Here is a 57,671-nt window from a genome sequence, read left to right on the forward strand (position 1 = left end):
ATATTACTTGTATAATTATGTATCATAGGAATCATCCTTTTTTGTACAGATTATACCAGAGATTCTAAACAGGTTCTTAGAGAAAGGTTAATAATCTTATTTTTAACGAATGTACCGAAATGAATTTTTTCCTTAAGCGTGTGAAAAGCGATAGCCCCACTGAGCATTATTTAAGCTGCATAGTATTTAGCTACTTATTATTTTGAGTTTAGGTGTATATCTTTTAAGAGGATATACCAAGTTCTTTTATTTAGATAATTACTTGAAACTTGAATGGGAAGAACATGATCAAGCCCCCATTCTAATTCGTTTATTTCATTTTCAAGTCCTGTTGGATAGAGTAAAAGGATCTTAAAATTATTTTTAACAATATTTGATAAAACTGTTTGTAATTCTAGCGCTTCAATCAAGTTTCCGCCCCATCTAACAAATAAAATGGACTGTGAATTATGAATTATTTTGTAAAGGTTATCAATTCTTCGATCTAATTTTTGTTTAAAATCATGGTATGTGGTGAACCAATCTTCATTTGGAATAACAGGGAAATCATGATAAGATGTTACGTTATATTTTGTGTCTTTTATAATATGAGAAAAAACAGGTTGTATCACACCATCATTAAACACAACATTTTGATCCGGCATTGCGTGCATGTTTTTTAAATCCATAAAGTCTATAAAGTTATTTTTCAATAATTCATTGATAGAAGAAAGATCCGGTGATTCAAACCAATCTAGAGGACCTGAATATTTCCGCAATCTATATTTTTTTAGATAAATAGCAGTATAACAATTTTCCCCTAAACTAATAACATCATCATACATTCCTTGAAGCTTTTTCATTTCCAATACAATCATCCTTTTTTAGAAAAATTAGAAGGTATATATATATTCTAAAAAGCGTTATTATGACACAGAATAAGCTTTTGAAAAATAGGAGAACTGATTCATTATAAAAATAATATATGTATGTATAAAAACTCCTGTGAAAAGGCTCACAGGAGGATAAAATAAAGCATACTTCGGGTTATATACCATTTGTTGAGGTAAGAATTGTATGTGATAATGAATGACGTTTCTATAATAAAAGGGATAAACAGAAATACATTGAAGTTAGTTGTGAGCAAATTATAATTTAAAATTGAGCGGAAATAAGAAGCCCCAGTTGCAGAATGAAGCAACTGGGGCATTTTTTAATCTCTTCCTAACTTAATTATATCATGTAAATCAAGTTCGAAATAGACTGTTTATTCGTATTTACTACTGCTACAATCAAGAACACATGCAAAATAAGGAGAGATGTTACATGAGTTCTTTCGTTCTCGATTTTCAGGAAATAGGAAAAACGCAGTTTTCACTCGTTGGTGGAAAAGGTTTCAATTTAGGGAAGTTATCTAACATTCAAGGGATGCAAGTGCCAGAAGGATTTTGTGTTACAACGATAGGATATGAAAAGGCTATCGAGCAAAATGAAGAGCTTCAAACTTTGTTGCAGCAGCTAACAAAGTTGAAAAAGGAAGAGCGAGCTCAAATTGGTGAAGTTAGCGAGAAGATTAGAGAAGTCATTATGGCAGTAGAAATTCCTTTTGATGTAGTGGAAGCGATAGCTCATTATCTCTCACGTTTTGGAAATGAACATGCGTATGCCGTGCGTTCTAGTGCTACGGCTGAAGATTTACCATATGCCTCGTTTGCTGGTCAACAAGATACGTATTTAAATATTATCGGAGAAAAAGCGATTTTACAGCATGTAAGAAAGTGCTGGGCTTCTTTATTTACAGAGCGAGCAGTTATGTACCGCATGCAAAATGGTTTTGAACATAATCAAGTTTCTATATGTGTTGTCGTTCAAAAAATGGTTTTTCCTGAGGCTTCGGGCATTTTATTTACGGCTGATCCGATTACTTCTAACCGAAAGGTGTTATCAATCGATGCCAGTTTTGGACTTGGTGAGGCATTAGTATCCGGATTGGTCTCTGCCGATAATTATAAAGTAAAAGAAGGCGAAATTACCGAAACGATGATAGCGACTAAAAAAATAGCTATTTATGCTTTAAAAGAGGGCGGAACAGAGACGAAACAGATTGATCCGGCTCAACAAAAACTTCAAACATTGTCTGAACAACAAATTTTACAACTAGCAAGTATCGGAAGACAGATTGAAGCTTGTTTTGGTTGTCCGCAAGATATTGAATGGTGTTTAGCCCATAATACATTTTATATTGTCCAAAGTCGCCCCATTACGACTTTATATCCAATTCCTGAAGAAAATGATGGGGGAAATCATGTGTATATATCAGTTGGCCATCAACAAATGATGACCGATGCGATGAAACCGCTTGGGTTATCTTTTTTCCTGTTAACGACTAATGCTCCTATGCGTAAAGCGGGGGGAAGGCTGTTTGTGGATGCTACACAAAGATTAGCTTCACCTGCTAGCAGAGATTTCTTAATAAACACTTTAGGGAAATCTGATCCGCTCATACAAGATGCATTAACGACTGTAGTTGAGCGAGATGACTTTATTACATTGTTACCAGAGGATGAAAAAGAGAAGAGTGCTGGCAAAAGTGTGCCACCTGCAAATTCGCAACCAGAAATCGAAAATGATCCAGCAATCGTTGCGAATTTAATAAAGAATAGTGAAGCATCAATCGAAAAGTTAAAACGAAACATGCAAATGAAATCAGGGAAGGATGTACTTGATTTCATTTTGGAAGACATCCAGCAATTAAAGAAAGTATTATTTAATCCGCAAAGTATAGCTGTCATTATGGCTGGTATGAATGCTTCAACATGGATCAATGAAAAGATGGAGAAATGGCTAGGCGAAAAGAATGCAGCAGATACGCTTTCTCAGTCTGTACAAAATAATATTACGTCTGAAATGGGTTTAGCATTAATGGATGTTGCTGATGTGATTCGGCCGTATCCAGAAGTTATTGCGTATTTACAACATGTAGAAGATGATAGCTTTTTAGATGAATTAGTTCAGTTTGAAGGCGGAGAAAAAGCTCGAAATGCCATCTCTGCTTTTCTAGATAAATACGGAATGAGATGCAGCGGAGAAATTGACATTACGAAAACGCGCTGGAGTGAAAAGCCAACTACTATTATCCCGATGATTTTAAATAATATAAGAGATTTTGAAGTTGGCGCGAGTAAGCGGAAGTTTGAAGAAGGACTGCAAGAAGCTTTGAAAAAAGAAGAAGAGTTAGTAGATCGATTACAACATTTGCCGGATGGTAAACAAAAAGTAGAAGAAACGAAGCGAATGATTCTCAACGTCCGTAATTGTATCGGTTATCGTGAATATCCAAAATACGGCATGATTAATCGTTATTTCATATATAAGCAGGCATTATTGAAAGAAGCTGAGCAACTCGTGCAGAGCGGTGTCATTCGTGAGGTCGATGATATATACTATTTAACTTTTGAAGAACTTCACGAAGTTGTTCGCACGAATAAACTAGATTACGAGTTTATCCAAAAACAAAAAAATGATTACAAATTATATGAAAAACTAACGCCTCCTCGTATAATGACATCTGATGGAGAAATCATTACAGGAAAATATAAACGAGAAAACATCCCGGCTGATGCGATTGTAGGTTTGCCTGTTTCATCCGGAATTATAGAAGGAAGAGCGCGCGTTATTTTAAACATGGAAGATGCGAATTTAGAAGAGGGAGATATATTAGTTACTGCTTTTACTGACCCGGGCTGGACACCGTTATTTGTGTCTATAAAAGGGTTAGTTACCGAAGTTGGTGGACTTATGACGCACGGGGCAGTAATTGCACGTGAATATGGATTACCAGCAGTTGTCGGTGTGGAGAATGCTACGAAACTAATAAAAGATGGGCAACGAATTCGGGTACATGGAACAGAAGGGTATATTGAATTGTTGTAGTTGCGAGTTGCGCTTTAGATAAATAAAGAGATCAGTCACTAATTATAGTGATTGATCTCTTTATTTTTTTAGCCAGCTATTACCACCTGGAATATTGATGAATCAGAATGTATACCAATTCGAACGAAAGAATATTTTCAAAAATATTACAAATTCAGACAACATATTGAAAGTTATCTGAATTTTCATTATTATATAAACGTTATAACGTATTTAATATTGGGGAGGAATAGGGATGAAGAAAAAACCTTTTAAGGTGCTGTCTACGCTTGCGGCGACAGCTGTGCTTAGTTGCGCATTTGGATTTAGTAGTCAATCTGTTTATGCGGCAACGCCGTCTCATACAGGAACTGTAAGTCCAATTGATGAAAATTTAATTCAAGAGGATCGTTTAGCAGATGCGCTCAAGAAACGCGGTGTAATTAGTGAATCTACGTCGAAAGAAGAAACATTAAAAGCTGTTGAAAAATACGTAGAGAAGAAAAAAGGTGAAAATGCTGGAAAAGAACCAGCGGCAGGGGATAGTGTCTCAAGAGAAGCTTTTGACTTTTTGAAAAAAGTTAAAGATGCCAAAGCAGATGCGAAAGAAAAAGTTGATCAACCTACTGCTGGTCCAGTGGTAGGTGAAGCGCCGGTTAAAGGGGGATTAAACGGAAAAGTTCCAACTACTTCAGCGAAGCAAAAACAATATAATGGTGATGTTCGTAAAGATAAAGTTCTAGTATTGTTAGTAGAGTTTGCTGATTTTAAACATAACAATATTGATCAAGTACCAGGTTATATGTATTCAAATGATTTTAATCCAGAACATTATCAAAAAATGTTATTTGGTAATGAGCCGTTTACACTCTTTGATGGATCAAAGGTCCCAACATTTAAACAATATTATGAAGAGCAATCTGGTGGTAGTTATACAGTCGATGGAACAGTAACAAAGTGGCTGACAGTACCAGGTAATGCGGCGGAGTATGGCGCAGATGCAGGAGATGGTGGTCATGATAATAAAGGACCAAAAGGACCACGTGATTTTGTAAAAGAGGCATTACATGCAGCTGTAGAAAGTGGAATCGATTTATCTGAATTTGACCAATACGATCAATATGACAATAATGGTGATGGCAATAAAAATGAACCCGATGGTCTGATTGATCATTTAATGGTTATTCACGCGGGAGTTGGACAAGATGGAGGCGGCGGTAGACTAGGTGATGACGCAATTTGGTCACATCGCTGGAACCTTGGAACACCATATCCAATTGAAGGAACAACAGCAAAGGTTGATAACTGGGGCGGTAAAATGGCAGCATACGACTACACAATTGAGCCAGAAGACGGAGCGGTTGGTGTATTCGCACATGAATTCGGTCATGATTTAGGCCTTCCAGATGAATATGATACGAAGTACTCAGGAGCAGGTGAGCCGATTAACTCTTGGTCAGTTATGAGCGGCGGCAGTTGGGCTGGTAAAATTGCAGGTACAACGCCACCGAGTTTCTCTCCGCAAAACAAAGAGTATTTTCAAAAGAACATGGGCGGGAACTGGGCAAATATTGTAGAGGTTGACTATGATAAATTAAATCGCGGTATCGGTTTGGCGACGTACTTAGATCAAAGTGTAACGAAATCAGCTCGTCCTGGCTTGATTCGCGTTAACTTACCTGATAAAGATGTAAAAGGTATTCAGCCTGCATTCGGTAAGAAATATTATTATAGTACAAAAGGCGATAATCTTCATACAACATTAGAAACGCCAGTGTTTGATTTAACAAATGCAACACAGGTGAAATTTGATTACAAAACATTGTATGAAATTGAAACGGAGTATGACTTCCTTGAAGTACATGCAGTGACAGAAGATGGTAAGAAAACGTTAGTGGATCGCATTGGTGAAAAGAATGTGAAAAATGGTCTAGATACAACGGATGGTAAATGGGTAGATAAGTCATATGACTTAAGCAAATTTAAAGGTCAAAAAATAAAACTAGCATTCGAGTACATTACAGATGGTGGTTTAGCACCGAACGGTTTTACGCTTGATAACGCTACATTAACAGTAGATGGAAATGTGGTGTTCTCTGATGATGCGGAAGGCGAAGCAAAATTAAAATTAAATGGTTTCGTTGTATCAAACGGTTTTGATAAGAAGAAACATAACTATTACTTAGAGTGGAGAAACTATGCTGGTGCGGATCAAGCGTTGAAATATAGTAGTGGTGTACCATATAATACAGGTCTTGTAGTATGGTATGCAGACTCTAGCTTTACAGATAATTGGGTTGGTCTACATCCAGGAGAAGGTTTCTTAGGAGTGGTTGACTCTCACCCAGAGGCAATTGTTGGAACGCTAAACGGCAAACCAACTGTAAAAAATAGTACACGATACCAAATCGCAGATGCGGCGTTCTCCTTTAACCAAGCGCCAGCATGGAAGGTTGTATCTCCAACACGCGGAACATATGATTATAAAGGATTACCAGGTGTAACGAAGTTTGATGATTCTAAATCGTATATGAACGATTTAATCCCAGATGCAGGACGTAAATTACCGAAGCTTGGGCTGAAATTTGAAGTAGTTGGACAAGCAGATGATAATACTGCAGGTGCGGTTCGTTTATATCGTTAATAATGGAGAAGCTGTTGAAGGGGATACCTTTCAACAGCTTTTTTCATAGAAGTATAAAGTTCATTTAACAATTTGTTGCTGTTCAAATTGATCAAAAAATGTTTTTATGCTGGCCGGCTTATTTCTTTAAACCAGCCGCATAAAAAGGTCCATGAACTGCGATTGTAGATAAAATACGAGCAATTTCCTCAGGTGTTTCTTTTTGTCCGTTATTTAACCATTGCTGAATGACACCTATATGAGCAGATGCCATATAAGAAGCTAAGTATTGGCTTGGGACAAGTAAATTCTCCTTCTTAATGAGAGCACCATTCGTATCTTCAAATAGTGTTTTCCACATAAAGTCTTTCAGTTTTGTTTGGAAAGATAAATCTCCTTTTGGGCTCAGTACAGCTTTCATAAAATCACTATTTTCATTTAGAAATTCAAGAATAGAAGTGATAAGTAGAAACGGCATTGTTGGAGATGGGTTTGATCCAAGATCCGCAATAACTTCTGGCAACTTCCGTTTGGCTATGCTAGAAAACTCATACATAATTTCTTCTTGGCATTTCGTCATTAAATCAAATTTATCTTGATAGTGCGCATAGAAAGTACCACGATTTATGTTCGCTCTCGTTGTAATATCCTTCACTGTAATGGCGTCAAAACCTTTTTCTTCAATTAGTTCCACCAATGCATTTCGGATGGCAGTTTTCGTACGAACAACACGTAAATCTAAATTACTATCACGCAAAGCATGTCCCTCCTTCATTTTAGCCAACACATTTCAAGGATGTGTCTTATAACCGACACATTCACGATTTTTGATTATTGTATAAGGTTCAACTCGAACATATAATTCAAATATAAATAAACAACACGTTGTTGGTTATTATAAATCAAATGATAGGAGGAGAAAAGAAAATGTTTAAAAATAAACTTTTATTGGTATCACCAGTTATTGCACTACTTGTAGTATTTATTTTTTCATTAACATTATTTCCAACTGTTCAACCTCAGCCGAAAAACTTGCCAATTGCAATTGTAAATGAGGATCAAGGAGTAGAAATTCCGAATCAACCGAAAATGAACATGGGGAAAACGATTGTTGATAATATGAAAAAGACATCAAAATCAGAGGAAGAGCCTGCGGTGAAGTGGGTAGAAGTAAAAGATAAGGAATCCGTGCAAAAAGGCTTAAATAATCAAGAGTATTACGCAGCGTTAGTTATTCCGAAAGACTTTAGCACAAAACAAGCATCATTACGAACGCCACAGCCATCTTCGCCAGAGGTAGAAATATTCATCAATCAAGGAATGAATACAGCAGCTTCAACTATGGCAGGACAAATGTTAAATGGGATAGTTGATAATATGAACAATACTGTTCGCGCGCAACTATTAGAAGGATTGAAAGCAAAAGGAGCTACAGTAACAGCAGATCAAGTTTCAAATATGGTAACACCGATTACGAAGAAAGTGACAAATGTAAATGAAATCGGTAAAAATAGTGCGAACGGTAACTCGCCGATGTCTTTATTCCAGCCGTTATGGATTGCAAGTTTAGCGAGCGCAGCACTTATCTTTATTGCGATAAGTAAAATGCCAGTAAGTACAAGAAAAGAAAGCTTCGTATTAAAACTAAAACAAATAATAACAGGAGCTGTCGCGGCACTTGTAATTGGATTTGGCCTTACATGGATCGCGGATGGTATGGTAGGATTAAATATTTCGAATTTCACCGATACAGCTTTATTTTTAGCCATTACATCGTTTAGTTTCTTCTTAATGATATCGGCGGTACTTTCATTAGTTGGACTAAAAGGAATTGGTGTATTCGCTCTTTTACTATTCTTCGGGGCACCATTATTATCACTAGCACCGGAAATGTTGTCGCCATTTTACCAAGACTGGGTGTACGCATGGTTGCCAATGCGATTTATGATTGAAGGGCTTAGAGAAATATTCTTCTTCGGAAAAGGGTTAAGCTGGAGTACACCTCTTACTGTACTCGTTTGGATTGGTGGAGTAAGTATGGTTATTATTTTAGCGACTGCTTTCAAACGTAGTGTAGTAAAGGAACATAAAACGGAAGTAAATGCATAAAAGATAAAAACGTTTCACTAGGAGTGAAGCGTTTTTTTGATTTTTATAAACTGATAGAGAAATCCAGTAGGACAGGTTTTTCTATATTTTAAAGGGAATAGAAGATGCGGTATCATTTTATATACATGCTCCTGCTATTTCAAATTGCATAAAATGTTATGCGGAATAATGGAGGGGATACGATGGATAATTCGAATTATTATGATTGGTATAGGCAAAATGATAAGTTGATTCGTGATATTGAGAAAGCAATTAATGGAGAGTTTAGTGCAATAAGTTGCTATGCGAAATTAGCTAATATGGCTCCAAATGCGGCGGAACGAAATCAAATTCTTGAAATTCGTAACGATGAAATAAAGCATTTTCACCATTTTGTACAAATCTATACAAATTTAACAGGTCAGCAGCCGAAACCACAGATCAATGAAGGATGCCCGAATACGTACTTACAAGGATTAGAATTTGCAATACAAGATGAACAGAAGACAGTAGATTTTTATTTGGAAATTTCAGATGAAACATCGGATGCACATCTGAAAGAGTTATTGCGCAGAATAGCGGCCGATGAACAAAATCATGCGGTGTGGTTTTTATATTATTTTGTGAAGACGAAGTGAATGAATTGGAAAATAGAAAGGGAAGTACCTTGGTTTATATGTTACAACTGAGGTGCTTTTTCTTGTTTTTTAATGAATAATATGCTTGATTAGATAATAATCATCTATTTTGTATTCGGGAAAGAAATAAGAGTATTTATGGCTTATAAGGGAGGTACAAACAAATGAAACGAGGGGTTATTGTAGATATTCCAAATGAATATGATAATCTACTTTGGAAAGTGCTAAAGCCAATCGATATTACATTATTTGATTGGCGAGTGGAAAATGAGGAATCTTATTTCGTATTATCTGATGGGCTAGGACCGGAATTATTTTCAGAAGATAACAAGGTAATGAGTGGATTAGAATTGAAAAAATTAATAAAAGACAATATATATTATCTCATTTTTGCAGATTTAAAAGCATACCCAAAAGGAGAAGTACTAGAAGAGATTGAAACATATGAAGAGTTTAAAGAAAGTAAGTGTGAATTAGTTTTACTAGTTGCGGATTGTACATACGTCACAATTTACGCTAAAGATCAAAAAGCGATTGAATTGATGTATGAAAACACACGGAATCAAGGTTTTTACGTTGAATATGTGACAGACGAAAATGACGGTAGAACACGATTATCAGTATGGTAGTAATTTGAAAGGGGAACAGCAATATGGAGAGAAACACAGTTAAAGAATATACAATTCGAACTGCTACTGAAGAGGAAAGCGACAGCATTATCATTCTATTAAAAGAAGTAGCAGAGTGGCTACAACATAAAGAAGTGGATCAATGGTAGTATTTGTTAGGCGGAGAAGCTACTGCTGAAATACTAGAAGGTATAAGAGAGAAATATACATATGTGGTTACGAAAGAAGATGAAATTATCGGTACAGTTATAGTATCACCTAAGCAAAATGAATGGGATGAGCGTATTTTTGGTAAGGAGGAAGTTTCAGATTCTTTATATATTCATAGATTTGCAGTGAAACGAAAGTATAAGGGGAATGGAATAGGAGAGTGGATTTTACAATGGATAGACGAGAATGTGAAATGTGACAAAGAGTTTTTGAAGCTAGATTGTGTGGGACATAATCGAACGTTGAATGATTTTTATAAGAAAAATGGTTTTGGATATGTTGGGAGTACAGATGGAATTAGTAAGTTTCAAAAGAGAAGGGGGTAAGTGAATGAATCAAATTCATGTGGATTTAGTTAAAAGGTTGAAAGGGGAACAGTTTCCAAAATGGGCACATTTAGAAGTGAAGCCTGTAAAGTTTAGTGGGCATGATAATAGAACGTTTCATCTAGGGGATGAGATGAGTGTAAGATTGCCAAGTGACGCGGCATATGCACCGCAAGTAGAGAAAGAAAACAAGTGGCTACCTATATTAAGTAAGGAGCTTTCTTTACCGATTTCTGCACCAGTTGCGAAAGGAAATCCAACTGAAGAGTATCCGTGGCCTTGGTCTATTAATAAGTGGATAGAAGGAGAAACAGTTACGAAACAAAATGTCCGTGACTTAAATGAATTTGCGGCGGACTTAGGTTCATTTTTAGTGGAATTGCAAGCTATTGATGTGAGTAACGGACCGGTCGCTGGGGCACATAACTTTTACCGAGGCGGGCTTATATCTATATATGATGAAGAGGCGAGAGGTGCGATCGAAAATAATAAGGACGTTTTTGATGAAACAGTATTAAATCATCTTTGGGATGTAGCACTTCAGTCAACGTGGGAGCGTAAGCCAGTTTGGGTTCATGGAGATGTTGCTCCAGGAAACTTACTCGTTAAAGACGGAAAGCTTTGTGCCGTAATTGATTTTGGCATTTTAGGAGTAGGCGATCCGGCTTGTGATGCAGCGATGGCATGGACATTTTTTGATAAGAATAGCAGAACCGTATTTAAAGAAGTATTGCGCATAGATGAAGAAACATGGAATAGAGCAAGAGGATGGGCGCTTTGGAAAGCGTTAATTACATATGATGCGAATAAGACTAGTAATAAAATAGTGGCAGACGAATCGTATCGTGTGATTCAAGTGATTGTGGATGATTATGAGAAGTAGCAGAAAAAGCCTATTTTAAATAGGCTTTTTCTATATGATTAAATATAGTAATGGAAAGAAGGAGTCTAACATTACTATACAGAATATTTAGATAATAGGAGGTGTCGAATTTTGAGTGAAATTGAATTAAAAAGGAATGTAATTAAGACTGGGAGTGAGAAGGGGGTTATTCTCCGGTTTATACTCGCTAGTCTAGTTGGGGTGTTTATGTTTTTCGTACCAGTTACGATAAACGGTGCTTCTTCCATTATGATTGATCATATCGTATCATGGATCAGGACTTCTGTTCCGAGCGTCGTACCTTATTATGCACTACTCGTTATGATAATGGGTGGGATTTATCCGTTTTATACGAAAAAATGGAATGCATCTATCGTAGATGTTTGTTTTTCTGTTTTAAAAGTAGTTGGTGTTGTCTTTGGTGTATTATATTGCTTGAAAGTAGGGCCAGCATGGTTCTTTGCACCAGATGTAGGGCCGTTTTTGTATGAAAAACTAGTAATATCGGTAAGTTTACTCGTGCCAATTGGTTCGGCTTTTTTAGCGTTATTAGTCGGGTACGGATTACTTGAATTTATCGGTACGTTTTGCCGTCCCATTATGAGACCGTTATGGAAAACACCAGGCCGATCAGCAATTGATGCGGTCGCTTCCTTTGTAGGGAGTTATTCGTTAGCTTTATTAATTACGAATCGCGTGTATAAAGAAGGAAAGTATACGACAAAAGAAGCAGCGATTATCGCTACAGGTTTTTCTACAGTATCCGCAACATTTATGATCATCATCGTAAAAACATTAGACATTATGCATTTATGGAATGTTTATTTTTGGACTACTCTCGTTGTAACATTCATCGTAACTGCTATCATCGTAAGAATCCCGCCTCTAAGTAGAAAACCAGATACATATGTAACGGAAGAAGGGTTCCCAGAGCCTGTTTATAAAGAGAAAATGTTAGAACGCGCTTGGGAAGATGCGCTAGAAGTATCAAAGTCTGCACCGAGTATTATGAAAAATATCGCAGTGAATTTAAAAGACGGTTTTATTATGACGATGGGAATTTTGCCATCTATTATGTCAGTAGGATTAATTGGTATCGTCTTAGCGAAATTCACGCCAATATTTGATTGGATCAGTTATATTTTCTATCCATTTACGTGGGCTTTACAATTACCAGAAGCAGAACTAGCTGCTAAAGCGGCATCTGTTGGTATTGCGGAAATGTTTTTACCTTCTCTTTTAGTTGTAAGTGCACCACTTGTGACAAAGTTTGTCATTGCGGTTGTTTCGGTATCATCTATATTGTTTTTCTCAGCTTCCATTCCTTGTATTTTATCGACAGACATTCCGTTAAAAGTATCGGAACTTATTATTCTTTACGTACAAAGAACGATATTAACGTTACTTATTATTACACCGATTGCTTATTTGTTACTTTAAATTTTTAAAAGATAAAGTTATAACAAAAGAAGCCCTCTGTAAAAGGAAGGCTTCTTTTGTTTAAAAGCGGGGTATTCCCACATCACTATCAAGCTAAGAAAATCAAATATCCTAAAACGTATACTATTTTCTGTTTTTGTTATATTTTTATTTATTTTTTGAATATGACGTCATGCTTCTTAAAAAGATTCCTAGTCCTGCAAAAAAGAATCCTAAGCATAATAAGCTGCCAGGTGTTCCCCAAGTAATTTGATCTAGCATTTTTATCCCCTCCCGATTTATTATTATATAGCATTTATTGGGAAATATCAAAATTTTCCTTTTTAAACACATTCTATTATTCTTATAAAACGTTTTCGTTTTGTATGATATAGTAACAACAAAGGGGGCTTTTAAATGGAAATGATTCACGAAAGAGCAAAGTTACGGTTAATAGATAGTGATGATGTCGAAACTTTGTTTTCGATTGTAGAAGGAAATCGAGACATTTGGGCGTATTTAATCTCTAAAATGGATACTGCGCAAGATATGCAGCAATATGTTCAAAAAGCGATAAAGGGTTACGGAAGGGGTAATGAAATACCTTTCGTTGTAGTGGATCAACAGACGAATACGATTGTAGGAAGTACACGTCTATATAATATTTTAGTAGAAGAGAAAACAGTCGAGTTAGGACAAACGTGGTATCATCCAAGTGTGCAACGTACGAGTATAAATACAGAGTGTAAGTATATGCTTCTCGAGTATGCTTTTGAAAAACTGCATATGCTGAGAGTACAAATTAAGACGGATGCAAGAAATGAAAAGGCACAACGAGCAATTGAAAGGTTAGGCGCAGTTAAAGAAGGTGTGCTTAGAAGTGAACGAAAATTGCCAAGTGGTCATGTGAGAGATGCGGTTGTGTATAGTATTATCGTAAGCGAATGGCCGGTTGTGAAGGCGCGTTTATTAGAAAATTTAGAGTTGTATAAAGAAAAGCTATAATTCGTGTTTTGAAAGGTATATTGTTCGTGATGTATGAAAAATATACCTTTTTTCTTACAAAATGCTACTTTATTTTAATTCCTTTTGTTTCATCGTTCCCTTCTGAGAAAAAATTCGTTACAATGTAGTTGTATGGTAATAAACTTATGAATTTAAAACATGTAATGAAAACCGCAAATAAAATTAATGAATTGATAATCCTCAATTTTAAATGAAAACCCTTTTATACATAAATAACAAGTAAAGTTCCTTCTTTTAAATAAACTCAAACAAAACGATTTGATATAAATGTTTTTTTATAGAAGTATGGATGATGTACGGAGGCAATTACAAATGAAAGAAAATAAGAAGAGTAAGAAAAGACGAATCTTTCAAGTATTTTTACTAATGATTTGTTCTGCTATTTTATATGTAAGTTATGCAGCTTACGATATTTGGAGTTATCGTTTTAAAACAAATGATGGCGTGAAAACGGATGCTGGTATCGTATTAGGAGCAGCTTCTTGGAATGGAAAACCATCTCCTGTATTTAAAGAAAGAATTAATCATGCGATTTCTTTATATAAGAACGGAAGCATTAAAAAGATTATTTTTACAGGTGGTACAAAGTTCGAGGCAGAACTTGAGGAAGCGCGTACTGCAAGAGTATATGCAATGAAACAAGGTGTAAAAGACGAAGATATTTTAATTGAAACAAAATCCCTTTTCACTGAAGAAAACTTAAAGAATGCGAAGGAAGTTGGAATAGAGAACGGAATACGCACATACACGATTGTAAGTGATCCACTTCATATGAAACGCGCAATGAGAATCGCAAAACATATTAATATTGAAGCGTATGCTTCACCAACGCCGACATCAGCATATAAAACGTTAGACACAGAAATTCCATTCTTCTTTAAAGAATTATTCTCGTATATTGGATATGTAACCTCTTTGCCATTAAAGGCATTGAAGGGAGACTAACATAAGAAAAGAACCTATCTTAAAATAGGAACTTTTCTTATTGATCAAAAACATTGTATTTTTATCGGAATAGTGAAACAATAGAGAGGTAGCTTCATATAATCATAATGAAAAAGTGAGCGGTTGATGAATCGAACATAAAGGAGATTATAGTATGGCACTCTCATTTGTTGAAACAGAAGAACAATCTTTCATTATTGAAAAAATAAATAAATTGATTCCGAAGTTCATGGAAAGGGAGCATCAACTAAGTGAATTAGGATCATTTCCGTATGAAAATATAAGTGATTTGAAAGATATCGGATATACGAAATTAACGTTACCGAAAGAATTTGGTGGTAGTGCGATTTCTTTATATGACTTCGTTTTATTTCAAGAGAAAATCGCGGAAGGCTGTGGGGCCACGGCGTTATCGATTGGCTGGCATCTTGGTATTGTGAAAGAATTAGCGGAAAATCGCTCTTGGAATGATGAGATGTTCAAATGGTTTTGCGAAGAAGTGCGTAACGGTGCACTCTTTAACCGGGCAGCAACAGAGCCAAAAACAGGGAGTCCGACGCGTGGCGGTAAGCCAGAAACGATAGCGGTTCAACAAGGCGAGAAGTGGGTTATAAATGGAAGAAAAACTTTTACAACGATGGCGCCAATACTTGATTATTTTATTATTTCAGCAAGTATGGAAGGCCGAGAAGAAGTTGGTGAGTTTGTCATTCCAAGAAATACGCTCGGTGTATCCATTGAAGAAACGTGGGATAGCGTTGCGATGCGAGGGACTGCTAGTCATGACCTTGTCTTACAAAATGTAGAGATAGAAAGTCGCTTTTTTACGAGTGTATTGGGCGGGAAAGTAAAACAAAAGGGTATTGGCTGGTTGCTACATATACCAGCATGTTATTTAGGAATTGCACAAGCAGCAAGAAATTATGCAGTTCAGTTTGCGGGATCATACAAGCCAAATAGTTTAAATCATTCTATTAGTTTATTGCCGAATGTTAGAAGATTAGTTGGAGAATTAGAACTTGAGCTTATGCAAGCTCGCGTCTTTTTATATCAAATTGCGAAAAAGTACGATGAGGCAGAGGATAAACTATCATTGCAAGCCGAATTAGCAGCAGTGAAATACGCCGTAACGAATGCGGCAATATCTATTGTAGATAAAGCAATGCGCATCGTAGGAGCAAAAAGTTTATCAGAAAAAAATCCGCTTCATCGCTACTATTTAAACGTCAGAGCAGGATTGCATAATCCGCCGATGGATGATGCAACACTGTCTATATTAGCGGATGCGGCGTTTCGGTCGTAATTATTTTAAACTTACATTTTATTGTTTATGGGTAATATAGTTGTTTTGAAAGCACATGTTTGGTTACTAATCGAACATGTGCTTTTTATTTGTTTGCCATCCTAAATGCATTCTTTAGCGAAATGCCCCTTATTTTCATACAATGACTTTTTTGAATTTCTGACAATAAGGTGATTGACCCCTTAAACGAATGGATCAAAGGATAGAATGACAAATCGGTCAATTTTGTGAATAGAACCTTTATGATTTGCTTGATTCGTTATGTTAATTTCATAAGTCCGACTAAAGTGATAGAATCAACTAAATGTTCGTACTGGGAAGATAGTATATAGTAGTCCAGTATTCAAAATTATTCAAAATAATAAGTGATAGGGGATAAATTACAATGGAACGAATAACTAAAGGGCTTTTATTGAAGATGTTACAAAATACTGAAGATGACGCAGTTTTTAGTTGTAGAAGACATGATAAGGATTACTAGGAGGTGAAACTTAGAAAAAGAGATATAGAAGCATACCTACATAAAACGAAACATCTAGCATGGAACAACATAAACGAATTAACCTTAGATGATAATTTATACGTATAATTATCTAATTTCTATAACAATATTAACTACAATACCACTCCAACTGAAGGGTATAAGGAACTATCGTATAGCAGGAATAAAAATTTCAACGTCTTTTACAAAATTGATAAAGAAAAAAAGCGGTTTTCCTTTAAATTAGGTGATTTTGAAAAAGAAATAGAGCTAGTTAATAGGGAAGAGTTAACATTAGGAGACTTAGAAAAACTTGACCAAAGAATACATGATAAAGATATGGAATTTTAGACTATATTCTATGGACGCTTGTTACTACAACTGCCAGTAGTGGCCTAGTATAATTTATAAAACCAGATGCATTTATTGCATCTGGTTTCTTATTTCAGCAACAATAAGTTTCAATTGTCCAATACATACATAAAAGGAGGAGCAGTTATATCTGCTCCTCTTTTATTAATCCATTTTTCTAGCGGATTATAGGTATTACATTTTGTGATTGTTTGTAAACTGTAAGAAATTATCTTCTTGTTTTGGAGAAATAACAGTTTTAAGGAAAAACAATGGATAGATAAGCAAATATCCATTAAATATCCACCAAGTGACATCAAAATCATTGCTATAAGCCCAAAATGCAATAGCTTGCAGACCAGAACAAAATGTTAAAATGAGCGATATTAAAGCAAGGGAACTCCAAGAAGAACGTTTCTTGTTATATAGGTATATGCTGGTTAGGCCGGTAATAGAGATTAATATATCCAGAGGGAAAAACGACCAATTCCATGCTACGATGATTGGATTATCATAATCCTTAAATGCCCAACTTTCGGGGATAAGGTGGAACATAGTAACTAGCCAATAAATAATAAACCCAATATCAGTTACAAAGAAAAACGGTTTTAAATATCTCATTCTTTCCTCCTAAAAAATTAGTTTTTATTATTCCTTAATAATGATGTGAATTATATAATCTTGTTTACCTTAGGAATCCGGAGTAATAAAACACTTATCCCAAGTGATAAAGCAAACGTCAAACTTGTAACATAAATCGTTTTCAAAATAATATTCATTTCAAGCGTACTAGACATAAGTTGTAACGCAACAATAATAGGTCCCTGAATTATATATATAGAATAACTAGAACGGCTAATTGTACTAAGTAAGGGAGTAGTAAAGTTCAATTTCTTCTTAAACAGAACTAGCAACTTTAATATTATGCCTACAAAAGTAAATGGTTCCCAAAAAGAATAATACAGCGATTCTAGAGTAACCCCACCGTAGAAGTTATCTACGTTCCCTTCATTAAAGAGGAATACAATAGGCATTGTTATGAAAGAAACTATTGAAATTCTAAAATAGATCGATGCCGTTCTTTCACTTATTTGATTCAGCCAGTTATTCCTGTATGCAATGACTCCAATTATAAATAATGCTATGTATTGAGGGAAATACCCCAGTGTGAAGTCATGTATGTATAATCGATCAGTCGGAAAGAGTAATCGAACAATAAAGTTACAGATACCCATAAATAAAATGAAAAAGAATATTTTATTTATGCCGGGGAAACTATTCTGCGGCATTTTTATTGTCGTAGTCTTTCTGATAATTGCATATGCCACAGTAAAGTAGAATAAAGCCATTACAAACCATAAATTATAAAATCCTAGAGATGAGAGATAACTTTGTTTTTTTACAAGATTGATACTTATGGGGTTTAGCACAAAGAAGTAAACAAAAGCAGGGATAAGTAGTTTAGGAACTCTATCTCTCAAAAATTTTGAAAAGCCTTTATTGTCATAAGACCTTGGTGAGAAATATGCTGCGATAAAAAAGAAGAGACCCATAAAAAAGCTTTGGCATAGCGCGTTTATTAGAGTAAGTATCGATATGGAGATGGCATCATCCGATGGCTCTATATAATACCATCCTCCAGCTCCACCATAGGCGCTACTTGTATGAAACAAGACAACTAAAATAGCAAGAAAAGCTTTCAAGTTGTTTATATAATGGAGTTTTCCATTGCTCATTTACTTATCTTCCGCCTTTCATACACCGCTACCTTTAGATGCTATACCTGCAACAAATGTATGACTTAATTTAAATTCATTGCCCTGTTGAATAAAAACATTAATTTGGTCAGTGATTTTTTGTAAAATCTCTTCTTCTTTATCTCTATCTAGTACATCTAAAAAGCCAGCTGCGGCACCAGAACGGAAAACCCATTCCATCGCCTCTTCAGCAGTTTCACAAGGTAGAATTTGTTCTCCTTCCCAGCGGTCAATTGTATTTAAGCTACCTTTAGTAAACCATTTTTGAAGAACAAGAGAATCTATTGGCAAGTTTATACTAATATAACGTTGCAAATATTCAGGATGATTATTAAGAACTTGATCAAATGCCTTCATCAGAATTTCCTCAGAATCACATCTTGTTTCTATAATTCCAACTTGGCCATTAGGCTTTAGAACTCGATGAATCTCTTTAAGAAAAATAGTTGGATTCGTATAGCAAATAGCCCAACCGCACACCACTGTATCGATACTTGAACTAGGGATTTGTTTTAAAAATTCCACCATATCACCTTGGTGCATATTTACTTCTAGTCCAGAATATTTAGATATCTTACCTCGTGCGACATTTAGCATACCAGCAGATTGATCGACAGTGGAAATAGTCCCTACACCGTTTAGTCGATTAGCTACTTCCTCAGTAATAAAACCTGTTCCACATGCCAGTTCCAATACGTGTTGCCCAGGTTGTATATCCATTTTATTTAGTAAACCTAGTGAATGTTGTCCCATAATACTAGAAAAGAAAGAATCATAATCATCACTAGCTTTATCGTAATCTTTGGAGCTATCTGCATATTGATTTGAAACTTTGAACCAAGCAACTTTTGCTGCTAATTTTACTTTGTTTAACATGAAATTCCCTCCGTAAATAGTTGATTAGTGATTAAAACTGATTGGTACTAACGACACTGGGAATACTTAATAGTATGCTGTTTGTAAAAAAACGGAAATTTAATTCCAGAATTTATGCTATCACTGCGAGAAAATTTCGTCAAGTTGGATTTATTCAAATAAAAAAGTTTACTAATGTTTCACGAAAAGTAGGTTGTAAGATTAACAATTACACTAAATAAAAGTCTTAAACACAATAACATTGAGGGGTATATTACATTTTTCTAATTAATTAACTAGAAGTAATTGACAGATAATACCATGTTGTCATATCATAATTTTCAGACGAGTCAAAAACTTCAATTATTTCCAAAAAATAAATGAGAAGGAGGATAATTCTGAGTGACAAAGTTTCAAAGGCTGAAAAAAAATCCACTAACTGGTTTGCTTGTAATCGCTATGGCGGTATTTATAGATATGCTTTTATATAGTTTAGTGGTTCCTATCGTACCGTTATATGTTTCTAAATTTGGAGCTTCGCAGACTACTGTTGGAATTTTGATAAGTTGTTATGCTTTCACTTTTATAGTTTTCACCCCGATTTTAGGAGTTGTTTCTGATAAGTACGGGAGACGAGGTTCTATGCTATGGGGAATGGTAGTACTAATAGCGAGTACTTTAATGTTCGCCTTTGCAAATAACATGTACATACTGATTCTCGCAAGGTTATTACAGGGGATTGCTGCTGCTGCCACATGGACGGCTGGTTTAGCCCTTATTACTGATTTATATCCAGCTAATAAAAGAGGGAAGGCTTTAGGTACCGTAATTACTTTCATGTCTGCTGGAACGCTTTTAGGCGCTCCTGTTGGTGGATTGTTATATGAATGGGGAGGCTATCAATTACCTTTTCTACTTGCAGCGGGTATTGCTTTATTAGATGGTTTAGCAAGGATGTTTTTACTAGAAGATCCACCAAAAGATAAAGAAGCAAGTAGTGTAGACATCGTGAAAATATTTAAGGACTTTGAAGTTCTAAAAATATTCGGTGTTGTTTTACTTGGGTCTTCAGCAATCAGTATCCTTGAACCAACCTTACCTATTTATCTCATGGAAAATCTAGGTGCAAGTACAGTACATATAGGTTTTCTGTTTGGGATTACAACTCTTGCATATGGGTTAGCAAGCCCAATAGCTGGTTGGTTATCAGATAAAAGTGGGACATTCCGTATTATGATGATAGGTTTACTCATTTTGGCTGCATGCTTACCTTTCGTAACAATCCCTAACACCTTGGTATTAGAAGGGGTTGTACTATTCTTTTTAGGGGCAGCGGCTGGTTTGGTTTTAACACCTACATTACCGGAACTAGCAAATTCCGTTGACCGCCTAGGTGGAGGAGCATATGCTACTGCCTTTTCCGTATTTAATGTTGCGTATTCAGTCGGAATGATGATTGGGCCAATATTCGGTGGCTTCTTTGCAGACATGTTTAATGTATCAATCGCCCTTTATATTTTAAGTGCCTTTTTGGTCTGTTACAGCATCTCGCTAAGAATAATGAAGAGTAAACCCCAAAAGATCGAACATAAAAATTCTTTATAATAAAGTAGCCTGTTAACTTAGTTTTTTAATCTTTTTTTAGAGAAAATGGAAAAAGCAATTAAAAAATGTAGGTTAGCAGGCATAAATGGAGGATAACAATGGACATATTTAAAAAGTGTTATGATTACGATTTCATAAAAGGATTACGAGCAAATGATATGTATCCTTATTTTCAAAATATACAAGATAAATTCGGGACAGAGATAGTTGTGAATTCCAATAAGTTATTGATGGTGGGTTCTAATGATTATTTAGGATTATCTAACGATCCCCGCTTAATAGAGGCAGCTGTGGAAGCAGCTACAAGATACGGTACTTCTTCATCTGGTTCTAGGCTTTTAAACGGAACTTTATCTATTCATGAAGAATTAGAGTCACGTCTAGCAAAATTTTTAAGAAGAGATAGGGCATTGGTGTTTTCAACAGGATTTCAGACGAATTTAGGAGCAATTGCCCCTCTGCTAGGACGAAACGATTACGCAATTATAGACCGAACAGTTCATGCTTCTATTGTGGACGGTATACGTCTAGGTTATGGGAAAATGAAACGCTTCCGTCATAATGATATGGAAGACCTTGAAAGACAACTTAAAAGTTGTCCTGAAAACGCAGGTAAACTAATTATCGTTGATGGGGTATTCAGTATGGAAGGTGACCTTGCAAAGCTCAAGGAAATCGTACAATTGAAAAAAAAATATGGTGCACGTTTATTAGTGGATGATGCGCATGGTATCGGAGTACTTGGTGAAAATGGCCGTGGTACATGTGAGCATTTCGGTGTTGAATCTGATATTGACCTTATCACTGGTACATTTAGTAAATCTTTTGGTAGTTTAGGAGGATTTGTTGTTGGAGATGCTGACATTATCGATTTTATTCAGCATAACGGAAGAAGTATGATCTTTAGTGCGAGTATGACTCCATCTAGCGTAGCTGCCACAATAAAAGCAGTGGATATTATGGAAACTGAGCCTGAAAGACGCGAAAGATTAATGCAAATCACTAACAAAGTGTGCGGTGAATTAACAAGATTAGGTTTCGATATAGGTGAAACAGAAACGCCTATTATACCAATTATTATAAGAGACACCGAAAAAGCATTTTCGTATTGGCGAGGCTTAATGCAGAATGGTTTATTTACAAACCCAGTTATCTCCCCAGCAGTACCAGAAGGGACCGAATTACTACGTACATCATTTATGGCTACCCATACAGATGACCAAGTTGACGAGATCCTAAATATTTTTGAGAAGGTTGGACACGAATTTAACATAATTAATAATAAAGTAGGTACATTATCCACCAACTAATGCAAATCACCTCATACAGACGTATATGGGTAAATTAGTAATTTCCCTAGAAAACTCATTGAACCACATGTAAAATTCTGGTAAAATAGTAATTACCTTGTCCTACTACTTCATAGTAGTAACAAAAAACTAGAGAATTCTTTTTCTCTAGTTTTTTGTTTAAGGAAATTTTGTATCTCTCATTTAGATGATGTGATTATCCAGAGATACGGTACTTAAGTGAATTCATATATCCATATGGAAGTCCTGATTTTTTACAGTTAATTTCAAACTTAAGGAATTTCTTAGGATTAAGTAAGATACTAGATAGGATTGTTCTGTATGATCAAAGTATATTGTATAAATCGGTTTTTAGAGTATAATCTCGAAAACTAATCGAAAGAAGGAGTAACACATGAAAGACCGTATAGCACTAGTCATTGAATCATCAGCAAGAAAAGATGAACTCATGATTGCGAAAGAATTTTACAAAGCTCCAAGAAACAGATGGATCAATAATATTATTTGATACATGGAGTCTAGAGAGTTTGATGAAAGCTCAATTTATTTCTTAAGCTTCTATAACCACAGAATTATTCCATATTTGAAATGTAGCGTTTTAATTTAAATGATTATCATGATTTGGTGAATGTTGCTTGAAGGAAAACATTTCAATGTAATGCCAGTTTGGAACCTTTGTAAATAATTACTGAATTTAATCCCAAATTAAAGGTCTTTCCAAGTTTACCATGCGTAAATATTGTAAAAATTGACCTGCATGGACCGCATCATGATAGGCAATTCGTAATAGCATGTCGCCTAAATATCTTTGATAGCCAACATCGCTTCGATCAATAAGGGTTGAATCTAGCTCAGCAATGCTTATGGATTGAACATATTCTATAAAGTCAGTAAAGTATGATTGTGCCAATTCAATTTCTTTTTTTACACAAGTAATTGGCTCGTCATCATACGGGATATGTATGTCATGTATTGAGCCTTTGTTTTTTAAAATCATATGATAATAAAAAGTTGAGGTCCAAACGTGACGAATCATCTCACCGAAGGACATGGCCTCATGATCAGGCTTCCAATTAAGAAGATTATCGGGAAGAGAATTCCATAATTTTTCTGAGCGCCTTCTCGTTTCTTTCAAATTTAATATACTAAGATCAATTGCATTCATAATACATTCTCCTTTACTATTAAACTTAAAATAATTGTATCAATTTAACAGTTAGGGTATCATCGAAATATGAATGTATATCCGAATATCTCATATATAGCTAAACTAATTGCTGAACCTACAAGAGCAATTATCTTAGATTGTTTAATGAACAATCAGGCACTACCTGCTAGCGAATTGGCATATAAGGCAAAAGTGTCACATCCAACGATTAGTTCTCATCTTTCTAAATTAGTAGAGGGGAATCTACTTACAGTTGAACAACATGGTAGACATCGTTATTATCGACTTGCTAATCAAGAGGTAGCAGAAGTTCTTGAAAAGTTAGGAACAATTGCACCAACAGTCCAAGTTCGTTCTTTAAAACAATCGGATCAACTAAAACGAATTCGTTATGCTCGAACTTGTTATGATCATCTTGCAGGCAGACTCGGTGTAGAGATAACTGAAAAATTACTACATAGGGAATTTATAATTTTAAAGGAAGGAGAATACATTGTAACGGAACAAGGTAAACAATGGTTTCTGAATTTTGGGATAAATATTGAAACGGCAAATATAAAGAGAAGGGTATTTGCAAAGCCTTGTCTTGATTGGAGTGAACGACGCTACCATATTTCTGGTTGGTTAGGATCTGCAATAGCAAAACTATTTTTTGAACAGGAATGGATTACAAAAACGGATAAAAATCGGGCTGTTCATCTTACCCAAAAAGGTATGAAGTTATTGAAAGACCAATTAGGCATTGACATGGAAGATAAAAAAGTCCATCAAAATACAGTGCCTCCTATCGAGTAAACAGTATGAAATAACCTGAGTTCTATATTTATATAGACTCAGGTTATTTAATTTCTTTTAAAATCTTTGATAATATTTGCGCACGGCAACTTTAACTTCATTTGCTTTACGGAAAGAGCTTAAATGAAAACATAGTAGTTGAGGCAATTCTATTAAATTAGTAATCATATTACTTAAAAATTATGCGTAAGAATATAGTAAATGAAGGGAGATATAAAATGAATAAAATTAAACTGAAAGTATTAAATGTAAGATATGTAATGATATGTATTTTATTCACTATTATATGTATCCTCACTTCATTCTTCATTTCTAGTAATTCAAGCGTATTTAAATCATTTTATATGAATCAGTTATTAGGAACGAATTCTACTAAAGGTCTTATGTATATGATAGGAAGTGAAAATCGTTATTTTGCAGAAGAATTTCATAAAGAAAAAGGACGAGCGTCTTTGGAATCTTTTTTACTGTCACTTTCTACAAACATTAATGTAAATGATCTTCGAAGTTTATTAACCAGGGAACTTCCTAATATGAATCAATTTTATTCGGAAATATTAATTGCTGGGGAAGGAACTGATTATACGAACATTCCGGAAGAATCCAGTGTTCCTTTAGAGAACATTAAAGATAAAGGTACTGCTATTGAACACCCAAAGAGTGGGAAAGAAAACAATTCTACTGGTGAAAATTCGAATACACAAAATAACGGTGAAAATAAAGTCTTTATTTATCATACACATAGTTGGGAAGCGTTTATTCCTCTTATCCCAGGAGCTTCGATACCTGATGATGCTTCCAGTACAAATAATGAAGTGAATATTACGTTTGTTGGAAACTATTTAAAACAAAAGTTAGAAGAAAAAGGAATAGGTGTTTCACATGATACGACAAATATGAGGGATTTTTTGCGAAATAAAAATTTAAATTGGGCCCAATCTTATAAAGGGTCCCGTCAAATATTACAAGATAAATTGGCACAGGATAAAAATATTATGTTTCCAATGGACCTTCATAGAGATGATGCACGAAAGAATATTACAACAAAAAATATTAACGGAAAGAATTATGCTCGACTTTATTTTATTTTAGGACGAGAAAATCCTAACTTTGAAAAAAATAAAAAAATAGTAACGGCAATAAATTCATATTTAGACGAGAAGTATTACGGTTTAAGCCGAGGGATTTTTATTAAAGATCGTAAAAGCGGGAACGGAGTATATAATCAAGATCTTTCTCCCAATGCATTACTTATTGAAATGGGAGGGGTAGATAATACACCAGAAGAATTGTATGCGTCAGTTGATGCATTAGTAGAAGCATTTAGCCACTATTATAATGGAGTAACTAAGACAAATAATTAAAGTATATAGGGGAAACCTTGTATTTTTGTAAAATAAGAAGGAGTGATACTTAGTCAGAAGTGCTAGGGGTCACTCTTTTTTGGTAGAATATAAAATTATCAATAGATGTTAGTAGTGAAAAAATCTTTCTTTTCATTCTTCTTTTTACAGTTTTATAGGAGAAAGCTAGGTTTCTTATTTTTACTAATGTTATAATAAGAAAAAAGCACGAAAAGAGGTCATCTCATGCTAGAGGTTATTGCAACATGTTTAGAAGATGTGAAACGAATTGAACGAGCTGGCGGGAAGCGAATTGAATTAATTTCATCTTATACAGAAGGCGGTTTAACGCCGAGTTTTGCATTTATTAAAAAAGCGGTAGAAGCAGTACATATACCGATTCACGTGATGATTCGTCCGCATGCGAAGTCTTTTACATATACGGAAGAAGAAATTGAAATGATGAAGGAAGATATCATCATCGCGCAGAAGTTAGGTGCAGCTGGTGTTGTATTAGGCGTATTAAACGAACAAAATGAAGTGGATGAAGAGAAATTAGCGGATTTACTATCTGTTGTAGATGGAATAAATGTAACGTACCACCGTGCGATAGATGACATAGAAAATCCAGTAGAAGCGATGAGAATTTTAAAGAAGTTTCATAAAGTGACTCACGTGTTAACTTCAGGTGGACAAGGAAATATAGTAGAGAATATTCCGGTGCTTGCAGAAATGCAAAAGGTAAGCGAAGGTCAAATTCAACTTGTTGCTGGAGCTGGCGTGACGAAAGAAAATATAAAGCGATTGCTAGATGAAACTGGAATTACGCAAGCGCATGTCGGTACAGCGGTAAGAGAAGGGAAATCATGTTTTTCTGAAATTGATCCTAATTTAGTGCAAGAATTAGTTCAAATCATACAATAAACACGTAAGAAAGAGGAGAAACGATGAAGGAAAATACGAAGAAAGAATTATTCTCATGGGCTAAAACGATAGGATTTACACTAGTATTAATCGCTATTATTCGCGGTGTTTTATTTACACCTTCATTAGTACAAGGTGAATCGATGATGCCAACTTTAGAAAATAACGAACGAGTTCTTGTGAATAAGATCGGTTATAGTATAAGTGGATTAGATCGCTTTGATATTATCGTGTTCCACGGTAAAGAAGGATACGATTTAGTAAAACGAGTAATTGGTGTACCAGGCGATACAGTTGAGTATAAAAACGATGTGTTATATGTAAATGGAAAAGCGATGGAAGAACCGTATTTAAAAGAGTTTAAAGAAAAAGCAGCAGGCCGTGTATTAACTCCAGACTTTACGTTAGAACAAATTACAGGAAAAACGAAAGTGCCAGAAGGCCAAGTGTTTGTTTTAGGAGATAATCGTGAAGTTTCGAAAGACGGTCGTATGTTTGGATTTATTTCAGAAGATGAGATTGTCGGAAAAGGACAAGCTGTTTTCTGGCCGTTGAAACAAGTAAGAGCGTTATAAAATAAGTATGGGAGAAATATTCTTCCGGTGGATTTAAATCACATTTTTTGTAAAACTGAATGTTCATTTAAGAAAGACAGAGGTCATTTTGATTATTATTTTTCAAAATGGCCTCTGTTTATTTGAAGATAGTATTGCAAGGAGGGAATTTAAATGATAATGAAAGAAGCAGAAGTTATCTTAAACAGGAAAGGAGCCAGGAAAGTAAACGAAATTCCTAAAGAGGTCTTACAATTACTACAGCAAGGGAAAGTAGAAAGTGTAAATCTAACAGAATGGCTAGCTATAAATCATATTGAACTACTTAAAAATGTCTTACCTTCAATAGGGCTCAAGAATAGCTTGGAATGTATAGAAGCTGAATTAGAAAAACAGAACGTTGAAACAGGAATGAAAGCCATTCGAATAACAGGAACTTTATTGGATGAAATTATACTCAAAGAGTATGAAGGAAACAAGGAAGACATACTGTTAAAATTATCTGATCATATTTCAGATAGTGTACGATGTTGGGCAGCATTTATGAATAAAAAATCAAATAACACATTAAAAGATACATTAACGTACATTCGACCTTTTGCGGCGGATCATCATTTTGGTGTTCGAGAAATTGCTTGGATGTCTATTAGAGAAGATCTTTCACAAAATATAGAAGAAAGTGTGGAATTGTTAGTAGAATGGGCAAAAAGTGAGGATGAGAATATTCGTAGGTTCTCTGTAGAATCTATTCGTCCTCGAGGTGTATGGAGTAAACATATTGAAGTATTAAAACAAGAACCTGAAAAAGCACTTCCCATTCTTAATTTACTTAAATCAGATCCATCAAAATATGTACAAGATTCGGTTGGAAACTGGTTAAATGATGCAAGTAAAACGAAACCAGATTGGGTAATGAACCTGTGTGAAGAATGGGCAAAGGATACTGACATAAAATCAACTAGTAGAATTATTAAAAAAGCTAAAAGAACGATTTTGAAAAATAAGTAATATGTCACTAATAGACTTGTTAGTTGTACGAAGGAACAATCATTCATGCTAAAAAAGAATATTTTGAATAACTAGGAGAAGAGCATGTATTAATCAATACATGCTCTTTATATTTTCTTTTATATTAGTGTTGTGAATGAAAGTTGGCCAAATTTCATTTCAAATCTAAACTCCCGTACTTTTTATTTACGTTTTTTAAGTTACTGACAAATATATCGGATCATGAGCTTGAAAAAAATATTGATAGAATTGAAAGAATATTTTATAATTTTAAATTATACATTTGTTTCGAAATACGGAATTAAAGTTCCGAAATTCGGAACAAGAAGGAGATAGAATGAGTATAAATAAAACGGCAGTTAAGACAATGGATATTTTAGAGTTGTTTTATGAGCATGAAGAGCTAAGTTTAACAGAGATGGTCCAGCTTACGAGTATGCCGAAAACATCTGTTTATCGTTTAATTGGCTCGTTAGAAGAAATGGAGTTTTTACAAAAAAACGAGAAGGGGAAATATTGTCTCGGGGTCGTTTTTTTACGCTTCGGACAACTTGTTTCACAAAGATTATCCGTAAGAAATATTGCGATTCCCTATATGAAAGAGCTTAGAGATAATTTAGGGCAGGCAGTTAATTTAATTATTCAAGATGGTAATGATGCGATTTATGTGGAAAAGATGGAAGGGGCTCAGCCTGTACGCGTGTATACAGCGGTTGGTAGAAGAGCTCCACTTTATGCGGGTGCATGTCCGAGAATTTTACTATCGTATTTCTCTGAGGAAGAGAAAAGGAAATACATAGAGGAAACGGATTTAAAACAGTTTGCGGATGGAACAATTGTGGATAAGGAGCAATTGCTAGAAGTGTTACAAATGGCGAAACAGGAAGGACACACAATTAGCTATTCTGAGTTAGAAAATCATACAGCCGCTATAGCAGCTCCCATTTTTGCAAGTGATGGAGCGGTTGTAGCAGGGATTAGTATTTCGGGATTAGCAATTGAGTACAGCGAAAGTAACATTTCATATTTTATTGCGAAGGTGAAAGAAACAGCACATCGCATTTCGAAAGAACTCGGCTTTTTGGCATAGAAAGAGGGAGTGGGATGAAATTTTTTGCGTTAGGGGATCAAGCAATTATTGTTACATTTGGTGAAGAAATGGGGATGGAGACATACGAAAAAGTGCAGCGATTATTTCAAGCGTTGAGACGGCACCCATTTACAGGAATGGTTGAGTGTGTGCCGTCTTTCACTTCATTAGCGGTCTACTACAATGTATACGAAGTATGGAAGCGAAATGGGAGAAGTGAAGGGCCGTATCATTACGTTTGTCAATATATAAAAGAGTTGTGTGATTCGTATAAAGAAGATGTGAACCAAGATGTGAAACATATTTCTATACCTGTTTGCTACGGGGGAGAATATGGACCTGATTTAGAAGAGGTCGCGCATTATAGAGGATTACAGGTAGAAGATGTCATTCGTATACATAGTGAAACAACATATTTTGTGTATATGTTAGGTTTTACACCAGGATTTCCGTATTTAGGAGGGCTATCAAAAGAACTAGAAACACCTAGAAAAGAAACGCCAAGATTGCAAATATCTCCTGGTTCGGTAGGTATTGGCGGAAATCAAACAGGTATATATCCGCTTGAAACACCAGGAGGATGGAATATTATTGGCCGAACCCCAATCTCCTTATTTAATCCAGAAGAAGAAACACCAACCTATATCCAAAGCGGTATGTATTTACGATTTATCCCAATAACGAAGGAAGAGTACGTATCACTTGAGGGGGCTAAAAAATGGATGTAGAGGTTTTACATGCAGGGATGTTTACAACAGTCCAAGATTTAGGGCGGTCTCATTATCAACAATACGGTGTACCAGTTGGCGGGGCTATGGATCAAAGTGCACTTAGGATGATCAATATGTTAGTCGGTAATGATGAGAATGAAGCGGGACTCGAAATGACGATCATGGGGCCTAAATTGTTAATAAAGAAAACGACTTTACTTGCGATTGGCGGAGCGGATATGGAGCCGTTATTGAATGGGGAGCGTATTCCATTATGGCGTCCCATTTTAGCGGAAGAAGGTAGCATGCTTTGCCTTGGAAAAGTGAAAAGTGGTTGTAGAGCGTATGTGACTTTTGCAGGTGGCATACATATTGATCTTACAATGGGAAGCAAAAGTACTTACATACGTGCTGCGATTGGTGGGATTGAAGGAAGAATGCTGAAAAAAGGGGATTATTTTCAAATTGGTACGCACGCAGAATTAGCAAGTCGCTTCATTCAAGACTTACAAAAGAGTGAGCAAGTTAAAACGAAATGGGCAATTAGCAGCAGTGTACTGCCAAAGTATAAGAAATATCCTAAGCTTCGCGTCATAACTGATTTTGAATATGATCAATTTACAGAAGAAAGTAAACAGGCATTTTTTACGAGAGAGTATAAAGTATCTAATTACGCTGACCGTATGGGCTATAGAGTTGAGGGAGAAGTTTTAAATAGAGTGGAAGAAAACGAGATTTTATCGAGTCCCGTTACATTTGGGACCATTCAAGTTCCAAATGGTGGACAGCCGATTATATTAATGGCAGATAGACAAACGACAGGTGGCTATCCGAGAATGGGAAATATTATTTCAGTAGATTTACCACTTCTTGCTCAATTAAAACCGGGGGACTACGTTTCTTTTGAGAAAATTACGCTGGAAGAAGCGGAACAATTGTACATAGAACAAGAAATAAATATGAATCTATTAAAGAAATTCATCGCTTTACGAGGCTGACATTAGGAGGGAAATATCGTGACGACAATCGATTTAAACTGTGATTTAGGAGAGAGTTTTGGAGCTTATAAAATGGGGAATGATGATGAAATTCTTCCGTTCGTTTCCTCTATAAACGTTGCTTGTGGTTTTCATGCGGGTGATCCGACTGTAATGAGGAAAACGGTCGAAAAGGCACTCCAGCACAACGTAGCAATTGGTGCGCATCCTGGTTTTCCTGATTTAATTGGATTTGGAAGAAGAAATATGAACGTTTCACCAAATGAAGTATACGACTATGTATTGTATCAAATTGGTGCATTAGACGCTTTTGTGAAAGTAGCAGGCGGGAAAATGCATCATGTAAAACCACACGGTGCTCTATATAATATGGCGGCGACTAATCCGGAAATTGCAGATGCAATCGCAAAGGCGATTTATCATAGTAATCCCAATCTATTACTTTACGGATTAGCAAATAGTGAGGCGTTTATACAGGCTGCGGAAAAATACAATATAACCCTCATACAAGAAGCTTTTGCTGATCGTACGTATAAGCAAGATGGGACATTAACGAGCCGGACAGAAGAAAATGCGCTCATAAAAAATGAAGACGAAGCGATAAAGCAAGTGCTTCAAATGGTGAAAGAAGGCTTTGTAAGAGCGGTGAATGGAGAGAAAGTGACAGTTCAAGCACAAACGATTTGTTTACACGGCGATGGAGAGAAAGCGGTTCAATTTGCGAGGGAAATATACAGAACATTCGAACTTAATGGTGTTTCAATTTGTGCACCGAAATAAAGTGAAACTTTAATCAGTGGGGAGGTTCATCCCATGCTGATTATTAGTTGAACCAATCGGGCATTTACGGGCAGTTGACTTCCCATCTAAATTTTTTTGACTTAGTCGAATTTTGAGGTGGGAGTTTTACTGCCCGTTAAAGCGGGATAAAGAATAGGGGGAAGTGCTGGAATGATTAAATTAATCGGGATATTACTTGTTGCAGTGGGCTTTTTATTTAGATTAAATACACTATTAGTAGTTATGGTCGCAGGTATTGTTACTGGTATGGTTTCAGGATTAAGCTTTTATGATGTGATCAGCATGTTCGGTAAATTTTTCATAGAAAATAGATATATGTCTATGCCAATTATACTAACTTTACCGGTAATCGGAATTTTAGAGCGTTACGGTTTAAAAGAAAGAGCAGAAGCACTTATAACGAAATCAAAAGGAGCAACAACTGGAAGAGTATTAATGTCATATTTTACGATAAGAGAATCATCAGCAGCACTTGGATTGAATATTGGTGGTCATGCACAAACAGTAAGACCGCTTGTTGCACCGATGGCAGAAGGGGCTGCGCAAGGTAAATATGGTAAGTTACCTGAAAAGTTAAGAGAAAAAATTAAAGCAAACGCAGCAGCTGCGGAAAATACAGCTTGGTTTTTCGGAGAGGATATATTTATCGCGACAGGTGCGATTTTATTAATGAAAGGATTCTTCGATTCAGTAGGTATGCATGTCGGTGTGTGGGATATGGCGCTTTGGGGCATTCCAACTGCAATATCAGCGCTTATTGTGAGCTGGATCAGATTTAGAAGATTTGATAAATATATAGAGAAAACGATGACATCAAAAGAAAAAGAAGAGAAGGAGGCAATATAAAATGAACATCATCACAATGGATACAATTTATTATGTATTAGGTATAATCGTGGCCTTTATCGCTGTTCGTATTGCATTTGATCGTGAACATCCAAACCGATGGGGTTCTAGCTTGTTTTGGGCGTTATTTGCAGTTACCTTTTTATTCGGAAATGTAATTCCTTCGTTTTATGTTGGCTGTATCGTACTTGCTATGGTCGTGTTAGCTTCATTAAACAAAGTAACTAAGTCAGAGGAGAAAGAAGTACCAGTACAAGAACGTGTAAAACATGCTGAGAAATTAAAAAATAAAATTTTTATGCCTGCACTATTAATTCCTATTTTTACAATTATCGGTACGTTAATGTTAGGCAAAATCAAATGGGGAAATGTTTCCCTTGTTGATCCAGATAAAGTAACATTAGTTGCATTAGCACTTGGGGCACTACTTGCATTCGTTGCAGCGATGCGTATTACAAAATCGAAAATAACAACGCCTGTTCAAGAAGGAAGTAGACTATTACAAGCTGTCGGCTGGGCTGTTATATTACCACAGATGTTAGCGGCACTTGGCGGTATTTTCGCGAAATCTGGCGTTGGACAAGTCGTTTCTGATTTAGTCGGACAAGTGTTACCGACAGAGTATCCGTTTGTAGCTGTTATGGCGTATTGTTTAGGGATGATGCTCTTTACAGTCGTAATGGGAAATGCATTCGCAGCGTTTGCCGTAATTACTGGCGGAATTGGTTTACCTTTAATTGTACAAATGCATGGAGGAAATCCGGCAATTATGGCAGCACTCGGTATGTTTGCTGGATATTGCGGAACGCTACTTACTCCAATGGCAGCAAACTTTAATATCGTTCCGGCAATGCTTTTAGAGTTAAAAGATAAAAATGCAGTTATTAAAGCGCAAGTACCAATTGCTCTTTCAATCTTTATCATAAATATGTTTATTATGTACGGCCTTGTATATCGTTTCTAATTGGGAGGAAAAACTATGAAAACAGTATTACTAACAGGATTTGATCCATTCGGCGGAGAAAGCATCAACCCAGCTTGGGAAGTAGCAAAAAGTTTGCACGAAAAAACAATCGGAGAATACAAGATTATTAGTAAACAAGTACCAACTGTATTTCATAAATCAATTCAAGTTTTAAAAGAGTATATAGAAGAACTAAACCCAGAAATGATTATATGTATCGGACAAGCTGGGGGCAGATCAGATATTACGATAGAGCGTGTCGCAATTAACGTTGATGATGCAAGAATTGCTGACAATGAAGGGAATCAGCCCGTAGATGTACCTGTTGTAGAAGAAGGGCCAGCTGCCTATTGGTCTACACTTCCGATGAAAGCAATTGTAAAAAAGCTACAAGAAGAAGGGATACCAGCTTCAGTTTCACAAACAGCAGGTACATTCGTTTGTAATCACTTATTCTACGGTCTCATGCATGAACTAGTGAAACATGATAAGGAAATAAAAGGCGGATTTATTCATATTCCGTTTTTACCAGAACAAGCGAGTAATTATCCAGGGCAAGCGAGTATGTCTCTTTCTACTATTAGCAAAGGGATAGAATTGGCAGTTGCGGTAACGACGACAGTTGAGGTGGATATTGTTGAAATTGGGGGTACGACGCATTAAATAACAGTAGATTAAAGAGGGCTGATGTGGCCCTCTTTTTGTATTTGTATGAAGATGCAAAAAGGGGAGGTTGTTGTAACAGGAGCAGTCTAACATAAACGGAATTGTTAATTGTACAAACTGGTAAATTTAAATATAAGTACGGTAAGAATGCAATATTTATCTAACTTTTACAAAAAAGAGTAACCCGTTTGGCTACTCTTTACATAGAAACTTATATTTGTTCATTTCAATAAGAGACCGTTATTGAAGTCCCTTCATGAAATTTTGGATTTTTGATGATAATGCAAACAGCAGGATGCTAACTAAAATGGAGATAGCACCAATAATCCCAAAGTAAATTGCTTCTGTTGCAGGATTATACAGTTTAACAACTTGGGCATTTATTGCTTGCGCAGACGCAGTTGATAAGAACCATAAGCTCATTGTTTGTGAAGAGAAAGCAGCTGGAGCCAGCTTCGTCGTTATTGATAACCCTGAAGGAGATAAACAAACTTCTCCAATTACAATTAAAAAGAAGCTAAGGACTAACCACATAGGATTCACTAAAGAGTGAGTACCGTTGATTAAAGCCGGAATAATCATAACTAAGAATGATAAACCTGCAAATAGCAATCCAATGGCGAATTTTTTTGCCGTTGAAGGTTGCTTCTTGCCTAACTTTATCCAAATCCATGCAAAAATCGGGGCAAGCGTTACGATAAAGATTGGACTTAATGATTGGAACCAAGCGGAATGCAATGTAATTCCATTGAACTGTAATTGAGTTCGTTGATCCGCGTATGTCGCTAAGATAATAGCACCTTGTTCTTGTATAGACCAAAATATTGTAGCTGCAATAAAGAGTGGTATATACGCAAGAAGACGAGATTGTTCTACTTTTGTTGTTTTAGGACTACGATACATATAAATGAAATAATAGGCTGGAATAACAATCCCTAAGATGCTAATCAGGAATGTAAAACGATTTATAGTTAACAACCCAGTTGGAATTGTAACCACACCTAGCAATGTTAATACAACCAGACCAACACTGAAATACTTAATAGTCTTTTTTCTTTCCGAATCTGATAATGGATTAGGTACTTGCGTACCGACTAGACCAAGGTTTTTCTGTTTTGTTCCAACAAATACCCCTAAGCCAATTGCCATACCAATTGCCGCAACTCCAAAACCAAGGTGGAAATTATATTGCTGACCTAATGTTCCGACAACTAAAGGTGCAAGTAAAGCACCTAAGTTAATACCCATGTAGAATATACTGAACCCGGAGTCACGACGCGCATCTGTTTCACTGTATAAACTTCCTACGATGTTCGATATGTTAGGCTTTAACAGCCCTGTTCCTAGAACTAAGAAGACCATAGAGATAAATAACGCACTTTTACTACCCGGTAAAGCTAAAATAATATGGCCAATCATAATTAAAATGCCACCATAGAATACGGTTTTACTTGGACCAAATAAACGATCCGATATCCATCCACCAATAATACTAGACATGAACAGTAAGGAACCGTAAATTGCCATTATCGAGGTTGCGGTAGATTGTTCAATTCCTAATCCACCTTTTGCGACCGAATAGTACATATAATACAGTAAAATAGCTCTCATTCCGTAATGAGAAAATCTTTCCCAAAACTCAGTAAAGAATAAAGAGAATAATCCTTTTGGATGCCCAAAAAATCCTGTTTGAGGAATACTTTGAACAAGTTCGTTTTTTTCTTTCATAATGTTAATATTACCCCTTGTTAATTTTTTATATTATACAAGTATAACTTAAGAGGCTCCGAGTAGTCTATAAATATCTAAGTCTATCTATGAAGAAGAGCAGCCTTCTGGTTGATTTCTAAACGAATTTAAAAATCGTTATATTCTTAAAGTTGGTTTGAATTTTTGAAAGGTTTTATGCCAGTTTGCAGAATTAAAATTAAATAAATTTATTTTAATTGAATAGTAGTTATCTTTGAAACTTGAATTACACCCAAAAGAGTTGGGGGGGAATTCATGCAATGAAGTAAGTAAAATGAATTGTACAACACCTACTGTAAACAACTGGTATAATAAGTATAGGAAAATACATAGAGGTGATTTTTGTGCAATTTGAAGAAGTACGTTTAATTTTAGAAAAAGCGAAGAAAATTACGGTGTTAACAGGTGCAGGAGCAAGTACGGAAAGTGGTATCCCAGATTTTCGTTCAGCAAATGGATTGTATGCTGATGCGAATGTGGAGATGTATTTATCAAGGGGATATTATAATAGAAGTCCGAAAGAATTTTGGAAGCATTATAAAGAAATCTTTCAAATTAATACGTTTCATCAATATAAACCAAATCGTGGGCATCGCTTTTTAGCTGAATTAGAAGAACAAGGGAAAGATATTACGATTTTAACGCAAAATATTGATGGTTTACATCAATTAGGCGGTAGTAAGCATGTCATTGATTTACATGGAACACTTCAAACAGCACATTGTCCGAAGTGTAAAGCGGGATATGATTTGCAGTATATGATTGATCATGAAGTGCCTCGCTGTCAGAAGTGTAATTTCATTTTAAATCCAGACGTTGTTTTATACGGAGATACACTGCCGCAATATCAAAATGCGATAACACGTTTATATGAAACAGAGGTGCTTATCGTTATGGGAACGTCATTAAAAGTACAACCTGTCGCTTCATTCCCGCAAATCGCAAAGAGGGAAATAGGAGCAACAACGATCTTAGTAAATGAAGAGTTAACCGGGCAAGAATATAACTTTGATTTTGTTTTTCAAAATAAGATTGGTGAATTTGTTGACGGTGTATCGTTGGTTAAATAAGTTATTATTTTTATGGAAAACTGAGGTGTATAGAGAACACCTCAGTTTTTTGTTTGAATAAAATTCATGTTATGACGTATGAAGGGGAATGGTAATAAATAGGTTATAAAATCAAAAAACTGAAAATTAAATCTTTTATTTCTTTAGTAATTAATATAAAATTCTATATATATCATATAAATAAATTTGATACATAATGGTTCTATGTAGAAATGTTAATAGAATGAAGCGAGGGAGCGAAATGAGACAGAAAAAGGAGCAGAAGAAACAATCGAAAAAGAAAAAGACTCATATTCCTTTTCGATTAAATGTACTATTTTTTATCGTCTTTCTTTTATTTTCAGCTATTATAATTCAATTAGGTAAAGTACAAATCATTGATGGAGAAACGTATAGAAATGAAGTGAACAAAAAGGAAGATGTAACGGTAAGCACTCCTGTTCCTAGAGGGAAAATGTTTGATCGGCAAGGTCAAGTGATTGTAAATAACAAACCGCTACGAACCGTTACATATACGAAAATGAAAGGAGTAGATTCGAAAGAAGTTTTACAAGTAGCAAGAAATTTAGCCAAACTTATTGAAATGTCGCCAGAAGATATAAATAAGCTGACGGAAACAGATAAAAAAGATTTTTGGATGCAGTTAAATGAAAAACGATCAGCAGAAAAAGTAACGAAAGAGGATGAGAGTGCATTTAGGAAGCAAGAGATAGAGGGGAAAGAATTAGATAAAAAAGTTGAAGAGTTGCGCCGTGAAAGAATTACGCCAGAAGAATTAAGTGAACTTTCAAAAGAGGATCTAGAAGTACTAGCAATTAAAAGTAGGATGAATGCGGGATATAAAATGACGCCGCAAATTGTTAAAAAAGATGTAAGTCAAAATGAATATGCAATCGTAAGTGAAAGATTGGCAATTTTGCCAGGAGTGGATACGACAGTGGATTGGGAACGTGAATACCCAAATGATAAAATACTTCGTTCCATACTTGGTAGCGTTTCTACTGAAAATGAGGGCTTGCCAAGAGAGCAGTTAGATTATTATTTAGTACGTGATTATAACCGAAATGATCGCATTGGTAAGAGTTATATCGAGAAACAGTACGAAGATGCATTGCATGGAACGAAAGAACAGTCTAAAAATATTACGGATAAAGCAGGGAATATTATTCGGACGGAAAAAGTGACTGAAGGAAAAAGCGGAAATAATTTAATGTTAACAGTGGATATGGAGTTACAGAAAAAAGTAGAGGAAAGTCTTGAAAAGAATTTACGAGCATTTCATTCGGCAGAGCCAATGATGGATCGTGCATTCGTTGTAATGATGAACCCGAAAAACGGGCAAATTTTATCAATGGGTGGCAAGAAAATTGTAAATAAAGATGGCGGCATGCAAATAGAAGACTTCGCTTTAGGAACGATGACAAGTTCTTATGAGTTAGGATCAACTGTGAAAGGGGCTACGTTATTAGCTGGATATCAAACTGAAACGATTAAGCCGTATACGCATTTCTTCGATGCACCAATGTATTTTAAAGGGAGTACTAAGCCAAAGAAATCGTGGAAAGACTTTGGAGATATTGATGATTTAAGAGCTTTACAAGTTTCATCAAACGTTTATATGTTTAATACAGCATTAAAAATGGCAGGTATAAATTATGTACCAAACAATCCGTTAGACATTAAAAAAGAGACATTTAATAAAATGCGTTACTACTTTAGACAGTTTGGCTTAGGTGTACCAACAGGTATTGACTTGCCGAATGAATCGATTGGTCAAATGGGTAGAACGGATGACATACCTGGTTTTTTACTTGATTATGCGATTGGACAGTATGATACATATACGCCGCTACAGCTTGCTCAATATATGTCAACAATTGCAAATGGCGGTTACCGAATGAAACCACAAATTGTACAAGAAGTGAGAGAACAACCACATAGACCAGAGGATGTTGGAAAAGTTATACGCTCTATTGAACCAGTTATTTTAAATCGAGTGGATATGGACACTTCATACATTAATCATGTAAAAGAAGGATTTAGAAGAGTTTTTCAAGAAACTGATGGGACAGGTACTGCAACGTTTAAAGGATTACCGTATAAACCGGCTGGAAAAACAGGAACAGCTGAAACTGTATATGGTGGAGAAAGTGATATTGGAAGAGATGAAAACTATAACCGGAAAAAATGTTATAATTTAACTCTTGCCGGTTATGCACCATATGATGCTGATCCGGAAGTTGCTTTTTCAGTTGTTGTACCTTGGGTGAATGATGACAAATCAGGAATTAATTCCGCGATTGGTAAAGAGATTTTGGATGCGTATTTTGAATTGAAAGCAAAAAGAGCGGGTGGAAATCCAGTCCCAGTAGAACAACCGAACAAGGCCCAGTAAAAATAGTATCACTGCATGGAGGCTTATTGTGCAGTGATCTATTTTTTGAGTTAAAAAGCGTTTAAATAAGGTGGGAATGGATATGAAGCAGGAGATTAAAAGAGGCTGGGGGAAATACATACTCTTCGTGTTTGTTTTGGTAGTAGCCTATCATTCTTTTACTTTATGTAAAGTGGAAGGGAAATCGATGCAACCGACTTTATATGAAGAAGACTACGTATTTGTAAATAAAGCAGCAGTACATTTTTCTAATTTAGAGCACGGAGAAATCGTCATTATAAAAGAAGAGGATGAGTCGAAATATTATGTAAAACGAGTAATAGGACTTCCTGGTGACGTAATTAACATAACGAATGGATCAGTATATGTGAATGATAAAAAGCAAGAAGAAACGTATACAAATAAAGATTTATTCAATAACACGCAAGTGTTTTATAACTTTCAAAAGACAAAAATCCCGCCAAATAAATTATTTGTAATGGGAGATAATCGTGAACTTAGTAGAGATAGTCGAAATGGCTTAGGTTATATTGAAGAAGATAACATAATAGGCAAAGTGGAATTTGTATATTATCCGTTTTCAAAAATGAAGATTATAGAATAAGTGGGGTTTTGTATACCCCCACTTATTAAAGTTTCACTTTACCTTCTTTAAAAAACCTTTTGGATTAAATGATATGAAGAACTTATGCTTAGATTCATCGATTATGAAATTGTTATTTTTAGTTAAAAACTCTTCAACAGCTTCCATCGGTCCAGGGCCCCAATCGGGAGAAACAGGATTTCCATTAATAGATGTATCCTCTACAATAATATAACTACCAGTAGTAACGATAGATTTATAAAGTAAAAGTTCTTTTGCGACATGCTCTTTACAATGATCTGAATCTAAAATAACTAAAATCACATCATCAGGTTTGCGCATATTTAATATAGTTTGAACGGCCTGTACAGAAACAGAAGAAGCTGTTACATACGTAATTCGGTCATGGGATGGACGATTTGGTTGAGGGAATATATCAATAGTAAGTACATGACCTTTTCCAATTAAATCTAATATAGAAGCTAAATACAATGCACTACCACCATAACAAGTACCACATTCAATAATTAAATCGGGTTTTAATTCGTAAACAATTTCTTGATACAAAAAAAGATCAGTGGGAAGTTTGAGAATGGGGACACCAAGCCAATGTGTATCATATAACCAGACTCGACTATCGTAATATTGTTTTAAAAACTCGCTACTTATGTTATCGATTTTGAACACTCCTTTCTGAAACGAAAGTTGTACAATATAATATGTGAAATATAAGTATAAGGAGAATGTTTTTTAATAAAAATGAGCAAAATACCTCATTAAAAACCAATTGTTTATATAATAAAAAACTTAATTCAGTAAGTTCTAATCAAAATGCAATTTAAATATGTAGATGAGGGGAAAAGCAACGTATGTATAAGTACACAATTTGCTTCATTAGAAAAGGAAATGAAATACTCTTATTGAATAGGAATAAAAAGCCGAATATGGGAATGTGGAATGGTGTTGGTGGAAAAATGGAAGAGAATGAGACGCCATACGAAGGGATTATTAGAGAAACACTTGAGGAAACGGGAATAGAGCTTCCAAGTGTAACGTATAAGGGGAATGTTATTTTTAAAGATAAAGACGAGTCTTGGGATGGTGAGGGAATGTATGTGTTCCTTGCTGATTTACCAGATGGAGTGCATATGGGCACGCCATTAAGTACGGCGGAAGGATTATTACAATGGAAAGAAATTGACTGGATATTAAATTGTGAAAATAGAGGTGTAGTTAGCAATTTACAAAAATACTTACCGATAATATTAAAAGAAGAAAATAAGTTGGATCATATATTCACATATGATAACCGGAATATTATTGAATACACAATTGAATGTTTGTCGGAAGATGATGCGAACAAACGGTATGAAAAGCAACTTGTTTCTCAATAGAAAAGTATGAAAACAATCCCTCTTATAAATTAGTAGATAATATTTTAATAGAGCAAACAGCATTATTATGTTGATTGCTCTCATTATATATGCGAGGTGATGATATGTTTCAGAAATATATTTCATTAGGCATAATTGTCATATGTACGATGTTCCTTTTTGTAGCTTGTTCAAAAAATGATAAAGAACTGAAAGACATTCAAAAAGCAGATTATCTTGTTTCCTATTCAAATGCAATGAAAGACGGTAATTACATATATGGATATGATAAGAAAGGAAATGAGATTAGTAAAATAGAGATAGATGGACAAAGTATGATGAGTAACGCAAAAGATGAAAAGGGGTACTATTTCTCATCAAATAGAAATAACAATCATTATGCTGTTGATAAGACAGGCAAGATACAAGAGATAAATAGACCTAAAGAATTACAAGATGTAAACGCAGGGGCATATTTCATACATGCAGAGCAAGGGTATGTATATTATGATGTAAATATTGGATTGGTGGACGAAAAGAAGGGATATACAAGTGAACTTGTATATTGGAAAGATAGTGATAAAAAGCAAGAAAGTGTAGAACTAAAAGGAACGATTCAAGGGGCGCATATTATTCAGAATAACATGTACGCATTTTCACAAACGTTAGATAAAGTATACATTTCAGAAATAGATTTGGCGACAAATAAAAAGATAAACGAATTTGAAATTCCTAATGAAAATGTATATTTTGCACCAACTGCTCAAAAAGTAATTTTTCAAAAGTATAAAGATAAATTATTACTCGTATTAAGTGATAATGTGAATCAAAAGTTACCACCTAAATTAATTATGGTAAATACGAAGACTAGAGTAGTAGAAAAAGAAACGATATTAGACGAAAAGCAATTCATACCTGTTCTAGTGCAGATAATTGATAATAAGGTGTATGTTTTAAATAATGATGAGAAAATGAAAGAGTTAGATGAGAATTTGAACATCATACGCACATATTCATTACAAAGTGACAAAAATACAAAAATCAATAGAGAGGATAAAGGGATTTCAGATATACAAGTACATGGTAATAAGGTGTATATCTTATACAAAGATATGAATCCAAAGAGTAAAACGAAACAATTGGTAGCTGAGATTGAAGGATATGATCTGTTAACAGGAACCAGCATTGAAAAGACTATTTTACAACTAGAGAAGAAGTGGGATGATATTACTTTTCTTGTATTAAAAGAGTAAATAAAGCGATTTGAAGGGGGAACTTACATTATGGCATTCAAAAGTGAGGAAGAACTAAATGAAGCTATCGAAGAAGCTAAAGCAAGTCTAGCAATAGAGGGTATGATTATTACAAAAGAAATGGAAAAAATTATTAAAGCGAAGGTAACAGGAAAGATAACGCACGAGCAATTTATCGCATTAGCTGATGCGATTGCAAGGCGTGAACTTACTTAACAATCTAGAAGGCACCACAAACTTTTGCTAAATAAACGGGGAAAAAGAGATGGTAGATCCAACTCTCAGGCTGTAGACAAACTATTTTTGGAGAGTTCAGATGCTAAAAAATAGTTTGTTTCTTGCTGTATGGCGAATTTATCCAACTATATATATACGTAGTACGTTCTATGCTACAATTTAATATAAGTGAGGAAGGAAGGTGTCTTATGAAAATATCTGTTTATGTTGCAAGTGCATTTAGCAAGGATAATAAAGGTGGAAATAAAGCAGGAGTGGTATTTATGGAGAATACATTGACCACTACTCAAAAAATGGCAATAGCCAAAGAACTGGGCTATGCGGAAACCGTATTTATATCAGAATCTGAAATTGCCGATTATAAATTTGAGTATTTTACACCAAAAGAAGAAGTTGATTTATGTGGTCATGCGACAATTGGCTCTTTCGCGATACTGATGCATGTAAATAAACTTTTCAGGAATCGCTATACAATTGAAACGAACAGCGGTGTTCTTACTATTACCATAAAAGATGACATCATATTCATGGAACAAAATGAACCAATATTTTATGATGTTATATCTCCAAATGAGTTTATCGACTGCTTTGACATTAAAGCTATAGACAATACATACCCAATTCAAATTGTCTCCACGGGCTTAAAAGATATTTTAATTCCTATAAAAAGCGAAGCACAATTACATACAATGCAACCTAATTTTGAAAAAATTAAAGAAATCAGCAAGTATTATAATGTTGTCGGGATGCATCTATATACTATTAATGATAATCGAATAATATGCAGAAACTTTGCTCCACTATATGACATCAATGAAGAAGCGGCGACTGGAACTTCAAACGGTGCATTAGCTTGCTATCTTTATGAACAGCACAACTTACAAAAAGAAGTCTATGTATTTGAACAAGGTTATTCTTTACAATCGCCTTCCGAAATATTAGTTAAATTAGCAACCGATAGCAACAATAAAGTAGAAAAAGTTTATGTTGGCGGCAAAGGCTATTACTGTGAAACTAAGTATTTAAATTTAGAAAATATTGAGTGAAAATAATAAAAGAGATGGTAGATCCATCTCTTTTTCATATGCTCCATGATTAACTGCGAATCGCCTTAATCATAAAACGATGTTGCTTCACATCAAAATAACCTTTTTGTAAGATGATTTCATGTATACGATATAATTCCTCATAATACCTTTCAACAGTAAAATCAGGAATTTGCCACGGAATCGCTTTTAAATAATAGACGATAGCGCCAATGTCGTAAAAGCGTTGAAAAGGGAACTCTTCTTTTTCTTCTAAAGTAGTAAATCCATTTTGCTTTAACTCAATGCATGCTGCTTCGAGCGACCAACTTGCAAATTCGCTATTTAGCGGCGTGTTAAACTGTTCATTTAGTTTCGCACAATCGAGACCACCAACTTGTTGTGTAAGGAAAATTCCATTCGGAGAAAGGATTCTGTTTACCTCAGAAGCAGCATATGATTCATGTTGATTTATGATTAAATCAAACTGACCATCTTGAAACGGTAAAGCAGTATCATCCGTTACCTCTATAACTGTAACCCCTAAAGGTTCTAATTTCTTTCGAGCGATTGGCACGTTTGGAGCATAGCCCTCAGTAGCATAAATAGTTGACGGGAACGGTTGCAACATTGATAAAAACTCTCCGCCGCCAGTACCCATATCGAGCATTGACTGTGCACACTGTATAAGCTGAAAAGCAGTGCTGCCGTACGACCAAGATAAAGGCTCGCTCTTCATTCGACCCGTTTCTGAAATGAAAGAGAAATCCCAACCGCTAAAATTTGTATTAGCACTTTCTAATAGTGATGAAAATAATAGATCACGTTTCATAATTGTATCCTCCTATTTTGTAAGTACATGATATGATGAGAAAAGAAAAGGGGAGGACCTCTTATTAAAGGTAAAGGGGAATGGTTTTACGTTTCGTGTTCAAATAGATTCATATAAATTCGCTCCTTGTGAGAATGGTTATTTATATATTCGGGATAATCGAGTGAAAATCCTTTGAAATTATGGGGGAAGGTAGTTGTTTAGTGGGCAACTGGATGGAGTATACAGACGAAGAGTACGCCCAAATTTGGGACAGGATAGATAGTAAGCTAAAGTTTTCACCAAGTGATTCTATATTCCCATCATCTAAGGTGCCAAGTCCTTTTGTTACATATAATATTTCTCATTGCTTTGGAGAATCGATAGATCTAAATATATATAGCGATCTGGAAGATAAAGCGTTACAAGCTTTTCAAGAAATTACAGAATCAAATGAATATATTATGGCACTGGATTGGCAACATGAGTGTTATTCGGTGAATCCACATTTAGAGTTTGAAAGAAATGAATTTCATGAGTGGATTATACCCGTATTTCCGAATGGAGATTATTACTTCTTTATTCAGAAGGACTTTAAGTGGGGCTATTTAGGCCACCCTTGGGAGAAGAGTATAACGATATTTGGAAAAGAACTAATAGAAAGCTTTGAACAAAATAAGCCGGAAATGTTTCAAAATATTTTAAGGAAAGGGTAATGTTTGCAAGAGAAAACCGCTTATACTTCATTCTTGAAGCATAAGCGGTTTTATTTAAAATACTCAAAAAGAAAAATCCTTTGGTAAAGTACCACTTTTAATCACCGTTCGTAACCCATGTTTTATAATCCAAGGGTTAACAGGGTGCTGTTTATCGCGTAATTGTTGTAACCATTGAAAAACGAGTTCTTTATCTTCTTTCGTAATATCATTAATATGATTGGCTACTGACTTTTGGACATATTTAGACGGATCATTCATTAATGGTTCAAGAAGCTGTAAATTGTTCTTAAAGTCACCTTTCAGAGCTCCTATTTTTTTAGCCCAAGGAAGTCTGGGCCTTGTACCTTCGGAAACTAATCTTCTAATGTGGCTGTTTTCGTCATGAATCCATTGTTGTAATATGTGTAGTGAGTCTTCATGGTATGCTTCAAGAAAAGGCCGAATGGCATATTCAGCAGTATTCCTTTTTGTTATTTCATACATGGCGTTACATGAGGATTCAAAATCGTTAAGTCCATATTTTTCAACGTATTTTGCAATAGGCATGTACATATATCCGTTTGTAAAAGTACCTACTTCTGTTATGTTTTCTGGTCCTAATGTTTTCAGTAAAATATGTATTGCTTCATTAAAATCTCTTTGTAATACATTGTGTAATTCATCTGCTATTACTTCTATACGCTGCTTTAACTCTAAATTTTCAACTTTACATGTTACAGAATCTACAAAGATTCTTTTAGAGAAAGTAGGATCGTGTTTACAAATAGAATCAGCCATTTTTTCTGCTAATTCTTCATTAAATAAAAATTTTAACGGAACATATTTACCCATTTTTTCACCTCAATGGTCAGCTAAAACAATTTTTATTTTTTTATCGATAACCCATAAACCAAAGTCTCACTCGGAGTCGTAATACTAAAACCAGTCGTCTTATAATCAAGTTTCACCGTATCACCAGTGTAGTCTTTCGTAAATGAATCCATTTGTACGGTGAAATCAGCATCTTCATATACAACGTCATCTGCATTATGTGTATCCCACATTAAATCCACATCAACGAAAATACTACAAGAGTTTGTCATTGTCCCTCTAATGCGAATGATCTTTTTATCTTCGCGCTCTAATCTATGTATAGCTGCTTTTGCTTCATCAGTAATGCGAATGTTCATGGTATCCCAACCTTTATGTATATTTCCTTTATTATTGCAAAAACAAGAGCAATAGGGAAGGGAGAAGCATCGGAATAAAAAACGAGCAAACAAATTTGTTTGCTCGTTTCACTTTATTTTAGTTCACATTTATCAAGTGGAATCACTTTCGTTTTCTTCGTAAATTTATATCCTAACCATAGTACTAAGAAGAGTGGTAAACCGATGTAAGAAACGAGTACACCGTTCCAATCGATTGATTCGCCCATAAATGCACCGTAGTTTTGACCTAAAATGACGATGACACAAAGTGCAAATGCGAAGATTGGACCGAACGGGAACCATTTTGCTCTATATGGTAAGTCTTTTAAATCTTTTCCTTGTGCGATATATGCTTTACGGAAACGGTAATGACTAATTGCGATTCCAACCCATGCAATAAAGCCAGACATTCCAGATGCGTTTAATAACCAAATGTATACAACACCGTCGCCGAATAAGGAAGCAATGAAAGCGATACTACCAACAATTGACGTTACGATTAATGCGTTAACAGGTACACCGCGGCTGTCTAATTTGCCTAAGAATTTTGGTGCTTTACCTTGGCGAGCTAAATCCCAAAGCATACGAGTTGATGCATACATACCAGAGTTACCAGCAGAAAGTACTGCCGTTAAAATAACAGCGTTCATAACAGAAGCAGCAAAGGCAACACCAGCTTTTTCAAAAATAAGTGTAAATGGACTTACTGTTACATCACTTGCAGCAAGGCTTTCAGTCGTATAAGGAATTAATAAACCGATAACGAGAATCGCAAGGATATAGAATAAAAGAATACGCCAAAAGATTGAACGAATTGCTTTCGGAATATTACGCTCTGGATCAGATGTTTCACCAGCAGCAACTCCTAATAATTCAGTACCTTGGAATGAGAAACCAGCAGCCATAAATACACCGATAATTGCCATGATGCCGCCGTTAAATGGTGCATCTGCAACAGTGAAGTTTTTGAAGCCAACAGTTTCACCGCCCATAATTCCAAAAATCATCATAAAGCCAACAATTAAAAAGATAATAATAGTAACGACTTTAATAAGTGCAAACCAATATTCAGATTCACCAAACCCTTTAACAGATAAGTAGTTTAAAAGGAAAATAATAGCTAAACATAATCCGCTCCAAATGAGGGAAGGGGTATCTGGGAACCAAAATTTCATAATTAATGTTACAGCCGCGAGTTCAGCAGCGATTGTAATGGCCCAGTTATACCAATAGTTCCATCCAAGTGCAAAGCCAAGGGATGGATCAACAAATTTTGTTGCATACGTGCTAAAAGAACCGGTAACAGGCATGTAAGCAGCGAGTTCAGCTAAGCTTGTCATTAAAAAGTAAACCATAATTCCAATTGCGGCGTATGCGACTAGTGCACCGCCAGGACCAGCTGAATGGATGACGCCACCGCTGGCAAGAAATAGTCCGGTACCAATTGTACCACCGAGAGAAATCATCGTAAGGTGCCTTGATTTTAAACTGCGTTTTAGTTCACCTTTTCCGTTTGTAGTTTGTGTTTCAGAGGTAGTTTGATTCGTTGCGCTATTCATGTTCAACACTCCTTTTCTTGTAAGATAGGAAGGAGCGGGGGAGAAAAATACAAAAAACCGCCAAAGGAATTTGGCGGAACGTTTCACAAATAACCACCCCCATCATACCCTTCCGTTAAGATAGCACCCCACGTTTACACGGTAATTTTGTAAACGTGACAGTTCTGTTCCTTTCGGAGACAGCCCCAGCTCATATTTCCAGAGAAGAAATAGAAACTTCGGCAACTTTTCCTTTCAAACGGAGTCGGTGACATTCTCTGTATCTCGTCCGTCTTACTATTAAAAGTCGCAACCTCTACCTCATCGGATTGATGAGGATTTGATATATTGCTAAGATTTTTAATATATGGCAATTGTAATGACTTTCTGAATATATTGCAAGATATTTTGTTAGGAAAAGTCAAAAAATATCGGTTATTGTATAGGAAACGCTCGCAAAACTCCACCCGAACCTACTGTTATGTAACAAAAAATAAAGAAAGAAATTGTTATACAAATGTTTCGCAAAAAATATTGAAAAACCCTTTAAAAATAAAAGAAAATTCTGAAAATATAATTCGACATTCATTATAAAGTCATATTTTTTGGTATAATTAGAGTAACGTTTAATCAAAAAAGGGGAAATCAATATGAAATTAGAAACAGAAAGACTCTATATAGTGCCGTGTACAGAAGAGAGGATGCACGTTGCTAACGAGCAAGGATATAACAGTGGTCCACATATTGTAGGGCATGTAGAAACTGTAAAACAAGATGCGGCTTTATTACCTTGGGGCGCGTGGTATGTCATTCGAAAAGAAGATGACATCGTTCTAGGTGATATAGGATTTAAAGGAAAACCAAATGAGGAACATACAGTAGAAATTGGTTACGGATTTGTTGAGAAATATTGGAATAAAGGGTATGCGACAGAAGCTGTAAGAGAACTAATAAATTGGGCTTTTCAAACAGGAGAGGTAGAAACGATTATTGCAGAGACAATTCTTGAAAATATTAGCTCGATTCGTGTATTAGAGAAATTACATATGAAAAGAGTAGGCACTACAGAAACGATGATCAATTGGAAAATAGAAAAATAAAAAATACCGCTCGAAGTATATCGGGCGGTATTTTTATCGTTATGGTAGCATTTGTTTTTGATCATTCGGATATCCAGCTGTCGGTGCGTTAGAACGCTTGGAATGATTGCGAACAGCAATGAAAATAGAAATAATAACGACAAGACCAACTGCAACGTAAGAAAGTGAAATAATAGTTGGATCCACTTTAAATGTAGTAAGCAGTGTACGAATGTTTGTAAAGATTATAAGGCCCCCAACTAATACGCCAAGTAAATGAGAAGGAACGATGCGTACTAACCATGCAGCGATTGGTGCTGCAACGATGCCACCGAGCATGAGAGAAAATACCCAAACCCAACTGACTTGTTCCCAGCCAAGTGAAATGAAAAATCCGATTGTTGCAGCGAGTGAAACAGGAAACTCACTCGTATCTACAGATCCGATAACTTTTCTAGCTTCATTTCCTCTTGCCAAAAGCACAGGTGTTGTAATCGGACCCCAGCCACCACCACCAGTTGAATCAACGAATCCAGCAAATAAACCAAGTGGAACAAGTTGTTTTGCAGACATACGTTTTTTTGAAGTGACAATTTGTTTTTGAATGAGGAATCGTAATAAAATATAAACCCCTAAAGTAAATAAAAATACGGAAATGTAAGGTTTAATTACATCACCAGGTAAATTGCTTAAAAAACATGCCCCAATAAATGCGCCAATTGCTCCTGGTAATGTAAGCCTGGAAACGGTATATTTATCGACGTTTCCAAATTTGATGTGTGATGCACCAGAAGCGGCAGTTGTAACAACTTCAGCTAAATGAACTGATGCAGATGCAACGGCCGGAGCAATACCAAACATTAATAAAAGTGATGTAGATGTTACCCCATACGCCATTCCAAGCGCTCCATCGATTAATTGAGCGAAAAATCCGATAATAGCAAAGACAATTAATTTCTGCATAAATAATCCCCCTGTAATAATAAATGAAAAAGACACTTTTCCCGTATGAGAAAAGTGCCTTTGGTTTTTCCAATCAGCAATAATTAAATTTGTTTTATTATAATACATATTAATCGTATAAATCAACTGGGTTTTAAAGTTTTTGAATTGAATGAAAGAAAAATAAAATATACAATAAAAGGATGGAGAGAAAGGGGAGAAAGACATGTTACGATTTGATCATCTCGTACACGCAGTACATGGTACACCGGAGGAAGCGGCGAACCAAATGCAGGAGCATGGATTTCATACTGTAGTAGGCGGAGAGCATACGACTTGGGGTACTTGGAATAGTTTATGTTATTTTGATTTATCATATATTGAATTTTTAGCAGTTCAGCATGAAGAAAAAGCGAAGAAAGCAGAAAATCCATTAGTACAAGAAACAGTGGTGAAACTACAAAATGGAGAAGGGATGCTACAAATCGCAATCCGAACAGATGCAATTGAAGAACTAGCAGTTAAATTTAGTAAACACGGCTTACATACGATAGGGCCATTTGAAGGTAAACGTATGAGAAAAGATGGCCGCCTTTTAGAATGGAAAATGTTATTTGTTAAGCAAGAAGAGAACGGACCGAAATTGCCTTTCTTTATACAGTGGAATGAAACGGATGAAGAAAGAAGAAACGATTTACGTAACATAGGAACAATCACTGAACATAAAAACAAAGTACAACAACTTGATACAATTCATTACGCAGTGAAAAACGTTCGAGAAACAGTGCGGAAATGGGAAGACGTAATGGGGCTAAATGTAAGCTCAGTCGTAAAAAATGAAGAATGGAATGCGGAATGTCAAAGTGTAGCGTTTGGTGACATTCATGTGCAGTTTTGTGAACCAATTGGAGAAGGGCTAGTACTAGAACGATTGAAGCATCATGGCGAATATCCATTTGCAGTGGAGTTTAGAGGTGAAAATAAACGAGAGCATGAAGTGTTAGGTAGTTTGTACATATATTGATAGAGGTGAACGTAGTGGAAGAAATACTTAGAGAGATAGAGAGAAAACTAGAATGGCCTCGTATTGCAAAGTGTACAGCTATTTCAAAAGGTTTTTCACATGAAGAGAAATATAAAATAGAATTAGAAAACAGAATAACATATTTTGTGAAGGTATGTGATGCTGTTCATTTCGAATGTAAACAAGAAGAATATACGTATATGAAGCAATTAGAGTCATTACATATTCCAACGCCTAAATTAATTCATTTCATAAAGCTTGAGAAATTAAATAAATGTATTCAAGTATTTGAATGGATACAAGGTGTAAATGGTGAAGAAGGTTTAGGGAAGCTATCAGTGGAAGAACAGTATTATGCAGGAAGAAAAGCAGGAGAAGTATTAAAGAAGATTCACTCAATTGAAAAAGAAAGTGCAAGTAATAAATGGAAAACGGTTCGATGGAATAAATACGAAAGATACGTAGATGCGTTAGCGAACTATGAAATAGACTTCCTTGATTTGAAGCCAGTATTAAGATTTGTAGGGGAGCATAAACAATTATTGAAAAATCGTCCAATCACATTTTTATACGATGACTTCCATCCAGCAAATAGTATGATTCAGAATAAGGAGTTTATCATAATCGATTTTGGTGGATATGATTTTGGCGATCCAATACATGATTTTTATAATGTAGCGATTTTTACTACAAGAATAAGTAAACCATTTGCGGTTGGACAAGTTCACGGATATTGCGGAGGCGAACCATCGCTTCATTTTTGGAAACTGTACTCCTTATATGCAGCAATGACATTCCCAGCGGATATCGTATGGACAAACCGAAGCACACCGCATTTAGTAGATGGTATGAAGGAAAGGTTGAACGGAATTTTAGAAGATCATAATCATTTTTCATCCTATATTCCAAAATGGTATCAATCACAACATACGGATATAATAAACTATAAGTAATGGAGGGAATCATATGGATAAAATAGCAGTAATTTCAGATATTCACGGTAATATTCCGGCATTAGATTCTGTACTGAAAGATATTAAAGTAAGAGGTATTGAGCGCATCATTTGTCTTGGAGATTTAGTCGGAAAAGGTCCTCATTCTAGCGAAGTGATTGAAATCATTCGTAAGGAATGTGAAGGCGTTGTAATGGGGAACTGGGATGATTTTATTACAAAACCAACTGAATTTGAGGCGTTAAAATGGCATCAAAACCAACTATCTGAAGAACAAAATGAATATTTAAGAAGCTTACCATTTTCAATCGAATTTTATATGAGCGGCAAACTCATTCGTATGTTCCACGCTTCACCAAGAAGTTTATATGAAAGAATTCAGCCACATGCCTCAAGAGAAGAACGAGTTAGTATGTTTGAAAATAGCGATTTTACGGAAAATATAGAAGGGGAAAGAAAACCAGATGTCGTTTGCTACGGTGACGTTCACCAAGCATTCGTTCAAAATTTCAGAGGGAAAACGTTATGTAATGCTGGTAGTGTAGGCAATCCACTTGAAATTACACAAGCTTCCTATTTAATATTCGAAGGAACATACAATGAAAAAGAAGCCGCAAGCTTTTCCATTCAACTCGTACGTGTACCGTATGATATTGAATTAGCTATCAGGCTAGCAGAAGAACTCGATATGCCAGAAATTGAAGAATATAAACAAGAATTACGGACTGCATTGTATCGAGGCTTTAAGGGAAAGTAAGCCAATCATAACATATCAACGATTTTTCAAATATATATATCATAACTTAAAATATATCGGCGATTTTTTCGATATATCGACGATTCGACAAAGGATATCGACTTACCGACAAATAATGACATAAACTATTACTCATAATAATATTATGTAAACAGATTGTGGGAGGAAATACCATGAACCGAAAACAACGAATCAAAGAAATTGCAGATCATATTTTAAAATTAAATGTAACCCATCCAACAAGAGTTGGAGTAAGTGGTATAACAGCGTCAGGAAAAACAACATTTGCAAACGAATTAGCAGAGGAAATGAAAAAGCTCGGAGTTCCAGTAACACGCGCCACCATTGACGATTTTCATAATCCGAGAGCAATTCGATACGTGCAAGGAAAAGAATCGGCAAGAGGGTATTACGAAGATGCACACGATTATACAGCTTTCAAAGAAAGGTTATTAAAGCCTTTAGGACCAGACGGGAATTTACAATATGAAACGATTTCTCATAATTTAAAAACGGATATCCCTGTACATAATGAGCCGTTAATGGCTCAATCCAATATGGTATTAATAGTAGATGGAACGTTTCTATTGAAAAAAGACGTTGCGCATTTATTTGACTATAAAATTTTCGTAGATACAGATTTTGAGATTGCGAGAAAACGTGGTACAAAGCGCGAGACCGAGGCTTTTGGAAGTTATGAAGAAGCAGAGAAAATGTTTTTAAACAGATATCACGCGGCCTGTAAAATGTATATAGATGAGCATAATCCGAAAGAGTGTGCGGATGTTGTATTTCGGAATAGTGATTTTGATGGTACGTTAGTTGTATGTAAAGAAATTTAATACGGTTTAAATAGAAAAAATCGTGAAAGGGGATGTTTTGGGTGGATAAAAAAGATAATCCGAACGATTGGCCTGTGTGGGCGAATGAGTCAGTAGAGATAGTTAATGCAAATCCTGATTGGCAAGATAAAGGCCGATGTGAAGAACAGCAACTATATGAACTGCTTGCTCCTCACGGTATAAGTAAAGTAATACATATAGGAAGTACATCCATACCTGGTTTACCAGCAAAACCTATCATTGATTTAATGGCTGAAATAGACTCATTTGATAAAGTACTACATATTTCAGCGAAATTGGCCATATATAATTGGCATTATGTAAGCCCAGAATTAGATGAAAGACCTTGGAGAAGGTTCTTTGTGAAAGTTAAGAATAATAGGCGTGTAGCGCACCTGCATTTGATGGTTAAAGGAACTGAGCGATGGGAGCAACAACTTTTATTTCGTAACCGCTTACGAGAAAATCCACAATTAGTTTATGAGTATTCAAATCTTAAACAAGATTTAGCTAAAAGATTTAACCAAGATAGAGAAGCATACACAAAAGCTAAAACAGAATTTATTAAACAAGTTCTAAAATGATTTAAATTTTGATTGTAACTACGTTTGAATATAAAAGAAAAAACATACTTTATTTTATAACTTAAACTTACATGAAATGCATGTAAACAAAGTGAGAGACTACGATGCTCTAATGTATTTCCTTTTATTTATCATGATGAATTTTATATAATTGAATCAAGTTCATAGAAAGATAGGTACTAAAACGATTCTAAAAATCGACTTGATTTTATGAAAAAAATTAAAGGGAATAAGGCGAAAATAAGTTAATAAAGTAAAAAGGGGACAAGAAATATAATGAATGAAGTACTAGAATTAAAAGAAGAACTACTACAAATTAAAAATAATAATTATGCTGTACCAGAAGACGTAGATGCATATCCATATGCGCAGTGGATGCTAGATTATATCGGATCACCTGATGCTGAATTACGTGATGATTTAATTTATAGTACGCTTCACATATGGATTACAAATGATGTATTTAGACAAAAAGAGTTACGAGGATTAATGTTACAAGCGATTAGTCCTGATTATTTATTTTATAAAATTGGTGAAAAGGGAACAGACTCTGTATTTAAACGTGCATTCTCCGTATTAATCCCACCACTTATTTTATCTGTTCATGAGAGAGAACCGTTGTTATCTGAAGAGCAACTGTACAGTGTGGCAGAACAAGTACTGGAATATGTATATTTAGAAGAAGATGTAAGGGGTTACGTAGAAGGAAAAGGATGGGCACATTCTACTGCACATGCAGCAGATGCACTCGATGCTTTAGCGCGTACAATACAAAATCGTGAGTTTTCATATGCAATACTAGCTGCTGTTCGCCAGAAGGTACGCTTACATGACTACGTATACATCCACTTTGAAGATGAGAGATTAGTAGCGCCAATTATGTCGTTACGTAACCAAAATCTTTTAACTGAAGAAGAGTGGAGCAATTGGCTACATAGTATAGCAACTGTTGAAGACATCCGACATCCGCAGCATGCTATTTTAGTACAAAATATTAGAACTTTCCTAAGAAGTTTTTATTTCAGAGTTTTAGAGACAGAGGGTAGTACAGCCTTTACAGATGATATATTAGAGACTTTGAAGGGTTTGCGTAGGTATTAAAAATATATTTTTCGAATAGCAAAGTACATAAAACCAACATCTCCCAACCATACTAATAAAATGTGTTGGAGGTGAATGTTATGGACAAAAAAGACTTTGAAAAAGTTTATAATGATTACTTACATCAAGGAGAAGAGCAAGCTCAATTTGATGTAAACCATGAAGTCAATTCAGGATTAGAACAAATTGTTGCTGTTCGTAAAAATGATGATGGTGATTTAATAGCGTTTAAAACAAGTAGCGGGAGAGAGTTAGATTATATAACTGCTCTTAGTGAAGCAAAATCAGGGAAGTTAGCTCATGTGGACGTATTTCATAAGTATGGTAGAGATATTATACGTAGTGAAGCGGATGGAATAAAAGAAAATAACTTAGATAATTTACCTTCATTTTAAACGGGTAAACCTCAAGAAGAGAATGTTCATTCCAATATTCTCTTCTTTTTTTGCGAAGGTTTCCTTGCAAATAGAATGTTCATTTTTAAAGTGTAATCATACTTTTAAAGAGCGCTCTAAATTTCTCTTTATCTTCTGCTGTAAATGGTTTTGGTCCCTTTGTACGCTTACCACTTTTTCGAACCATTGCACTTAAATACCGTGTTTGTAATAGTTGGTCAATGTTTTCATTCGTATACTTATAGCCTTTATGGTGTAGTACGATACAGCCTTTTGCTAAAGCGAGCGAAGCAAGACCGTAATCTTGTGTTACGATTAAATCTTCTTTTTTTGCTAACTGCATAATTCGGTAATCTGCAGCATCTGCTCCGGAATCAACATAAATTGTTTCCACACCTTTTGGTTGTTCCGCATTAGAGTAATGAGAAAAGCTAGTAACGAGGGTTACAGGGATTTCTGCATTCGTAGCCTCTAAAATAATCACATCTTTTACAGGACAAGCATCTGCATCAACGTAAATTTTCATTTTTATCGCTCCTATAAAGTGAAACTTTAATCAGTGGGGGGCATCCTCCACTGATTATTAGTTGAACCAATCGGGCATTTACGGGCAGTTGATCTCCCACCTAACTTCTTTGTTACAGCTGAATTTTGAGGTAGGAGTTTTATTGCCCGTTAATACGGGATAACTAGGTTCGTGTTGATAATAATGGTAGATTTTTCTTTTGTCAAACGAGAAAGCTTTATGTAAAGTTATTTTCCACAAACTAAAATAGCCTCACGCAAACGAGAAATACCTTCCTCAATTTGATCAATATTCACTTTTCCATAAGATAAACGAATATAACCATCTTTCGCACCGAAAATACTACCGGGCATAAAGGCGATTTCTTGTTTTAAGCTTTGCATAATAAGTTGTTTTTCGTTTATCGGTTCTTTTAATTTTTCCCATATGTATATACCACCGGTCGGGTTTGAAAAAGAGATTTTATCGTGAAGTTGCTCGTTTAGGGCGCGAACGATAACGTCTCTTTTTTCTGCTAATTGTTTTCGTAACGGTACGATATGAGATTGAAATGGTACAGTTTCGAAAAATTGTTGCATAAGCCACTGCGGGAAAATGCTCATACCTAATTCCATTTGGTGCCTTGCGTCGGATAACCTTTCTACTACAGACTGCGGAGCGACAAGCCAGCCAACTCGTAAACCTGGTGCAATCATTTTTGATAAGGAATGTACATAAATGACTGTTCCATTTTCATCAATTGATTTTAAAGTAGGGCAAGGTTGTTTCTTTTCTAACGTAAGTAAACTGGACGGATCATCTTCAACAATCGCAATTCGTAAATCTGCGCAAAGTGATAACAGTTTTTTTCTACGGTTTGGATGCAGCATTGTGCCCGTAGGATTTTGGAAGTTTGGATTTAAAAAGATCATTTTAATACGATGCTTTCTATATAATTCTTGCACATCGTCTGGATTAATACCATGTTCATCGACAGGTAACGGGAAAATACGGATACCTGCTGATTGGAATAACGGTAAGGAATAACAGTGTGAAGGACTTTCGAAAGCGACCGCATCACCTGGATTTAATAAACATTGCACGATAAGGTGAAGTGCTTGCTGTGCGCCTGATGTAATCATAATGGACTGCTCAGTTGCTTCAACTTTTAAATATTCCTTCATATATTTTACGACCGCTTGTCTTAGCGGGAGATACCCTTGCGGATGATCATAACTTAATGAATGCGTTAACGGTTGTTCTCGTAAAATCGTTTGTAGTTGATTGTGAGGATAGAGGTTACAACCGAGCTCTCCATTTGCGAAATCAATGATGTTTT

At 35.4% G+C, this 57,671-nt stretch carries 55 protein-coding genes, 1 pseudogene and 1 riboswitch (1 of these 57 running past the window's edge); of the genes and pseudogenes, 41 read left to right on the plus strand and 15 right to left on the minus strand.

Annotation, left to right across the window (positions count from 1 at the left end):
- Window positions 1-197: 197 nt before the first annotated feature.
- Entirely contained in the window at window positions 198-857 is a 660-nt protein-coding gene (locus tag PDL00_RS23955) for a DUF1796 family putative cysteine peptidase (RefSeq protein WP_270731537.1), read from the minus strand.
- A gap of 448 nt (window positions 858-1,305) precedes the next feature.
- Here PDL00_RS23955 and ppsA point away from each other — a divergent pair, with 448 nt between their 5' ends.
- Both ppsA and PDL00_RS23965 read left to right on the plus strand, forming a co-directional pair.
- Window positions 1,306-3,912, plus strand: a complete 2,607-nt coding sequence (gene ppsA / locus PDL00_RS23960; RefSeq protein ID WP_270731541.1) for a phosphoenolpyruvate synthase — start codon at window positions 1,306-1,308, stop codon at window positions 3,910-3,912.
- A gap of 235 nt (window positions 3,913-4,147) precedes the next feature.
- Window positions 4,148-6,535, plus strand: a complete 2,388-nt coding sequence (locus PDL00_RS23965) for an immune inhibitor A domain-containing protein (protein ID WP_270731544.1) — start codon at window positions 4,148-4,150, stop codon at window positions 6,533-6,535.
- Window positions 6,536-6,653: 118 nt separating this feature from the next.
- On the opposite strand, the gene PDL00_RS23970 is transcribed toward PDL00_RS23965, so the two are convergent.
- A complete protein-coding gene (locus tag PDL00_RS23970) occupies window positions 6,654-7,271 on the minus strand; it encodes a TetR/AcrR family transcriptional regulator (protein ID WP_313895074.1) in 618 nt (205 codons plus the stop codon).
- Between the two features lie 131 nt (window positions 7,272-7,402).
- On the opposite strand from PDL00_RS23970, the gene PDL00_RS23975 reads away from it, so the two are divergent.
- From PDL00_RS23975 to PDL00_RS24015, 9 genes and pseudogenes are all read left to right on the plus strand, one after another.
- Entirely contained in the window at window positions 7,403-8,623 is a 1,221-nt protein-coding gene (locus PDL00_RS23975; RefSeq protein WP_270731740.1) for a YhgE/Pip domain-containing protein, read from the plus strand.
- 182 nt (window positions 8,624-8,805) lie between these two features.
- Window positions 8,806-9,240, plus strand: coding sequence for a ferritin-like domain-containing protein (locus PDL00_RS23980; RefSeq protein ID WP_242251670.1), 435 nt, complete (start codon window positions 8,806-8,808; stop codon window positions 9,238-9,240).
- A 164-nt stretch (window positions 9,241-9,404) separates the two neighbouring features.
- Complete coding sequence (locus PDL00_RS23985; RefSeq protein WP_270731547.1) at window positions 9,405-9,869, plus strand: DUF2691 family protein; 465 nt, start codon at window positions 9,405-9,407, stop codon at window positions 9,867-9,869.
- A gap of 23 nt (window positions 9,870-9,892) precedes the next feature.
- A pseudogene (locus PDL00_RS23990) lies at window positions 9,893-10,405 on the plus strand (GNAT family N-acetyltransferase).
- A gap of 4 nt (window positions 10,406-10,409) precedes the next feature.
- Entirely contained in the window at window positions 10,410-11,288 is an 879-nt protein-coding gene (locus PDL00_RS23995) for an aminoglycoside phosphotransferase family protein (protein ID WP_270731549.1), read from the plus strand.
- Window positions 11,289-11,399: 111 nt separating this feature from the next.
- Window positions 11,400-12,728 carry a YjiH family protein gene (locus PDL00_RS24000; RefSeq protein ID WP_270731551.1) on the plus strand — a complete coding sequence of 443 codons (1,329 nt, stop codon included), beginning with the start codon at window positions 11,400-11,402 and terminating at the stop codon, window positions 12,726-12,728.
- A 396-nt stretch (window positions 12,729-13,124) separates the two neighbouring features.
- Window positions 13,125-13,712: a GNAT family N-acetyltransferase gene (locus PDL00_RS24005; RefSeq protein ID WP_270731554.1), complete on the plus strand. Its 588-nt coding sequence runs from the start codon at window positions 13,125-13,127 to the stop codon at window positions 13,710-13,712.
- Window positions 13,713-14,045: 333 nt separating this feature from the next.
- The gene (locus PDL00_RS24010) at window positions 14,046-14,678 is read left to right on the plus strand and encodes a YdcF family protein (protein ID WP_242251680.1); all 633 of its coding nucleotides are present in this window, start codon (window positions 14,046-14,048) and stop codon (window positions 14,676-14,678) included.
- A 154-nt stretch (window positions 14,679-14,832) separates the two neighbouring features.
- The gene (locus PDL00_RS24015) at window positions 14,833-15,981 is read left to right on the plus strand and encodes an acyl-CoA dehydrogenase family protein (RefSeq protein WP_242251682.1); all 1,149 of its coding nucleotides are present in this window, start codon (window positions 14,833-14,835) and stop codon (window positions 15,979-15,981) included.
- A gap of 1,027 nt (window positions 15,982-17,008) precedes the next feature.
- Here PDL00_RS24015 and PDL00_RS24020 read toward each other — a convergent pair.
- From PDL00_RS24020 to PDL00_RS24030, 3 genes are read right to left on the minus strand one after another with little or no spacing between them, the layout of a single operon-like run.
- Window positions 17,009-17,434: a YvaD family protein gene (locus PDL00_RS24020; RefSeq protein WP_242251684.1), complete on the minus strand. Its 426-nt coding sequence runs from the start codon at window positions 17,432-17,434 to the stop codon at window positions 17,009-17,011.
- Between the two features lie 50 nt (window positions 17,435-17,484).
- Window positions 17,485-18,549 (minus strand): acyltransferase family protein, encoded by a 1,065-nt coding sequence (locus PDL00_RS24025; protein WP_242251686.1) that lies wholly within the window; start codon window positions 18,547-18,549, stop codon window positions 17,485-17,487.
- Between the two features lie 18 nt (window positions 18,550-18,567).
- Window positions 18,568-19,446 carry a class I SAM-dependent methyltransferase gene (locus tag PDL00_RS24030; protein ID WP_242251688.1) on the minus strand — a complete coding sequence of 293 codons (879 nt, stop codon included), beginning with the start codon at window positions 19,444-19,446 and terminating at the stop codon, window positions 18,568-18,570.
- Between the two features lie 381 nt (window positions 19,447-19,827).
- Between PDL00_RS24030 and PDL00_RS24035 the strand changes: the two genes are divergently transcribed.
- Both PDL00_RS24035 and PDL00_RS24040 read left to right on the plus strand, forming a co-directional pair.
- Window positions 19,828-21,030 (plus strand): MFS transporter, encoded by a 1,203-nt coding sequence (locus PDL00_RS24035; RefSeq protein ID WP_242251690.1) that lies wholly within the window; start codon window positions 19,828-19,830, stop codon window positions 21,028-21,030.
- A gap of 98 nt (window positions 21,031-21,128) precedes the next feature.
- On the plus strand, window positions 21,129-22,340 hold the full coding sequence (locus PDL00_RS24040) for an aminotransferase class I/II-fold pyridoxal phosphate-dependent enzyme (protein ID WP_262742599.1): 1,212 nt from the start codon (window positions 21,129-21,131) through the stop codon (window positions 22,338-22,340).
- 694 nt (window positions 22,341-23,034) lie between these two features.
- On the opposite strand, the gene PDL00_RS24045 is transcribed toward PDL00_RS24040, so the two are convergent.
- Entirely contained in the window at window positions 23,035-23,505 is a 471-nt protein-coding gene (locus PDL00_RS24045; protein ID WP_242251694.1) for a DinB family protein, read from the minus strand.
- Between the two features lie 69 nt (window positions 23,506-23,574).
- On the opposite strand from PDL00_RS24045, the gene PDL00_RS24050 reads away from it, so the two are divergent.
- The 12 genes from PDL00_RS24050 to pcp all read left to right on the plus strand — a co-directional run bounded on the left by PDL00_RS24050 (window position 23,575) and on the right by pcp (window position 34,204).
- On the plus strand, window positions 23,575-24,303 hold the full coding sequence (locus PDL00_RS24050; RefSeq protein ID WP_242251696.1) for an ArsR/SmtB family transcription factor: 729 nt from the start codon (window positions 23,575-23,577) through the stop codon (window positions 24,301-24,303).
- 218 nt (window positions 24,304-24,521) lie between these two features.
- Entirely contained in the window at window positions 24,522-25,667 is a 1,146-nt protein-coding gene (locus tag PDL00_RS24055) for a stage II sporulation protein P (RefSeq protein ID WP_242251697.1), read from the plus strand.
- Between the two features lie 225 nt (window positions 25,668-25,892).
- Window positions 25,893-26,570 carry a copper homeostasis protein CutC gene (locus PDL00_RS24060; RefSeq protein WP_270731563.1) on the plus strand — a complete coding sequence of 226 codons (678 nt, stop codon included), beginning with the start codon at window positions 25,893-25,895 and terminating at the stop codon, window positions 26,568-26,570.
- Between the two features lie 23 nt (window positions 26,571-26,593).
- Window positions 26,594-27,145 carry a signal peptidase I gene (gene lepB, locus PDL00_RS24065; protein WP_000662492.1) on the plus strand — a complete coding sequence of 184 codons (552 nt, stop codon included), beginning with the start codon at window positions 26,594-26,596 and terminating at the stop codon, window positions 27,143-27,145.
- 153 nt (window positions 27,146-27,298) lie between these two features.
- Window positions 27,299-28,132, plus strand: a complete 834-nt coding sequence (locus PDL00_RS24070; RefSeq protein ID WP_242251701.1) for a DNA alkylation repair protein — start codon at window positions 27,299-27,301, stop codon at window positions 28,130-28,132.
- A 337-nt stretch (window positions 28,133-28,469) separates the two neighbouring features.
- Complete coding sequence (locus PDL00_RS24075) at window positions 28,470-29,222, plus strand: IclR family transcriptional regulator (protein WP_270731566.1); 753 nt, start codon at window positions 28,470-28,472, stop codon at window positions 29,220-29,222.
- A gap of 14 nt (window positions 29,223-29,236) precedes the next feature.
- Window positions 29,237-29,950 (plus strand): 5-oxoprolinase subunit PxpB, encoded by a 714-nt coding sequence (pxpB, locus tag PDL00_RS24080; RefSeq protein ID WP_270731568.1) that lies wholly within the window; start codon window positions 29,237-29,239, stop codon window positions 29,948-29,950.
- The gene (locus PDL00_RS24085) at window positions 29,941-30,930 is read left to right on the plus strand and encodes a biotin-dependent carboxyltransferase family protein (RefSeq protein WP_270731571.1); all 990 of its coding nucleotides are present in this window, start codon (window positions 29,941-29,943) and stop codon (window positions 30,928-30,930) included. The genes pxpB and PDL00_RS24085 overlap by 10 nt, the downstream gene beginning before the upstream one ends.
- 18 nt (window positions 30,931-30,948) lie before the next feature.
- Window positions 30,949-31,710, plus strand: coding sequence for a 5-oxoprolinase subunit PxpA (pxpA, locus tag PDL00_RS24090; protein ID WP_242251719.1), 762 nt, complete (start codon window positions 30,949-30,951; stop codon window positions 31,708-31,710).
- A gap of 171 nt (window positions 31,711-31,881) precedes the next feature.
- Window positions 31,882-32,577: a DUF969 domain-containing protein gene (locus PDL00_RS24095; RefSeq protein WP_061676954.1), complete on the plus strand. Its 696-nt coding sequence runs from the start codon at window positions 31,882-31,884 to the stop codon at window positions 32,575-32,577.
- A 1-nt stretch (window position 32,578) separates the two neighbouring features.
- Window positions 32,579-33,541, plus strand: a complete 963-nt coding sequence (locus PDL00_RS24100; RefSeq protein ID WP_270731573.1) for a DUF979 domain-containing protein — start codon at window positions 32,579-32,581, stop codon at window positions 33,539-33,541.
- A gap of 15 nt (window positions 33,542-33,556) precedes the next feature.
- Window positions 33,557-34,204 carry a pyroglutamyl-peptidase I gene (pcp, locus tag PDL00_RS24105; RefSeq protein WP_270731576.1) on the plus strand — a complete coding sequence of 216 codons (648 nt, stop codon included), beginning with the start codon at window positions 33,557-33,559 and terminating at the stop codon, window positions 34,202-34,204.
- 243 nt (window positions 34,205-34,447) lie between these two features.
- On the opposite strand, the gene PDL00_RS24110 is transcribed toward pcp, so the two are convergent.
- Window positions 34,448-35,935, minus strand: coding sequence for a peptide MFS transporter (locus PDL00_RS24110; protein WP_270731580.1), 1,488 nt, complete (start codon window positions 35,933-35,935; stop codon window positions 34,448-34,450).
- Between the two features lie 356 nt (window positions 35,936-36,291).
- On the opposite strand from PDL00_RS24110, the gene PDL00_RS24115 reads away from it, so the two are divergent.
- The 3 genes from PDL00_RS24115 (at window position 36,292) to lepB (PDL00_RS24125) (ending at window position 40,025) form a co-directional block, all read left to right on the plus strand.
- Complete coding sequence (locus PDL00_RS24115; protein WP_270731582.1) at window positions 36,292-37,026, plus strand: NAD-dependent protein deacylase; 735 nt, start codon at window positions 36,292-36,294, stop codon at window positions 37,024-37,026.
- Between the two features lie 241 nt (window positions 37,027-37,267).
- Window positions 37,268-39,421 carry a peptidoglycan D,D-transpeptidase FtsI family protein gene (locus PDL00_RS24120; protein WP_242251734.1) on the plus strand — a complete coding sequence of 718 codons (2,154 nt, stop codon included), beginning with the start codon at window positions 37,268-37,270 and terminating at the stop codon, window positions 39,419-39,421.
- A gap of 82 nt (window positions 39,422-39,503) precedes the next feature.
- On the plus strand, window positions 39,504-40,025 hold the full coding sequence (gene lepB / locus PDL00_RS24125) for a signal peptidase I (protein WP_270731585.1): 522 nt from the start codon (window positions 39,504-39,506) through the stop codon (window positions 40,023-40,025).
- Window positions 40,026-40,058: 33 nt separating this feature from the next.
- On the opposite strand, the gene PDL00_RS24130 is transcribed toward lepB (PDL00_RS24125), so the two are convergent.
- The gene (locus PDL00_RS24130) at window positions 40,059-40,691 is read right to left on the minus strand and encodes a cephalosporin hydroxylase family protein (RefSeq protein ID WP_270731590.1); all 633 of its coding nucleotides are present in this window, start codon (window positions 40,689-40,691) and stop codon (window positions 40,059-40,061) included.
- A gap of 182 nt (window positions 40,692-40,873) precedes the next feature.
- Between PDL00_RS24130 and PDL00_RS24135 the strand changes: the two genes are divergently transcribed.
- The 4 genes from PDL00_RS24135 (at window position 40,874) to PDL00_RS24150 (ending at window position 43,913) form a co-directional block, all read left to right on the plus strand.
- Entirely contained in the window at window positions 40,874-41,398 is a 525-nt protein-coding gene (locus tag PDL00_RS24135) for an NUDIX hydrolase (protein WP_242251738.1), read from the plus strand.
- Between the two features lie 104 nt (window positions 41,399-41,502).
- Window positions 41,503-42,630 (plus strand): hypothetical protein, encoded by a 1,128-nt coding sequence (locus PDL00_RS24140; RefSeq protein WP_270731594.1) that lies wholly within the window; start codon window positions 41,503-41,505, stop codon window positions 42,628-42,630.
- Window positions 42,631-42,660: 30 nt separating this feature from the next.
- Window positions 42,661-42,846, plus strand: coding sequence for an antitoxin VbhA family protein (locus tag PDL00_RS24145; RefSeq protein WP_088063870.1), 186 nt, complete (start codon window positions 42,661-42,663; stop codon window positions 42,844-42,846).
- A gap of 209 nt (window positions 42,847-43,055) precedes the next feature.
- On the plus strand, window positions 43,056-43,913 hold the full coding sequence (locus PDL00_RS24150; RefSeq protein WP_242251742.1) for a PhzF family phenazine biosynthesis protein: 858 nt from the start codon (window positions 43,056-43,058) through the stop codon (window positions 43,911-43,913).
- Between the two features lie 49 nt (window positions 43,914-43,962).
- Here PDL00_RS24150 and PDL00_RS24155 read toward each other — a convergent pair whose 3' ends face one another.
- Window positions 43,963-44,724, minus strand: coding sequence for a class I SAM-dependent methyltransferase (locus tag PDL00_RS24155; RefSeq protein ID WP_242251744.1), 762 nt, complete (start codon window positions 44,722-44,724; stop codon window positions 43,963-43,965).
- A gap of 203 nt (window positions 44,725-44,927) precedes the next feature.
- On the opposite strand from PDL00_RS24155, the gene PDL00_RS24160 reads away from it, so the two are divergent.
- On the plus strand, window positions 44,928-45,419 hold the full coding sequence (locus tag PDL00_RS24160; RefSeq protein ID WP_270731601.1) for a DUF2716 domain-containing protein: 492 nt from the start codon (window positions 44,928-44,930) through the stop codon (window positions 45,417-45,419).
- Window positions 45,420-45,482: 63 nt separating this feature from the next.
- Here PDL00_RS24160 and PDL00_RS24165 read toward each other — a convergent pair whose 3' ends face one another.
- The 3 genes from PDL00_RS24165 to PDL00_RS24175 form a co-directional block, all read right to left on the minus strand.
- A complete protein-coding gene (locus tag PDL00_RS24165; RefSeq protein ID WP_242251750.1) occupies window positions 45,483-46,253 on the minus strand; it encodes a DNA alkylation repair protein in 771 nt (256 codons plus the stop codon).
- 32 nt (window positions 46,254-46,285) lie between these two features.
- A complete protein-coding gene (locus PDL00_RS24170; RefSeq protein WP_242251752.1) occupies window positions 46,286-46,591 on the minus strand; it encodes an iron-sulfur cluster biosynthesis family protein in 306 nt (101 codons plus the stop codon).
- A 113-nt stretch (window positions 46,592-46,704) separates the two neighbouring features.
- Complete coding sequence (locus tag PDL00_RS24175; protein ID WP_242251753.1) at window positions 46,705-48,171, minus strand: amino acid permease; 1,467 nt, start codon at window positions 48,169-48,171, stop codon at window positions 46,705-46,707.
- Window positions 48,172-48,284: 113 nt separating this feature from the next.
- Window positions 48,285-48,477, minus strand: a riboswitch (Lysine riboswitch).
- Between the two features lie 323 nt (window positions 48,478-48,800).
- Here PDL00_RS24175 and PDL00_RS24180 point away from each other — a divergent pair.
- A complete protein-coding gene (locus PDL00_RS24180) occupies window positions 48,801-49,250 on the plus strand; it encodes a GNAT family N-acetyltransferase (RefSeq protein ID WP_270731606.1) in 450 nt (149 codons plus the stop codon).
- A 39-nt stretch (window positions 49,251-49,289) separates the two neighbouring features.
- Here PDL00_RS24180 and PDL00_RS24185 read toward each other — a convergent pair whose 3' ends face one another.
- A complete protein-coding gene (locus PDL00_RS24185; protein WP_242251761.1) occupies window positions 49,290-50,300 on the minus strand; it encodes a sulfite exporter TauE/SafE family protein in 1,011 nt (336 codons plus the stop codon).
- A gap of 97 nt (window positions 50,301-50,397) precedes the next feature.
- Here PDL00_RS24185 and PDL00_RS24190 point away from each other — a divergent pair, with 97 nt between their 5' ends.
- The 7 genes from PDL00_RS24190 (at window position 50,398) to PDL00_RS24220 (ending at window position 55,827) form a co-directional block, all read left to right on the plus strand.
- On the plus strand, window positions 50,398-51,195 hold the full coding sequence (locus tag PDL00_RS24190; protein WP_270731608.1) for a VOC family protein: 798 nt from the start codon (window positions 50,398-50,400) through the stop codon (window positions 51,193-51,195).
- Between the two features lie 14 nt (window positions 51,196-51,209).
- Window positions 51,210-52,148 (plus strand): aminoglycoside phosphotransferase family protein, encoded by a 939-nt coding sequence (locus PDL00_RS24195; protein ID WP_270731610.1) that lies wholly within the window; start codon window positions 51,210-51,212, stop codon window positions 52,146-52,148.
- A 13-nt stretch (window positions 52,149-52,161) separates the two neighbouring features.
- The gene (locus PDL00_RS24200; protein ID WP_242251767.1) at window positions 52,162-52,905 is read left to right on the plus strand and encodes a metallophosphoesterase family protein; all 744 of its coding nucleotides are present in this window, start codon (window positions 52,162-52,164) and stop codon (window positions 52,903-52,905) included.
- Window positions 52,906-53,078: 173 nt separating this feature from the next.
- Entirely contained in the window at window positions 53,079-53,747 is a 669-nt protein-coding gene (locus PDL00_RS24205) for a hypothetical protein (RefSeq protein WP_270731612.1), read from the plus strand.
- A 41-nt stretch (window positions 53,748-53,788) separates the two neighbouring features.
- On the plus strand, window positions 53,789-54,331 hold the full coding sequence (locus tag PDL00_RS24210; protein ID WP_270731743.1) for a GrpB family protein: 543 nt from the start codon (window positions 53,789-53,791) through the stop codon (window positions 54,329-54,331).
- A gap of 276 nt (window positions 54,332-54,607) precedes the next feature.
- Window positions 54,608-55,432: a DUF2785 domain-containing protein gene (locus tag PDL00_RS24215; RefSeq protein WP_270731614.1), complete on the plus strand. Its 825-nt coding sequence runs from the start codon at window positions 54,608-54,610 to the stop codon at window positions 55,430-55,432.
- Window positions 55,433-55,512: 80 nt separating this feature from the next.
- Complete coding sequence (locus PDL00_RS24220) at window positions 55,513-55,827, plus strand: DUF3892 domain-containing protein (protein ID WP_270731616.1); 315 nt, start codon at window positions 55,513-55,515, stop codon at window positions 55,825-55,827.
- 85 nt (window positions 55,828-55,912) lie between these two features.
- Here the strand turns inward: PDL00_RS24220 and PDL00_RS24225 are convergent, their stop codons facing one another.
- Window positions 55,913-56,353 (minus strand): YaiI/YqxD family protein, encoded by a 441-nt coding sequence (locus PDL00_RS24225; protein ID WP_270731619.1) that lies wholly within the window; start codon window positions 56,351-56,353, stop codon window positions 55,913-55,915.
- A 227-nt stretch (window positions 56,354-56,580) separates the two neighbouring features.
- Window positions 56,581-57,671, minus strand: partial view of a MocR-like pyridoxine biosynthesis transcription factor PdxR gene (gene pdxR / locus PDL00_RS24230; protein WP_270731621.1) — the 3' portion only. It continues 352 nt past the right edge of the window; only the last 1,091 of its 1,443 coding nucleotides appear in the window; its start codon lies off the right edge, out of view; it ends in the stop codon at window positions 56,581-56,583.

Origin of the sequence: Bacillus cereus group sp. TH152-1LC (assembly GCF_027710505.1) — a bacterium.
GTDB classification, from domain to species: Bacteria; Bacillota; Bacilli; order Bacillales; family Bacillaceae_G; genus Bacillus_A; species Bacillus_A mobilis.

Bases quoted from the DNA above. Each gene is read 5' to 3' on its own strand.
- PDL00_RS23985 (WP_270731547.1), top strand. From the start codon at position 9,405: ATGAAACGAGGGGTTATTGTAGATATTCCAAATGAATATGATAATCTA.
- PDL00_RS24120 (WP_242251734.1), top strand. From the start codon at position 37,268: ATGAGACAGAAAAAGGAGCAGAAGAAACAATCGAAAAAGAAAAAGACT.
- PDL00_RS24200 (WP_242251767.1), top strand. From the start codon at position 52,162: ATGGATAAAATAGCAGTAATTTCAGATATTCACGGTAATATTCCGGCA.
- PDL00_RS24180 (WP_270731606.1), top strand. From the start codon at position 48,801: ATGAAATTAGAAACAGAAAGACTCTATATAGTGCCGTGTACAGAAGAG.
- PDL00_RS24190 (WP_270731608.1), top strand. From the start codon at position 50,398: ATGTTACGATTTGATCATCTCGTACACGCAGTACATGGTACACCGGAG.
- PDL00_RS24135 (WP_242251738.1), top strand. From the start codon at position 40,874: ATGTATAAGTACACAATTTGCTTCATTAGAAAAGGAAATGAAATACTC.
- PDL00_RS24040 (WP_262742599.1), top strand. From the start codon at position 21,129: ATGGACATATTTAAAAAGTGTTATGATTACGATTTCATAAAAGGATTA.
- PDL00_RS24175 (WP_242251753.1), bottom strand. From the start codon at position 48,171: ATGAATAGCGCAACGAATCAAACTACCTCTGAAACACAAACTACAAAC.
- PDL00_RS24095 (WP_061676954.1), top strand. From the start codon at position 31,882: ATGATTAAATTAATCGGGATATTACTTGTTGCAGTGGGCTTTTTATTT.
- PDL00_RS24060 (WP_270731563.1), top strand. From the start codon at position 25,893: ATGCTAGAGGTTATTGCAACATGTTTAGAAGATGTGAAACGAATTGAA.
- PDL00_RS24225 (WP_270731619.1), bottom strand. From the start codon at position 56,353: ATGAAAATTTACGTTGATGCAGATGCTTGTCCTGTAAAAGATGTGATT.
- pcp (WP_270731576.1), top strand. From the start codon at position 33,557: ATGAAAACAGTATTACTAACAGGATTTGATCCATTCGGCGGAGAAAGC.
- PDL00_RS24025 (WP_242251686.1), bottom strand. From the start codon at position 18,549: ATGAGCAATGGAAAACTCCATTATATAAACAACTTGAAAGCTTTTCTT.
- lepB (WP_000662492.1), top strand. From the start codon at position 26,594: ATGAAGGAAAATACGAAGAAAGAATTATTCTCATGGGCTAAAACGATA.
- PDL00_RS24140 (WP_270731594.1), top strand. From the start codon at position 41,503: ATGTTTCAGAAATATATTTCATTAGGCATAATTGTCATATGTACGATG.
- PDL00_RS24100 (WP_270731573.1), top strand. From the start codon at position 32,579: ATGAACATCATCACAATGGATACAATTTATTATGTATTAGGTATAATC.
- PDL00_RS24085 (WP_270731571.1), top strand. From the start codon at position 29,941: ATGGATGTAGAGGTTTTACATGCAGGGATGTTTACAACAGTCCAAGAT.
- PDL00_RS24010 (WP_242251680.1), top strand. From the start codon at position 14,046: ATGAAAGAAAATAAGAAGAGTAAGAAAAGACGAATCTTTCAAGTATTT.
- PDL00_RS23980 (WP_242251670.1), top strand. From the start codon at position 8,806: ATGGATAATTCGAATTATTATGATTGGTATAGGCAAAATGATAAGTTG.
- PDL00_RS24015 (WP_242251682.1), top strand. From the start codon at position 14,833: ATGGCACTCTCATTTGTTGAAACAGAAGAACAATCTTTCATTATTGAA.
- PDL00_RS24145 (WP_088063870.1), top strand. From the start codon at position 42,661: ATGGCATTCAAAAGTGAGGAAGAACTAAATGAAGCTATCGAAGAAGCT.
- PDL00_RS24020 (WP_242251684.1), bottom strand. From the start codon at position 17,434: ATGAGATATTTAAAACCGTTTTTCTTTGTAACTGATATTGGGTTTATT.
- PDL00_RS24005 (WP_270731554.1), top strand. From the start codon at position 13,125: ATGGAAATGATTCACGAAAGAGCAAAGTTACGGTTAATAGATAGTGAT.
- PDL00_RS24155 (WP_242251744.1), bottom strand. From the start codon at position 44,724: ATGAAACGTGATCTATTATTTTCATCACTATTAGAAAGTGCTAATACA.
- PDL00_RS23995 (WP_270731549.1), top strand. From the start codon at position 10,410: ATGAATCAAATTCATGTGGATTTAGTTAAAAGGTTGAAAGGGGAACAG.
- PDL00_RS24075 (WP_270731566.1), top strand. From the start codon at position 28,470: ATGAGTATAAATAAAACGGCAGTTAAGACAATGGATATTTTAGAGTTG.
- PDL00_RS23955 (WP_270731537.1), bottom strand. From the start codon at position 857: ATGATTGTATTGGAAATGAAAAAGCTTCAAGGAATGTATGATGATGTT.
- pxpB (WP_270731568.1), top strand. From the start codon at position 29,237: ATGAAATTTTTTGCGTTAGGGGATCAAGCAATTATTGTTACATTTGGT.
- PDL00_RS24050 (WP_242251696.1), top strand. From the start codon at position 23,575: ATGAATGTATATCCGAATATCTCATATATAGCTAAACTAATTGCTGAA.
- PDL00_RS24055 (WP_242251697.1), top strand. From the start codon at position 24,522: ATGAATAAAATTAAACTGAAAGTATTAAATGTAAGATATGTAATGATA.
- PDL00_RS24205 (WP_270731612.1), top strand. From the start codon at position 53,079: ATGAACCGAAAACAACGAATCAAAGAAATTGCAGATCATATTTTAAAA.
- PDL00_RS24215 (WP_270731614.1), top strand. From the start codon at position 54,608: ATGAATGAAGTACTAGAATTAAAAGAAGAACTACTACAAATTAAAAAT.
- lepB (WP_270731585.1), top strand. From the start codon at position 39,504: ATGAAGCAGGAGATTAAAAGAGGCTGGGGGAAATACATACTCTTCGTG.
- PDL00_RS24045 (WP_242251694.1), bottom strand. From the start codon at position 23,505: ATGAATGCAATTGATCTTAGTATATTAAATTTGAAAGAAACGAGAAGG.
- PDL00_RS24220 (WP_270731616.1), top strand. From the start codon at position 55,513: ATGGACAAAAAAGACTTTGAAAAAGTTTATAATGATTACTTACATCAA.
- PDL00_RS24030 (WP_242251688.1), bottom strand. From the start codon at position 19,446: ATGTTAAACAAAGTAAAATTAGCAGCAAAAGTTGCTTGGTTCAAAGTT.
- PDL00_RS23965 (WP_270731544.1), top strand. From the start codon at position 4,148: ATGAAGAAAAAACCTTTTAAGGTGCTGTCTACGCTTGCGGCGACAGCT.
- ppsA (WP_270731541.1), top strand. From the start codon at position 1,306: ATGAGTTCTTTCGTTCTCGATTTTCAGGAAATAGGAAAAACGCAGTTT.
- PDL00_RS24110 (WP_270731580.1), bottom strand. From the start codon at position 35,935: ATGAAAGAAAAAAACGAACTTGTTCAAAGTATTCCTCAAACAGGATTT.
- PDL00_RS24070 (WP_242251701.1), top strand. From the start codon at position 27,299: ATGATAATGAAAGAAGCAGAAGTTATCTTAAACAGGAAAGGAGCCAGG.
- PDL00_RS24150 (WP_242251742.1), top strand. From the start codon at position 43,056: ATGAAAATATCTGTTTATGTTGCAAGTGCATTTAGCAAGGATAATAAA.
- PDL00_RS24185 (WP_242251761.1), bottom strand. From the start codon at position 50,300: ATGTATTATAATAAAACAAATTTAATTATTGCTGATTGGAAAAACCAA.
- PDL00_RS24165 (WP_242251750.1), bottom strand. From the start codon at position 46,253: ATGGGTAAATATGTTCCGTTAAAATTTTTATTTAATGAAGAATTAGCA.
- PDL00_RS24170 (WP_242251752.1), bottom strand. From the start codon at position 46,591: ATGAACATTCGCATTACTGATGAAGCAAAAGCAGCTATACATAGATTA.